Origin of the sequence: Pseudomonas orientalis (genome assembly GCF_001439815.1) — a bacterium.
Lineage (GTDB): Bacteria > Pseudomonadota > Gammaproteobacteria > Pseudomonadales > Pseudomonadaceae > Aquipseudomonas > Aquipseudomonas orientalis.
Genome location: NZ_JYLM01000015.1, coordinates 1 through 56,678, shown reverse-complemented (window position 1 = coordinate 56,678; position 56,678 = coordinate 1). Strand labels below are relative to the sequence as shown.

Below are 56,678 nucleotides of genomic sequence, written 5' to 3'. Positions count from 1 at the left end.
TCACCGGCCGGGTCGCCATAACACAGCTGCGCCAGGTCCGGTTTGCGCCAGAACGCGCCGTGGAGCTTGGCCCACACTTCAAAAGGGAACAGATCGAAGGCCGGTACGCCAACGCGAAAAGCCCGCGGCACACCGCAAGGAGGCTGGGCGAGATGGTTGTGTTTAACCCTGTCCAGGCCGCGACTGTGGATAACTTCGTCGGGCGAATTTTGCGCAGAATGCAGGCCGATTGTGGATAAGACTGTGGGTAAGCCTGTTGACAACCCTGTGGATAGTTTTGTGGATAGTTTTTTTGTTGTGGGCAATCGCGAGACATAAGTGCCGTTTCCCACCCGGCTTTCAATAAAGCCCTCGGCATACAACTGATCGTAAGCGCGCACGACGCTGTTACGAGAGATCGACAACGCCGCCGCCAAATCACGGGTGGCAGGCAAGCGCGTGCCACTGACCAGCCGCCCATCCAGCACGCGCTGGCGCAGGGCGCCGTACAGCTGGCGTGTCAGGCCCTGGCGGCGATCCAGCTCGATGCCAGCAGGGTCGAACGACATTGAGGGGATCACGGAAGGCATATTGGACCTATGAAATGAGGGCTAGATGGCTCTTACAACGAGCCATTAGCCTGCCTAGGATGCAGGCATTCGCCAAGGAAAATTTCCATGTACACACCTCGCGCCTTTGCCCTCGATGATTTGCCCGAAGCTCAGCAACTGATCCAGCACACGCGCCTGGCGCAGTTGGTCACCGTGGGTGAAAACGGTCTGCAGGCCAGCCACCTGCCGTTGCTGCTCAATCCAGACGAAGGACCCCACGGTACGCTGTATGGGCATCTGGCCAAGGCCAATCCGCAGTGGCGCGACCTGCAAAACGGCCGTGAAGCACTGGTCATCTTTGCTGGCGCCGAAGCCTATGTCAGCCCGGCGTTTTACCCCTCCAAGGCCGAGCACGGCAAAGTGGTGCCCACCTGGAATTACCTCGCCGTGCATGCCTACGGCAAGGCCGACGTGTTCAGCGACGCCGAGCGATTACTCAAGGTGGTCAGCGCCCTCACCGATCACCATGAACAGGGCCGCGCCCAGCCCTGGGCCGTCAGCGACGCGCCGGCCGACTACGTCGACGCCATGCTCAAGGCCATCGTCGGCTTCGCCCTGCCCATCGACCGCCTGGTCGGCAAACGCAAGCTCAGCCAGAACCGCAGCGCCGCCGACATGGCCGGCGTGCGCGAAGGCCTGGCCGCCAGTGCCGATGTGCGCGACCAGACCCTCGCCCGCTTTATTCCCCAAGGAGTTGCAGAATGAGCCCAATCGACATCCGCCAGGTCACCGCCGCCGACCACACCGCCTGGCTGCCGTTGTGGCAGGCGTATTTGAAGTTCTACAACACCGAACTGCCGGACGCCGTGAGCCAGAGCACCTGGCAACGCCTGATCGACGCCCGCGAGCCGACCCATTCGGCGCTGGCCTGGCAGGACGGCAAGGCGGTGGGCATGGTTAACTTCATCTACCATCGTTCCAACTGGAGCATCGAGAATTCCTGCTACCTGCAGGACCTGCTGGTGGACCCGGCCCAACGCGGCACCGGTGTCGGACGCAAACTGATCGAATTCGTCTACGCCACCGCCAGCGCCGACGGCTGCTGCAAGGTGCATTGGTTGACCCATGAGACCAATGCCACGGCGATCCAACTCTACGAACGCATCGCCGAACGCCCGGGTTTCATCCAATTTCGCCAAGGTCTTTAAGGAGCGCAGCATGTCCACTTCCCTCGCCGACTGGAACGGCGCCCCCGCGCCTGCCGCGCAACTGCTCGAAGGGCGTTTTATCCGTCTGGAAAAGCTCGACCCGGCGCGCCACGCCGACCAACTGTGGCAAGCCCTCGAAGGCCCTGGGGCTGATCCGAAGCTGTGGGACTACTTGCCCTACGGCCCGTTTGCAGAGCGCAGCGCCTTCGATGCGTGGCTGAACAACCATGCGGCTAACAGCGACCCGTATTTTTTCAGCGTGGTCGACCGCGCAACCGGCCAGGTCCAGGGCATCCTCAGCCTGATGTCCATCGTCCCGGCGCAAGGTCGTATCGAAATCGGCCACGTCACCTTTGGCGCACCGATGCAGCGTTCGCCAAAAAGTACCGAAGCGGTGTACCTGTTGGCCAAGTATGCGTTCGAACTGGGCTACCGCCGGTTGGAGTGGAAATGCAACAACGGCAATGCGCGCTCCAGGTATGCGGCCGAGCGCTTGGGGTTCAGCTTTGAGGGCGTGTTCCGCCAGCACATGGTGGTCAAGGGGCAGAACCGCGATACCGCGTGGTATTCGATCCTGGATTCGGAATGGCCGAAGGTAGGCGCGGGGTTTGAGGCGTGGTTGTCGCAAGCGAACCAGGCCGGTTCCGGTCAGCTTAAAACACTGGCCGAATGCCGAACCTAGCTCTGACAACCCACACAAATCCAATGTGGGAGGGGGCTTGCCCCCGATGGCGGTGTATCAGCCAAATAGGCTGAGACTGACACTCTGTTATCGGGGGCAAGCCCCCTCCCACAGTTTTGACCTGCGGTGAGTCAGTTGGTCAGGTGCTTGGCCAAAACCGCAATATGTTCCGGCCCGATCCCGCAGCAACCGCCCAGATGGCTTGCGCCACGCGCTTGCCAATCAGCCGCCCAATGCAGGTAACCCGGCGGGTCGAGATCTTCACGCAACGGGTCCAGGCCATCGTTGGCCGTGGCTTCCTTGGGTTGCGGCGGGAACGCATTGGCATAGGCGCCGATCTGAATCGCGACGCCCAATCGCACAAACGTTTCACGCGCCGCATCAATCGCCGCACCGATCACTTCCGGCTGGCTGCAGTTGAACAGCAACACCTGCACGCCCAACTGCGCCGCCGCCTCGGCCGCTTTCACCACCGGCTCGCCGGAACGCAGGCGCGGCACATCATCGGTGTCTTCGTCTTTCAAGGTAAACGACAGCCAGAACGGCTTGCCATCCTGCGGCAGGCCGGCATGAATCGCCCGAGCCTCAACGATGGAGCTTTGGGTTTCCGCCAACCACAGGTCAACGTGAGGCGCCAGGCCTTGCACCAAAGGTGTGAGCAGTTCGTTCACGCGCTCGGCCTGGAACAGGTCGGGCCGATAGGAGCCGAACAACGGCGGCAATGAACCGGCAACGCGCACCGCTTTGCCGGATGCATTCACCGCCCGTCGCGCCAGCTCACCGGCCAGGGCGGCCAGCGCCTGGCCCTCTTGAGCGAACCGCGCTTCGCCGATATGAAACGGCACCACCGCGTAGCTGTTGCTGGTAATCACGTTGGCACCGCTGTCGATGTAGGCCGCATGCACGGCCTCCACCGCTTGCGGCGCCTCGCTCAGGGCCAGCGCCGACCATTCCGGCTGGCGGAACGGCGCGCCACGGCGTTGCAGTTCACGGCCCATGCCGCCATCGAGAATTACTGTGCTATCTGCGCCCATATGCTTTTTACTCATATGCTTATGAAAATAACTCACTATGAGAGTCGTTCTTATAACTATTTAATGCGTACCGTTCGGTTAATAACAACCTCTTTTTTATTCAGGTGCTCGATTTTGAAATTACGACCGCTGTTGGCCTTGGGCCTGACGATGTTGGCCGCTTCAACCCAAGCCTTTGGCGGCGCCACCCTGGACCGTATCGAGCAGAAGAAAGAGCTGGTCGGCGTGCTGATGGAAAGCTATCCACCGTTTTCATTCCTCAATGAGCAGAACCAGCTCGACGGCTTCGATGTGGATGTGGCCAAGGCCGTGGCGCAAAAGCTTGGGGTCAAGCTGCGCCTGGAAACACCGTCATGGGACGTCATTGCCGCCGGCCGCTGGAGCGGGCGCTACGACATCTGCATCTGCTCCATGACCCCAAGCAAAGCGCGCGCCGAGGTGTTCGATTTCCCGGTGGAGTACTACGCCTCGCCCGCCGTCATCGTGGTCAATGCCAAGGATGATCGCATCCATGCAGCCAAGGACCTGAGCGGCAAGAAAGTCGGCCTCACCAGCGCCTCCAGCTATGAAAGCTACCTGAACAAGAACCTGGTAATCGAAGGCGCCGAAGACACGCCGTTGCAGTACCCGTTCGAGGATGTGCAGATTGCCCCGTACGACACCGACAACGTGGCATTCCAGGACCTCGGCCTGGGCGCGGGCGTGCGCCTGGATGCGATCCTCACCAACCTGGTCACCGCGCAGCCGCGCCTGACCCAGGACAAGCGCTTCAAGCTGGCAGGCGAGCCGCTGTATTCGGAGCCCAACTCGGTGGCCATCGAGAAAGGCGACGCGCAGTGGGACAGCAAAGTGCGTGAGGTCTTCGCCCAGCTCAAACAGGACGGCACCTTGAGCAAGCTGTCGCAAAAATGGATCGGCGCCGATATCAGCCGATGAGCTTTCGTATACGGCTTTACCTGACCTGGGCGGCGCTGTTCGCCCTGTTTGCGAGTTTCTTCCTGAGCTTTGACCTGAAGTTCTCGATCATCCTCGACAAGCTGCCCAACCTGGTCGGCTTGCACCTGGCGCCCAATGGTTTCCTGCAGGGTGCGGCGCTGACGCTGTTTTTGTGCCTGTGCGCCATCGTCGCGTCGTCGGTGCTGGGCTTCGTCACCGCCCTGGGGCGCCTGTCGCGAAGTGCGGTGGCGTTTGGCATCGCCAGCTTTTACGCCTCGTTCTTTCGCGGCACGCCGCTGCTGATCCAGATCCTGCTGATTTACCTGGGCCTGCCGCAACTGGGCCTGGTGCCGGGCGCCATCGTCGCCGGGATCATCGCGTTGTCGCTGAACTATGGCGCCTACCTGAGCGAGATTTTCCGCGCCGGCATCCTCGGCGTGCCCCACGGCCAACGGGAAGCCGCGCTGGCCCTGGGCATGCGCGACCGGGCGATCTTCTGGCACGTCACCCTGCCCCAGGCCATGCGCACCATCATCCCGCCGGCCACCAACCAGTTCATCTCGATGCTCAAGGACTCGTCGCTGATCTCGGTAATGGGCGTATGGGAGGTGATGTTCCTGGCGCAGTCCTATGGCCGCTCGAGCTACCGCTATATCGAGATGCTCACCACGGCAGCGATTATCTACTGGGTGATGTCCCTCGGGCTGGAGCTGATCCAGGCGCGCATGGAGCGGCATTTCGGCAAAGGTTACGTGCGCCGCGGTTGACGCTCAGGACCCGTTGCGTCGTACCTTGAAATGGCACGGTCAGCCAATGGCAGGTGAGTTTTTATTCGCACCCCGTTAAGGATTACTCCCGCAAATCGGCGGTCGATGACCTGACAGTTATCGCCTGACGACCTCGCTACATTCCCGGCCTCATTCATCAGAGGTCGGGAATTCATGTCTGTTACATCCCCCAGAATCGCTGCGCTCATCAGCCTTGCAGTGGCCATCAGTGTTCAACCCGCGCAAGCACGCGGCGATATCGAATACAGGCCGTTTTTTTATCAGCCTTACGATTCGGCCGACGCTGAGTGGTTTTTCGAACCCGAGTCCGATGCGCCGCCTTCCCCACCGCCCTACGCCGGTTACCTTATTGGTCAAGCCACTAGCTACAACGGCGTGCAGGTCGCCAAGGTGCTGGAGCCCGCGCTGCTTGATCTGCTCAATTCCGGTGAGCTGACCTCGGAGGATATAAAGGAGCTGCAAAAGGTCAATGAAGCACTTGCCGGTCAGCCCGGCGGGATCGGCGCAGCCCTCGAACAATTGGCCGGCAGCCAAAACGCTAACCTCGCCACCGCCACCCACGCCGTCACCGGCCAAATCGGCAATCAATTGCTCTCGACCCTGCGCGCGCTGCCCGCCGATGAGAATAATCACTTTTGGGTGCAGGGCTTGGGCAACGACGGCAGCCTGGACCCACGAAGCGGCAGTGCCGGCCTGAAACAGGGTACCCGTGGCCTGATGCTGGGCGTCGACTGGGCGGTGGACCCAGTCTGGCGCATGGGTGTGATGGGTGCCAAATCCACCAGCAAGCTTGACGCCCAGCGCTTTTCCGCCGAACTGGACAGCCTGCATCTGGGTGCCTACGCCGTGCGCCAGGACGGCCCGCTGGCCCTGCGCCTGGGTGCGATACACAGCAGCCACGCCGGGACCAACAGGCGCAACGTCAATCTGCTCGATTACAAAGATCAGCTCAAGTCCCGTTACGATGCCCAAAGCCAAACGCTGTTCTCGGAACTTGGCTATCAATTGGGCAGCCAGGACTTCAACGTCGAGCCCTACGCCGGCCTTGGCTACCAGCGTTACCACCGCGACAGTTTCAAGGAAAGGGGTGGCCTGACCGCGCTCAACGTCGGCGCGCAGACTCAACAGAACCTGAGCAGCACGGTTGGCCTGCGTTTGGCGACGGTGTACCGCTTCGATAATCAGGTCAGCCTCACGCCCCACCTCAGCGCCGGCTGGAAACATCTCTATGGCGCGGTCGACAGCCAGGTGCGCCAATCCTATCGCAATGCGCCGATTGCGCTTGATGGCTTCACCGTCACCGGTACATCCCTGGATCGCGACAGCCTGGACGTGAATGCCGGCCTGGACCTCGCATTGTCCAGGCAACACACCGTGGGCCTGGCCTATAGCGGTCGAATCGGCACCCATAGCCGCGATCAGGGCCTGACAGGGCAATGGACCATGAACTTCTAATCTGAGAGCCGCGATCCATCGCCTGGATTTCAGGCAAAAAAAAGGAGGGCACCTGCCCCCCCGAGGATTAAGCGGTAATGTCGAAGGCTGGATTCAGCCTTCGATCTCAATCAGGATTTCACCCGGGTTGACCCGGTCGCCCTTGGCCACATGAACGACGGTCACCTTGCCGGCAATGGCTGCCTGGACTTCGGTTTCCATCTTCATGGCTTCGGTGATCAGCACGGCCTGGCCGGCCTTGACCACGTCGCCTTCCTTGACCAGCACATCGACGATATTGCCCGGCATTGCCGTGCTGACATGGCCCGGTTCGGTAGCGTGCTTGCGCTTGCTGCCGCCGCTGCTGACAAATTCGTTGAGCGGTTCGAACACCACTTCTTCCGGCATGCCGTCGATGGACAGGTAGAAGTGACGCTTGCCTTCGGCCTTCACGCCGACACCGGTGATGTCCACACGGTAGCTTTCGCCGTGCACGTCGATGACGAACTCGGTCGGCACGCCTTCGCCACCGGCGCGGGCCACACCGCCCGCTTCCGGAATCGGCAGCAGCACTTCAGGGGCCAGGGTGCCTGCGTCGCGTTCTTCGAGGAACTTGCGCCCGATGTCCGGGAACATGGCGTAGGTCAGCACGTCTTCTTCGGACTTGGCCAGCGCGCCGATTTCACCGCGCAGCTTGGTCATTTCCGGCTTGAGCAGGTCGGCCGGGCGAACATCGATCACCTCTTCACTGCCGATGGCCTGGCGGCGCAGCTTCTCGTTCACGGTGCCTGGCGCCTTGCCGTAGCCGCCTTGCAGGTAGAGTTTCACTTCGTTGGTGATGGTCTTGTAGCGCTCACCGGCCAGCACGTTGAAGAACGCCTGGGTACCGACGATCTGGGAAGTCGGAGTGACCAGCGGCGGGAAGCCGAGGTCTTCACGCACGCGCGGGATTTCGGCCAGCACTTCGCTCATGCGGTTCAGGGCGCCCTGCTCTTTCAACTGGTTGGCCAGGTTGGAAATCATCCCGCCCGGCACCTGGTTGACTTGCACACGGGTGTCGACAGCGGTGAATTCGCTTTCGAACTGGTGGTACTTCTTGCGCACGGCGTAGAAATAAAGGCCGATTTCCTGCAGCAGTTCCAAGTCGAGGCCGGTGTCGAACTCGCTGCCTTTAAGGGCGGCGACCATCGACTCGGTACCCGGGTGGCTGGTGCCCCAGGCGAAGCTGGAGATGGCGGTGTCGATATGGTCGGCACCGTTTTCGATGGCCTTGAGTTGGCACATCGCAGCCAGGCCCGCAGTGTCGTGGGAGTGGATAAAGATTGGCAGGTTCTGCTCGGCTTTGAGCGCCTTGACCAGCTCGCCGGTGGCGTATGGCGTCAGCAGGCCGGCCATGTCCTTGATCGCGATGGAGTCGCAACCCATGGACTCCAACTGCTTGGCCTGGGCCACGAATGCATCGACGGTGTGCACCGGGCTGGTGGTGTAGGCGATGGTGCCTTGGGCGTGTTTGCCGGCGGCCTTGACCGCTTCAATGGCCACGCGCAGGTTACGCACGTCGTTCATCGCGTCGAAGATGCGGAACACATCGATACCGTTGACCGCGGCCTTGGCGACGAAGGCTTTGACCACATCGTCGCTGTAATGGCGGTAGCCCAGCAGGTTCTGGCCGCGCAGCAGCATTTGCAGGCGCGTGTTGGGCAATGCGGCGCGCAGTTGGCGCAGACGCTCCCATGGGTCTTCTTTCAAAAAACGTACGCAAGCGTCGAATGTCGCGCCGCCCCAGACTTCCAGGGACCAGTAGCCGACTTTGTCGAGCTTGTCGCAGATCGGCAGCATGTCGTCGGTGCGCATGCGGGTCGCCAGCAGCGATTGGTGAGCGTCGCGCAGGATGGTGTCGGTTACGAATATTTTCTTGGACATTGTTGTATTCCTCACAGGCCTGCGTGGGCGGCGATGGCGGCGGCGATGGCCAGGGCCAGCTCTTCGGGTTTGCGCTTGATCGAGTAGTTGGTCAGCTCAGGGTGGCTTTCCACGAAGCTTGTATTAAATTGGCCGCTGCGAAATTCCGGGTTGCGCAGGATTTCCTGGTAATAAGCGGCGGTGGTCTTCACGCCTTGCAGGCGCATGTCGTCCAGGGCGCGCAGGCCGCGGTCCATGGCTTCTTCCCAGGTCAGCGCCCACACCACCAGTTTCAAGCACATGGAGTCGTAGAACGGTGGGATGGTGTAGCCGGTGTAGATCGCCGTGTCGGTACGCACGCCGGGGCCGCCGGGCGCGTAGTAACGGGTGATCTTGCCGAAGCTTGGGAGGAAGTTGTTCTTCGGGTCTTCGGCGTTGATGCGAAATTGCAACGCAAAACCACGGTGCTGGATGTCTTCCTGCTTGACCGACAGCGGCAGGCCCGAAGCAATGCGGATCTGCTCGCGGACAATGTCGATCCCGGTGATTTCTTCAGTGATGGTGTGTTCCACCTGCACTCGGGTGTTCATCTCCATGAAGTACACCTCGCCCTCGGCGAGCAGAAACTCCACGGTGCCGGCGTTCTCGTAGCCCACAGCCTTGGCCGCGCGCACCGACAGGTCGCCGATGTAGGCGCGCTGTTCAGGGGTCAGCTGGGGGCTGGGGGCGATTTCGATCAGCTTCTGGTTGCGACGCTGGATCGAACAATCGCGCTCGAATAGATGCACCACATTGCCAAAGCTGTCACCGAGGATCTGCGCTTCGATGTGCTTGGGATTGACGATGCATTTTTCCAGGAACACCTCCGCCGAACCGAACGCCTTGGTGGCTTCGGAGATCACGCGGGGGAAGGCTTGTTCAAGTTCTTCGCGGCTGTTGCAACGGCGGATACCGCGACCGCCACCACCGGAAGTGGCCTTGAGCATCACCGGGTAACCTATGCGGTCGCCTTCGGTCAGGGCTTCGGCGATGTCGGCGACGTTACCTTCGGTGCCCGGCGTGACCGGCACACCGGCCTTGATCATGCTGCGGCGCGCTTCGGTCTTGTCGCCCATGCGGCGGATCACTTCGGCCGAAGGGCCTATGAACTTGATCCCGCGTTCGGCGCAGATGTCCGCCAATTCGGCGTTTTCCGACAGGAAGCCATAGCCGGGGTGCAGCGCATCGCAGCCGGTCTCCACCGCCAGGTTCACCAGCTTGCGCGGGTTCAGGTAGCCGGCCAGGGGCTCGGCACCGATGCTGTGGGCTTCGTCGGCACGCTTGACGTGCAACGCGTGGCGGTCGGCGTCCGAATAAACCGCGACCGAGCGAATGCCCATCTCGGCGCAGGCACGCACGATTCGTACGGCAATTTCACCACGGTTGGCGATCAGGATCTTTTTTATCACTTGGAAATTCCCTTGAGCCGATTGCTGCGTCTTTGACCTTTAGTAGCCGGGTCAGCGCGTGACCAAATGTTTCATGACAGTCGCGAGACACACACTAAGCGCCCCGAGGGATTAACAAAAATCAATAATTATTGGGTTGTGTATAAGTAAAGACTTATAGTTGTCGGCATGACGGGGCTGAGAGGGGCTAGATAATGCGTAAGTCATTGATGAGACTCACATTGCGGCAACTTCAGATTTTTCATGAGGTGTGCGATCTACGCTCTTACAGCCGTGCCGCCGAGGAAATGTCCCTCACACAACCGGCCGTCAGCCTGCAAATTCGCCAGCTCGAAGAACTGATCGGCCAGCCGCTGTTCGACTATGTCGGCAAAAAGCTCTACATGACCGAGGCCGCCGAGGCCCTGCAACGGGCCAGTCGGGATATTTTCGGGCGCCTGGAAAACCTCGATATGCAGCTCTCGGACATGCAGGGCTCGCTTCAAGGCCAGTTGAAACTGGCGATTGAATCCAGCGCCAAGTACTTCGTGCCGCACCTGTTTGCCGCCTTCAAGCGCCAGCATCCGGAAGTGCAGTTGCACCTCACCGTGGTCAATCGCGCCCAGGTGATCCGCCGGCTTTCGGACAACCGCGACGACCTGGTGATCATGTCCATGGTGCCCCAGGACATGGGCCTGGAGTTCCTGCCGTTCCTGAATAACCCGATCGTCGCCGTGGCGCTGCCGGATCATCCATTGAGCCTGCAGGGGCCGCTGCGCCTGCAAGACCTTGAGCCTTACACGCTGCTCATCCGCGAACCGGGTTCCGGCACGCGGCTGGCGTGCGAAGAATACTTCAAGGAAAAACGCGTGCACTTCACCCAGACCGTGGAAGTGGCCTCGGCCGAGGCGCAGCGAGAGTGCGTGGTCGCAGGATTGGGCGTGGCCCTGCTGACGCGCCACGCCTTGAACCTGGAACTGGCCACCGGCGGGCTCAAGGAGCTGGCGGTGGAAGAACTGCCGCTGTACCGCAGTTGGTGCCTGGTGCAAGCCAAAGCCAAGCGGCTGTCACCGGTGGCCCATGCGTTCCTGGGCTTTATCCGCAGCGAGCGGGTGCAGATCAGCGCGCTGGCTGAGCGCTTCGCTGGGCAGCCAAGGACGCCTGCCAATGCAGTTCCGGGTAGTCACTGATGCTCTGCTGCAGCTGGCGCTGGTCGCAGCGGTCTTCGATTGCGCGACGGAACGCCATGCGGCGCTGGTCTTCCTGCTGACGACGGGTCTTGACGGTGCTGTTGCTGTCTTCGTAGGTCCGGGCCATTTTGGAGTCTCCCAATGCGAGTACGGGGAGTACAGGATGGGCACCGGGGATGACACGACTATGACAACCCGGTGAAGATTCTGGACACACAACGGATGCAAATGTGGGAGGGGGCTTGCCCTAGTGCCCTCTGTAGGAGCGAGCTTGCTCGCGAAAACTCACAGGCACCGCGTTCATTCAGAAAGCACGCGTTATCGTTGACGTTTTTCGCGAGCAAGCTCGCTCCTACAGGCTGGCATTAGGGCAAGCCACCTCCCACATTTCGGCCGAGTATGGCCTTGAATCAGTCGTCGAGGGCTTTGACGGACTTGGGCGACAACCGCAGGCTGCGCAAACTGCGCTTCACGCTCTTGAGGTGGTTGACCAGGCTCGGTCCGCGGGCCATGGCGACGCCCATCGCCAATACATCGATCACCACCAGGTGAGCGATGCGCGAGGTCAGCGGCGTGTAGATCTCGGTGTCTTCATGCACGTCGATCGCCAGGTTCACCGTGGACAATTCGGCCAGCGGCGTCTGGCTCGGGCACAGGGTGATCAGCGAAGCGCCGCTTTCACGCACCAGGTTGGCCGTGATGAGCAGGTCTTTGGAGCGACCGGACTGGGAAATACAGATAGCCACGTCGGTGGGCTTCAAGGTCACCGCCGACATTGCCTGCATGTGCGGGTCGCTGTAGGCCGCCGCTGTGAGCAGCAGGCGGAAGAATTTATGCTGGGCGTCGGCCGCCACCGCGCCGGAGGCACCAAAGCCATAGAACTCCACGCGCTGGGCCTGGGACATGGCGGTCACGGCCTTTTGCAGCGCCACCGGGTCCAGCTTCTCGCGCACTTCCATCAGGGTGTGCAAGGTGGTGTCGAAGATTTTCAGGCTGTAGTCGGCGACCGAGTCGTCTTCATGGATCGCAAACTGGCCGAAGCTCGCCCCGGCGGCCAGGCTTTGCGCCAACTTGAGTTTCAAGTCCTGGAACCCCGAGCAACCGATGGCGCGGCAGAAGCGCACGATGGTCGGCTCACTGATGCCCACGCTGTGGGCCAGGTCAGCCATGGAACTGTGCATCACGGCCGCAGGGTCAAGCAGCACGTGATCGGCAACCTTGAGTTCCGATTTGCGTAACAGGTGGCGCGACTGGGCGATATGTTGCAACAGGTTCAAAGGGCAGGACTCTTGTTATTGGCAGACGCCAGGGATGTAGCAAGCTTGTAGTTATACTACAAGAATTGCCGTTTTGCCCGCCTGATGCAGCACTAAATCGCCCCGTCCCCCACTGAAATTAAGGGTGGAGGCTTTGTAGCCACAGGGGCTGCCCCCGCGTCGTTAAGGAAATTCCGGATTTTTCCGTAACAAATCTGCCAGACCCTCGGCGTGCATCGGTCGGCTGATCAGATAGCCCTGCACCTCGTCGCAGCCCTCGCTTCGCAGGAAATCCAGCTGCTGCTGATCTTCCACGCCTTCGGCCACCACTTTGAGCGCCAACCCGTGGGCCATGGCAATGATCGCCCGGGTAATCGCGGCGTCCTCACGGGCCTGACCGAGCCCCCGGATAAAGGTCTGGTCGATCTTCACGTAGTCCACCGGAATGCGCTTGAGGTAGCTGAGCGATGAATAGCCAGTGCCAAAATCGTCGATAGCCAGCTTCACGCCCAGGTCGCGCAACTGCCGGAAGGTGGTGATGATGTGCTCGACACTGTCGAGCAGCTGGCTTTCGGTCAGTTCCAGTTCGAGATATTGCGGCTCCAGCCCGGTCTCCTCCAATACCTGGCGCACCAGGCTGACCAGCTTGCCCTGGCGCAACTGGTGCACCGACAGGTTCACCGACACGCGAATCGGCGCCAGCCCCTGACGCTGCCACTCACAGGCCTGCCAGCACGCCTGGCGCAGCACTGATTCACCCAACGGCACGATCAGGCCGGTTTCTTCGGCCAGGCCGATAAAGTCCCCCGGCGGCACCAGGCCCCACTGCGGATGTTCCCAGCGCACCAGGGCCTCCACTGCATTGAGCTGACCGGTGGCCAGGCACAGTTTGGGTTGGTAGAACACCGTGAGCTGGCCTTCGTCGATGGCCTTGCGCAGATGGTTTTCCAGTTGCAAGCGCTCCAGGGTGCTGGCTTGCAGGCTGTCGGTGTAGAACTGGAAATTATTCCCGCCCAGGTGCTTGGCGTGCTGCATCGCCATATTCGACTGGCTGACCAGCGCAGAAATTTCCCGCGCATTATCCGGCAGCAAGCTGACGCCCATGGAGGCGCTGACCACCAGTTCGTGCCCTTCCACCGTCACCGGCACGCGCAACTTTGCCAATAGCCGAGTCGCGACGCGCGCCAGGCTCGACAAGTTGCCATAGGCATCGAACAGCACAGCGAATTCATCACCGGACAGGCGCGCGATGGTGTCGGCTTCCGGCAGTGCGTTGATCAGCCGCCGCGCCATTTTCTGCAAGAGCTGGTCGGCCACTTCATGACCAAGGCTGTCATTGAGCAGTTTGAAACGGTCGAGGTTGATGTGCAGCAGCGCCAGGCTGCGCCCACCCTGACGCACGCGCTGATGGGCTTCACGCAGTCGTTCGCGAAACAGCGAACGGTTGGCCAGGCCGGTCAACTCATCGTAATGGGTGAGGTAGCGCATGCGCTCCTCGGATTCGCGCCGCGCGGACAGATCGGCGAAAAAGCCGACGATATGACTGACATTGCCGCGAGCATCGCGCACCACGCTCAGTTGCAGCCACTGCGGGTACAGCTCGCCGTTCTTGCGCGTCTCCACCAGTTCACCCTGCCAGGTGCCGTGGCTGAGCAGCGCCTGGCGGATCACCGGAAAGTGACGCCGGGCGTCGCGACTGCTGGGTAACTCCACGACATTGCGACCGAGCATGTCGTCGATGTCAAAACCGGTGACACGGCTGAACGCCTGGTTGACCGCGATCAACACGTAGTTCGGGTCGAGAATCACGATACCTTCGCTGGCGGCCTCGAACACCGTCGAGGCGAGCCGTTGCTGTTCCTCCAGGGCCTTGCCGGCACTGATGTCGCGGCGCGTGCCGAGCATGCGGATCACCCGCCCACCGGGCGAACGCTCTACGGCGCGCCCACGGTCCTCGATCCACACCCAGTGCCCATCGCCATGGCGTATCCGGTACTCCACCTGATAGTCCTCGGTGCGACCTTTGAGGTGCTCCACCAGCGCATGCTTGAGCAGCGGCAGGTCGTCGGGGTGCAGACGCGGCTTGAGATGACTGAGCATCGCGGTGACGTACTCGGGTTCCAGGCCGAACAGTTCCTTGAGCTGGGTGTGGTGCACCTCATCGGTCTGCAGATTCCAGTCCCACAGGCCCAGTTCACTGGCTTGCAGCGCCATGGCCAGGCGCGCCTCGCTTTTATTCAGGGCGAGGCTGGCGGCGTCCAATTCCTGGCTGCGCAGCGCCATGCGGTCTTGCAGGCCGACCTGGGCGTCACGCAAGTCCTGTTCGACCTGACAGCGCTGCTCGACTTCGCGCATCAGCGCCTGGTTCAACTGCTCGCTGCGTTGCCGGGCCTGCTGCAGATGCTCGATCAAGGCCTGGTTCTGGAAGCGGCGCAGCAGCCCGCGCTGGATCAGGCGGTTGACCTGCCACGCCACCACACTCAACGACGCCAGCAGGATCACACCGAGCACGCCCCAGCCCTGTTGCTGCGCGGTGCCGTTCCAGAACAGATACACGATGACCGGCAACAGGCACGGCAAAGCGAAGGACACAAAGGCCCAGAGGCTGACGGCGTATGCCACGCTGGCCGACAACATTGCCGCGCCGATCAGGCCGAACACCCAGGCCTGTTGCATGAAGTTGTCGGTGGGCACCAGGGCGATGGCGGCAATCGACAGAGTCAGGCCGCTGACCGCCGAGCCGAGCATGAACATCCGGCGCCAGACCGGTTGGGCCTGGCGGCTGGGCATGGCCGAATCAAAGGCCGCCACCTGGATGATCCGCATCGCCACCAGCGCCAGCAACCAGACCAGCCAGGCGCTGTCGAGCAGGTATTGGCTGGGGTCCCACAGCAGCCAGGCGCAGACCAGGCCATTGACCAGCATCAACAGAGTCGGCACCAATGAGCCCTGATACAGCAGGCGTGTCCGCTCGACCGCCATCTGGGTGGCGTAATGTTTGCGGATAACCTGCGCCGGCGCCGCCGAAGGGCCGAACAGGTCAGTGTCAAAGGTCATAGGCAGTGTTCTTATAATGGTGAGCCCGAAACGTCGACGGAGCATACACAAGCAAGCGCTCGGGCCAAACTGCTCCAGGTCATAAAAAGCGCCCGTCGGTTGAGCGCAAAACGTTGTTCCAGACAGCTTGAACGAGATGCCACGCGGGCTGTGGCCCATGACTGACCGGTCATCCGCACCCGGCTGAATGTTTGCCCGCAGGCGGTTTTCCGTCGGGCGCGTGGCATTGGGGTTTGCCCGTCTCCCCCCGGCACCCTAGAATGCGCCGATGCGCGATGATCTCTCCCTTTTGCTGAACTCCCTCAACGATGCCCAACGCCAGGCCGTAGCGGCCCCCGTTGGCCGTCAGTTGGTCCTGGCCGGTGCTGGCTCCGGTAAAACCCGAGTGCTGGTGCACCGTATCGCCTGGTTGATCCAGGTCGAGAACGCGTCGCCCCATTCCATCCTGTCGGTGACGTTCACCAACAAGGCGGCTGCCGAGATGCGCCATCGCATCGAGCAACTGATGGGCATCAGCCCGGCCGGCATGTGGGTGGGCACCTTCCACGGCCTGGCACATCGCCTGTTGCGGGCGCATTGGCAGGAAGCGGGGCTGGCCCAGACGTTCCAGATCCTCGACAGCGACGACCAGCAACGCCTGGTCAAGCGGGTGATCCGGGAGCTGGGCCTCGACGAACAACGTTGGCCTGCACGCCAGGCCCAGTGGTTCATCAACGGCCAGAAAGATGAAGGCCTGCGCCCGCAGCATATCCAGGCCAGCGGTGATCTGTTCCTGGCCACCATGCGCAGCATCTACGAAGCCTACGAGGCGGCCTGCGCACGCGCCGGTGTGATCGACTTCTCCGAGCTGCTGTTGCGTGCCCTCGACCTGTGGCGCGACAACCCCGGCTTGCTGGCCCATTACCAGAAGCGTTTCCGGCACATTCTGGTGGACGAGTTCCAGGACACCAACGCCGTGCAGTACGCCTGGTTGCGCCTGCTGGCCAAGGGTGGCGACAGCCTGATGGTGGTGGGTGACGACGACCAGTCGATCTACGGCTGGCGCGGCGCGAAGATCGAGAACATCTACCAGTACTCCGAAGACTTCCCGGACGCGGTGACCATCCGCCTTGAGCAGAACTACCGCTCCACCGCCGGGATTCTCAAGGCCGCCAACGCCTTGATCGCCAACAACACCGGACGTCTGGGCAAAGAGCTGTGGACCGACGGCGGCGAAGGCGAAGCGATCAACCTGTACGCCGCGTTCAACGAGCACGATGAAGCGCGCTACGTGGTGGAAACCATCGAAAGTGCACTGAAAACCGGCCTGTCGCGCAGCGATATCGCCATTCTCTACCGTTCCAACGCCCAATCACGGGTATTGGAAGAAGCCTTGCTGCGCGAGCGCATCCCGTATCGCATCTATGGCGGCCAGCGCTTCTTCGAGCGTGCGGAAATCAAGAACGCCATGGCCTACCTGCGCTTGCTGGAAGGTCGCGGCAACGATGCGGCACTGGAGCGGGTGATCAATATCCCGGCCCGTGGCATCGGCGAAAAGACCGTCGAGGCCATTCGCGAGCATGCCCGTCATGCCGATGTGTCGATGTGGGAGGCCATGCGCCTGCTCATCGCCAATAAAGGCCTGACGGGCCGCGCAGCCGGTGCATTGGGTGTGTTTGTCGAGCTGATCGAGAACCTTGGGGCCAAATGCGCGGAAATGCCCCTGCATTTGATGACCCAGACCGTGATCGAACAGTCCGGGCTGATTGCCTACCACGAGGCCGAAAAAGGCGAGAAAGGCCAGGCCCGGGTAGAAAACCTCGAGGAACTGGTCAGCGCCGCCCGTGCGTTCGAAAACGCCGAGAACGAAGAGGACCTGACACCGCTCGCCGCCTTCCTTGGCCATGCTTCGCTGGAGGCCGGAGACGCCCAGGCTGACGAACATGAAGACAGCGTCCAGCTGATGACCTTGCACAGTGCCAAGGGTCTGGAATTTCCGTATGTGTTTCTGGTGGGCATGGAAGAAGGCCTGTTCCCGCACAAGATGAGCCTGGAAGAGCCTGGCCGTCTGGAAGAAGAACGTCGCCTGGCTTACGTGGGCATTACCCGGGCCATGCAGAACCTGGTGATGACCTATGCCGAAACCCGACGCCTGTACGGCAGCGAGACCTACAACAAGGTGTCGCGCTTCGTACGTGAAGTGCCGAAGGGGCTGATCCAGGAAGTGCGCCTGTCCAACAGCGTCAGCCGCCCGTTCGGCGGTGGCCAGCAGCAGAACTCCAGCACCATGTTTGCCGGCTCCGAAATTCCGGAAACACCGTTCAGCCTGGGCCAGCAGGTCAAGCACGCGATCTTCGGCGAAGGCGTGATCCTCAACTTCGAAGGCGCCGGCGCCCAGGCGCGGGTGCAGGTCAACTTCGCCGAGGGCAGCAAGTGGCTGATGATGGGCTACGCCAAACTTGAGGCTGTCTGAAGTCTTCCCTGCTGTAGGAGCGAGCTTGCTCGCGAAGAACGTCCAGATAACGCGTTCATCCAGAATACTCGCGTTATCGTTGACGATTTTCGCGAGCAAGCTCGCTCCTACGGGGAACCGTTCAACATGAAGGTTTTTGGCCCACCCTTGTTTTTAATAAGGGCGGGCCAATATCTGTAATAAGTCCTACAGACCATTCCGAATCATTCCTACGCAAAAGCCCGAAACATTATGTCGCTAGCCACTGTCGCGACACCTGTGCAACATGGCGCGCGTGCAATCCACAAATGGGAATTCCCTTTATGAAACGTTTTCTTAGCATCGCCATGGCGTTGTGCATCGGCTTGACGATGAGCCTCGACGCCAACGCCAAACGCTTCGGTGGCGGCAAAAGTTCCGGCGCGGCACCGACTCACCAGACCAGCCAGATGGCTCCATCCGCCGGTGCGGGCGGTGCTGCAGCGACTGCAGGCGCAGCCGGTGCCGCTGGCGCCGCGGCCAAGGCCGGCGGTGCTTCACGCTGGTTGGGCCCATTGGCCGGCATCGCCGCCGGTGGCCTGCTCGCGTCCATGTTCATGGGCGGCGGCTTCCAGGGCATGCAGATCTTCGACATCCTGATCCTGGCGGTCATTGCCTTCGTGATCTTCCGCTTTATCGCCGCCCGTCGCCGCAAGCAGCAGGAGCACCTGGCCCCGGCCGGCGCGCCGATGCAGCGTGAAGTGTTCGAGCAAAAACCCGCCATGGGTTCGATCTTCGGCGGTTCGGCAGCCCCTGCCGCCCGTCCGGTGATCAATGCACCGGCCTGGTTCAACGAAGAGCGCTTCATCGAAGCGGCCCGCAGCCACTTCCAGTCCCTGCAGCAGCATTGGGACGCGAACGAGATGGACAAGATCGCCGAGTTCGTGACCCCGCAACTGCTGGAGTTCCTCAAGCGCGAACGCGCCGACCTGGGTGACGGCTTCCAGTCGACCTACATCGACGACCTGCGCGTACAGCTGGACGGGGTGGATGACCGCGCCGACAAGACCATCGCCACCCTGACCTTCAGTGGCGTGTCGAAGACCTCGCGTTTCGACCAGGGCGAAGTGTTCAGCGAAAGCTGGAACATGGAACGTCCACAGGGCGACAACCAGCCATGGCTGGTCGCCGGTATCCGCCAGAACGGCTGAAACCCGCACGCTTGAGCAAGTGGTAACAAAAACCCCGGACATGTTCCGGGGTTTTCTATTTCACGGTTGCACTTATAGCGAGCTACTGTATAAAACGCCCCTATAAAACGCGCCATCAGCAAGAGGATCCCGGCCGTGGAAGAAATCATCGAACAACTGCGTGAAGCCAACGAACCGGTCCCGGTTCCTTTGGAACTGCCTGACGAAGACCAACTGGTGGAAATCGAGGAACAGCTGTTCATCGACATCCCCTTTGTGTTCCGCGAATTCCTGCTGACCGTCAGCGACGTGGTCTACGGCAGCCTTGAGCCGGTGACCGTCACCGACCCGCAGTCCCACACCTATCTGCCGGACGTGGCCGCCAACGCCTGGGATGCCGGGGTTGATCGCAGCATGATTCCGATCTGCCAGGACGGCGACGACTACTACTGCGTCGAAGAAGACGGCACCGTGGTGTTGTGGTCCGGCGAGGAAGAACTGGTCACCGAAGAAACCTGGGAATCAGTGTGGCACTGGGCACGGGACGTCTGGCTGGAAAGCTGAGTCTGTTGTAGGAGTCGAGCTTGCTCGCGAAAAACCTGAGCGCGACACTGGGTGTCAGGTTTCCCGCGTTATCGTTGACGATCTTCGCGAGCAAGCTCGCTCCTACTGCGTATCCTTGTGGTTATCCAGCGTCTCCAGCAAGGCCACCTGCATCCGCGTATGCACGCGGATGAACCAGCGCCAGAGCACCGCCGCCACCGCCGCCGTGACTACGGCAATCAGCACCAGCAACTTGTTGGTCGGCAGAATACTGGCCGACAAGGCTGCCAACAGCAGGAAGATCACCAGCAGCGACAGAATGGGGATCAGCTCCGCAATCACCCGCCGCACACGCTGGGTATGCCGACCGGCCATTTCCGGCTTCACGCTCACCTCCGCCAGCAGCATCGACAATGCCTTGAGCTTGCGATAGGCCGCGATCAAAAACGGCAGCGACAACAGCAACGCACCGCCCCAGATCAACGCCTTCTGCCAGCTTTGATCGCTGATCCAGCCTTCCAGATACCCGCCGATGCGCGCCGCGAAAAAGCTGCCGGCGAAGAAGATCGCGATCACCAGCGCCAGGTTCACCCCCACTTGCAGAATGATCTTGCGGATCATCGATGCCAGCATCGCGCCCTCACCTTGCGGCTGGATACTGCGCAGCCATTCGCCATACATCCCGAACACCCGGCTCATGCGCCGGGGCATCACGGCGGCAATTTTCAGTGACAGCGGGTCGGCGCCACGGATCAGGTAAGGCGTCAGCAACGTCGTAATCGCCGAAACCGCCACCGCCACCGGGTACAGAAAATCGCTGGTGACCTGCAGGGTCATCCCCAGCGCCGCGATGATGAAAGAGAATTCGCCGATCTGTGACAGCCCCATGCCCACCCGTAGCGAGGTGCGGCCATCGTTGCCGGCGATAAACGCACCCAGCCCGCACGACAGCATCTTGCCCAGCACCACGGCCACGGTAATGACCGCTATCGGCCAGGCGTACTGCAGCAGGATGTGCGGATCGATCATCAAGCCGATGGCGACAAAGAAGATTGCACTGAACATGTCGCGAACCGGTTCGATCAGGCGCTCGATTTTAATCAGTTGGCGTGATTCGGCCATGATCGCGCCGATCAGGAAGGCCCCAAGCACCATGCTGTATTCGAGCTTGACTACCAGCAGGCAGAAGCCGAAACACAGGCCCAGTACGGTGATCAGCAGCATTTCGTTGCTTTCGAATTTGGCAACATAGGCCAGCAGGCGCGGCACCAGCAAAATGCCGATCACCAGCGCAACAATCATGAACAAAGACAGCTTGCCCACGGTGGAAAACACCTCGCCCGAGCTGACCGTACCGCTGACGGCGATGCTCGACAGCAAGGCGATGATGCCGATGCCCAGGATGTCTTCGACGATCAGCACGCCGAATATCAGCTGGGCGAAGCGCTGGTCCTTCATCTTCAGGTCATTGAGCGCCTTGACGATGATGGTGGTCGAGGAAATCGCCAGGATTGCGCCGAGAAACAACGAGTCCATGGTGTTCCAGTCGAACCATTGGCCGATTTCGTAGCCGATCCAGATCATCAGGATGATTTCCAGGAACGCTGCGATAAACGCCGTGGCGCCCACCTTGAACAGCTTGCGCAGGCTGAACTCCAGGCCCAGGCAGAACATCAGGAAGATCACCCCGAGCTCGGCCAGGGTCTTGATCGTGTCTTCATCGTGAATCAGGCCGAACGGCGGCGTGTGGGGGCCGATGATGAAGCCGGCGACGATGTAGCCCAGCACCACCGGCTGTTTGAGGCGATGAAACAGGATGGTCACGACCCCCGCCACCAGCATGATCACGGCCAAATCCTGGATAAAGCTGATGGCGTGCATGGCGTGGGGCTCCTTGAAATTGCTGGCGGCTTTCTGACTTCCCGCTTGCGCAGCCGCTGAAAGAAAAGTCTGCCGTGACCGTAAGAAATGCCCATAGAGGCGCGTTTGAAGGTTAACACCGCGACTTCCGCCGGAAAGCCGGTGCAATATATGGAAACAGATCGGCCCGGGCGTGACGGCAAGCCGCCCACCGGCGTCCCGTTAGGGATGGCTGCAAAGATCCCAGCACCCGCAGAGGTGCCCTACCCCAACCAATGCCTACAACCCGTGAGTGTGCTATGGAACCCGGAAACGCCCAGCTGTCGATGACGGTACTGATGACCCCTGACATGGCCAATTTCTCAGGCAATGTCCACGGCGGCACCCTGCTCAAGTACCTCGACGAAGTGGCATATGCGTGCGCCAGCCGTTACGCCGGCCGTTATGTGGTCACGCTGTCGGTGGACCAGGTGATTTTCCGCGAGCCGATCCATGTCGGCGAACTGGTGACCTTTCTCGCATCGGTCAACTACACCGGCAACACCTCGATGGAAGTGGGCATCAAGGTCGTGACCGAGAACATCCGCGAGCGCTCGGTGCGCCATACCAACAGTTGCTTCTTCACCATGGTGGCGGTGGACGACCAGCGCAAACCGGCCGCCGTACCGCCCTTGCAGCCACACAACAGCGAAGACAAGCGCCGCTTCGTGCAGGCCCAGCAGCGTCGGCAGATTCGCCAGGAGCTGGAAAGGCGTTATCAGGAAATCAAGGCCGACGCGCCGTAGTTCAAAATCTGCAAACCCAGTCAAATGTGGGAGGGGGATTTGCCCTAATGCCAGTCAGTTAAAGCTTTTTTCGTAGGAGCGAGCTTGCTCGCGAAAAACTTACAGGCACCGCGTTCATTCAGAAAGCACGCGTTATCGTTGACGTTTTTCGCGAGCAAGCTCGCTCCTACAGAGGGCGGTGGGGGCTTGCCCCCGATAGCCATGAGTATCTACACAACGCTAACCACGATGCGAAGCGAGCCGCTCTTGATCTTGATCTGCTTTTGATCTTAGGCGCCCCGTCAAACCACGGCACCGAGCCTAGGCGAGGTGCCGAGTGGTGGGGCAAGAGCGTTTTGCTTACTTTTGACTGGGCCGGCATTCCGGCTTTTCAAAAGTGAGCCGCTGTAAAAGCGGAACCATTAGCAGCCGTTACCGCAGAAACGGATATGTACTCAACCCAATCCAACATCCTGGTCGGCCCTGAGGCTGCCATCGGGGGCAAGTCGAATCGTCGCACCGCCCCTCCCACATTTGGATTGTGGAGCATCAGCAAGATAGTCATAGGCTGCTGGGGCTTGCCCCCTCTCACATTGGGTTCTATGTACTTACAGGCTGATCGGCGTCGCCTCGAAACGTACCCGGGGATGGGCGATTCGATCCTGCGCCCTCACCAGTTCCAGTTCATAACTGGCGCAGGCCTGGGTCTCCAGCAGCACCTCATGCACCGCCGCCGCCGTGAACTCGAACGCCGCCACCAGGCTATCGCCCAACAGCACCCGCGCCAGGAACAGCCCCGACGTCAGGTCGCCCACACCCACCGGCTGGCGCGGGAAGGCCAGCAGCGGCCTGCGCAAGTGCCAGCTTCCCTCGGCCGTCACCAGCAACATTTCGAAGCCGTCCGGCAGCTTGCCCGGGTAATCCAGATGCTTGACCAGCACTGCCTTCGGCCCGCGCGCCAGCAGTGCTTTGGCCATCGCCAGGCAATCGAACAGCGATTGCGGCTTGCGCCCGGCAAAGCTGTCCAGCTCCAGTTGGTTAGGGCACAGGAAATCCGCCATGGCCGCAGCTTCGTTGAGCAGGAAATCACTGACTTCCTGCGGCACGCTGCAACCCTTTTCCGGATGGCCCATCACCGGGTCGCACAGGTACATCGCCTTGGGATTGAGCGCCTTGATACGTGCCACACCAGTCAGTATCGCTCGCCCCTGAGCCGCGCTGCCGAGGTAGCCGGACAGCACCGCATCACAGTTACCCAGTTCGCCGATCGCCGCGATACCTTCCACCAGCGCAGGAATTTGCTGCGGCGCCAGCACTTCGCCCGCCCAGTGGCCATACTGTGTGTGGTTGGAGAACTGCACCGTGTTGAGCGGCCATACATTCACCCCGACCCGCTGCATGGGGAACACGGCGGCGCTGTTTCCGGCGTGGCCAAAGACCACATGAGACTGGATCGCAAGCAGATGGGGTGTACGTTTCATGCAGGAGATTTCCATAAAGCCGTTGAAATTCTGGCCGCGCAGTATGCGACTAAACGCAGCCTGTACGACAGACCGGCGACACAGTTAAGCTGCGCTCACTTTGTTGGAGTTCATGGAATGCTGACCCTGGGAAACATGTTCGTGTTGATGCTGCTGGCGACCGGCGCCGCTTGGGTCTGGCACAACCATGGCTTGCGCGAGCGGGCGCTGGAGCGCGTCAAGCAGCACTGCGCCAAGCTCGACATCGAACTGCTCGACGGCGCGGTAGCGTTGAAACGCATCGGTTTCGTGAAGGATGCCAGTGGTCGGCGCCGTCTGGCACGCGTCTACAATTTCGAGTTCACCGTGACGGGCGAGGCTCGCCACAGCGGGACCATCACTCAATTTGGCGCCCACAGCGCGCAGATCGAACTGGCGCCCTACCCGTTCGAAGCCAAGGAGCCGCTGCCCAGCGCCGAGGTCATCGAACTGAGCCAGTGGCGCCAGGACCACGCCACCAAGAATCGTCAGTAACGGCAGGCCGTCAGGGCGGTCTGCAACGCGGCCACATCCTGAGGTGCGCTGAAGATCAGTTCGATACGCGAATCGCGGCGCCATTCGCTGGGCTGCCAGGCCAGCGGGCTGTTATCCACAGCATTGGCGGATACCCAGGCGTCACGGCTGTGGATAACCAGTTTGGCGCGCCGCCATTCCAGACTTGTCAGCCACTGATTCAAACGCTGCGGATCAAATTGCTGACTCGGATGCCAGCGCCAGCCGATGCTCCAGCCGTCCTTCTGGGCCTGGCTCAGGCAGATCGGCAGCGCGAGGTCGCTCCACACCGCCGGCAAATGAGCCAAGCCTTTGGGGACCACGAAGTTATCCACCACCCCGCCGGCCTGCACCTTCAGACCAGGCAACTGCTCAATGGGCAACCACGCCTGACGCGTCCAATAAAGCGCGTTGCCGGGTAACTGCTGCTCAATGGCCTGGCGCTGCAGCGCATCCAGCGCCTCATCCTTGTTCAACACCAGCAGGCCGGCACTGCCCAGCGCCTCCTGCTGCGCCGGCGGCAAGGGTTTGCCCGCTGCCAGGGCCTGCGCGTCCAGCACCAGTACGCAGGGCTGAACCGCCAGCACGTCCTGCCACGGCGCCTGGCTCAGTTGTTCGAGTAACTGCGCCGGATGGCCCAGGCCCGAGGGTTCGATAAACAGCCGATCCGGCTTGGCCCTACGCAACAATCGACCCAGGCCTACCTGGAACGGCGCGCCATTCACACAACACAGGCAGCCACCCGCCACTTCGCCCAGGGCAATGCCATCGTCGTTTTGAGTGAGCAAGGCCGCGTCCAGGCCGATCTGCCCGAACTCATTGATCAACACCGCCCAACGCTCGTTGGCCGGACGCTGGGAAAGCAGGTGTTTGATCAGGCTGGTCTTGCCGGCGCCCAAGGGCCCGGCAATCACGTGGGTGGGAATGTTCTGCAGCATGGGTGGCATCATTCAGACCGTGTAGAGCGCTTGATCCTACGCGTTTATGCGAGCCAATCCAGCGTGAGAATCAAGCGGCGCTCATTGGCCTTCAGGGCGGGCGAGCGGTGAATCAGGCCATGATGTTCGTTGCCATGCCATTTTGTCCCCTTGAGCAGCGCCACTTCACCGCAGTGGATGTGCTCGATGCGCTCGGTGGGTTCTGCGTCAGGCTGGCCCAACCGGCGGCGGTCCATGACGCCTTCGCGCAGCCACTGGCTGCCGACGCCGGCGTAGGTGGTGATCAGCCGCACAGGCACATGGTCGACATGAAAACGCGGGCACATGGCCTTGTCCAGCAAGCGCAAACGTACGCCGATACGCTTGGCGCCAAGCAGGCAAGCGAATGCGCTGATCAGCCAGGAAACATCGGCGATAAAACCGTCATAGCCTTCAAGGTCACGGCAACCGGACGCCAGGCCTTGCAAGTTCGGCGCGGTGTCTTCGTTGCTCAACTCGATGACCATTGCTTCGGCCAGCGGTTCATCGAGCGACACCAGCAACGCACCGAACTCGGCGATATGCAGCGGCAATTGGCGCTGCCACAGCGCCAGGTTCACGCCATCTTCCAGGATATCGGACAGCGCCAGCGGGGTTTCGCCGCGGGTCTGGCGGATCACGGGGCGCAGGGGAATAACCGGGGCCAGCATCAGGCGGCTGCCTCCTCATACCAGGGGCCAAAGGGGTCGGCCAACTGGTGCCAGCCTTCTACGCCCAGGGCCATTTCTTCATCAGTGAGCAGGCACTGGTCCAGCTCGGCGCGCATCTGTGCAAAGTCGATGTTCTGCCCGATAAACACCAGTTCCTGACGACAATCGCCAGTGCTCGGCTGCCAGTTGCCCATGATTGCGGCGACACCTTCTTCGTCCTGCGGCCACTGGCTTTTCGGCACGAAGCGCCACCAGCGGCCGGCAAAGCCATGGCGCATCAAACCACCGGCCTGGGACCAACTGCCGGCGTCCTGGTGTTTGCTGGCCAGCCAGAAAAAACCCTTGGAACGCAACAGCTTGCCATTCACCCAGGGCCGGTCGATGAAGTCGAAAAACCGCTGCGGGTGGAAGGGGCGGCGCGCGCGATAAGCGGTGGAGGCGATGCCGAACTCTTCGGTTTCCGGTACGTGTTCGCCGCGCAACTCCTGCAACCAGCCTGGGGCCTGGGCGGCCCGCTCGAAATCAAAGCGGCCGGTGTTGAGGATGGTGTGAAGCGGCACCTGCCCCATCACCATCGGGATGATGCGTGCCTGGGCATTGAGCCGTTCGAGGATCGCCATCAGCTCTTGGCGTTCGTGGCTGCCGATCAGGTCGATCTTGCTGATCAGTATCACGTCGGCGAACTCGATCTGTTCGATCAACAGGTCGGTGATCGAGCGCTCATCCTCTTCGCCCAGGGTTTCCCCGCGAGAGGCCAGGCTTTCTGCGGCTTGATAGTCGAGCAGGAAATTCATGCCGTCGACGACGGTGACCATGGTGTCCAGGCGCGCGATATCCGCCAGGCTTTGCCCGTTTTCATCGCGAAAGGTGAAGGTTTCGGCCACAGGCATGGGTTCGGAGATACCGGTGGATTCGATCAGCAGGTAATCGAACCGACCTTCCCTGGCGAGCTTGCCGACTTCTTCGAGCAAGTCTTCGCGCAAGGTGCAGCAGATGCAGCCGTTGCTCATCTCCACCAGCTTTTCTTCAGCGCGATTGAGGGTGACGTCGCGCTGGACCTCACTGCCATCGATGTTGATTTCGCTCATGTCGTTGACGATCACCGCCACGCGCAGGTTTTCGCGGTTACGCAGCACGTGGTTGAGCAGGGTGCTTTTACCGGCGCCGAGAAAGCCGGACAACACGGTAACGGGTAGACGGTTGGGCATCAGGTCGTTCTCATCAGGCTGCCCGGTCAGGCCAGGCTTTGTTTTATGTTATAGTATAACAATAGAAACAAGCCAACCTTCCTTGCGCTGCGTGACGAAGGGCGCGAAGCTTGATCTCCTTCCACCCCTGGAAAACCCTGATGAAACGCCTGTGGTACATCCTGCTATTGGCAGCGGCAGGACCTGCCTGTGCCCAATCCCCAAGCCTGTTGGCCCACTGCACGCGCAGCGCCACCCTGCTGGCCTGCGTAGACCCGATGGGCAATGCCTACAGCGTGGCGACCGTTGGCAGCACCACGTATCTGCGCGGTTTCGAAGTGATGGGCAAACGCTACTGGGCACAAACCAACAGCCGCTACGGGCAATTGACGTTCTTTACCGGGTTGGCCTCGGACGGTGAGGCGTGGGTCGGCTACACGCGACGCGTGGGCTGGACCACCCTTAACCGCTTCTCCAGTTCCGGTGGCGCCAGCGCCACATTCACCTGCAGCCGCATCACCGGCTGTTAAACCTGGCCTTTCTTCTGCTCCTGGACCCACGCCATATAGCTGTTCATCGGCGGGTTCTTCTCGAAGTATTTTTTCAGACCGTCGAACAGGCCGTCGGCAACCGCCTGTTGATGGCGCGCTGTCACCAGCCGCTGCGCGTCCTGGGTGTTGGAGATAAAGCCGGTCTCGACCAGGATCGACGGCACGTCGGGTGATTTGAGCACCGCGAAACCGGCCTGTTCCACCCGCTTCTGGTGCAGGCTGGTGATGTTTTGCAGGCTACCCAGCACCGAGCTGCCCAGTTGCAGGCTGGAGGCGATGGTGGCGTTCATCGACATGTCGAGGATGACTCCCGCGAGCATCGGGTCCTTGTCCTTGAGATTCAGTAACGTCGTGGCGCCCAGCAGGTCCGCGCCGTTTTCGCGCTGGGCCATGAAGCGTGCGGTCGCAGAGGTGGCGCCGCCTTCGGACAACGCATATACCGAGGCGCCCGACGCAGTAAGCCGGGGGGCGGCGTCGGCATGCACCGAGATGAACATATCGGCTTTGTGCTGACGGGCGATGTCCACGCGCTTGCGCAACGGCACGAAGAAGTCATCGTTGCGCACCAGCTTCACGTCGAAACCCTTCTCGCGCTTCAAGCGTTTGGCCAGCAACTGAGCGATCGACAGCACCACATCTTTTTCGCGCTGGCCCTTGGAGCCGATGGCGCCCGGGTCCTTGCCGCCGTGCCCCGGGTCGACCACCACGATGATGTCGCGCCGGGGATGGGTTTTATCCACCGGTGCGATCAAGGGCGCGGGCTCAGCGGCGATTTGACGAGGCGCCGACGTGGCGCGGGTCAGGTCGAGCACCAGGCGATGGCCCTGGCCCTCCTGAGGCGGCAACAGGAAACTGTTGAGCTGCATCGGCGCGGCCAGGTCCAGCACGATGCGGGTGTCGTTCGTGCCGAAATGCCCGGAGCGGATCGAGGTAATTCCGCTGTTTTTCAGCGCCAACTGGGAGAAGTCGCCACTGAGCCCGGCGCCGCTCAGGTCGATGATCAAGCGTTCCGGGGCGGTCAGTGAAAAAGTCTTGTACTGCACCGGGCCGCTGAGATCGAAGACCAGCCGCAGCTTATCGTCCGAACGCCACAGGCGCGCATTGCGGATCTGCGTGGCATAAGCCCCCGCAGGCAAGGCGAACAGGGGGCTGAGCAGCAGCAGGTTGAGGAGCTGACGTCTGTGCATGACCGATACCGCGAATAAGAGAGCGTCCCTGCTCGACGTGACTGAGGAAAGGCTGGAGCAGAAAATTCATCGTAGATCGTATTGTTATACTATAACATGTCTAATTATTACCAACGATGGACCTGCTTATGAATGCGCTGACTCTGCCGGATATCGCCGCGCAGGCTTCACGCCAGGCTTTGCCACTCGACTGGGTGGGCATGTGCGGCGTTGCCCTGCCTGTCCTGCTCGATGGCCAACGCCTGCCCGCCACCGCCGATGCGGGTGTGAGCCTGGACGATGGCTCGGCCCGTGGCATTCATATGTCACGCTTGTACCTGGCACTGGAGATGTTCGACCAGCAGCCGCTTACGCCTGCACTTCTGCGTAATGTACTGCAGCGTTTTCTCGACACACATGAAGATTTATCTAATAACGCCTACCTGCGCATCCATACCCACTTGCTGTTGAAACGCCCTGCCCTGGTCAGCCCGTTGGACGGCTGGAAGCGCTACCCGATCAGCATCGAGGCGCGTCTGGAAAACCAGATGTTCCACGTGGAACTAAAAATTGACGTAACTTACTCTTCAACCTGCCCATGCTCCGCTGCCCTTGCCAGGCAGTTGATTCAGCAGCAATTTCTGAACGATTTTGCCCACGCGCCATTGCAGCACGCAGACGTGTTGACCTGGCTCGGCAGCGCCAACGGTATTGTCGCTACACCCCACAGCCAGCGCAGCAGCGCGCAGTTGCATGTGCACTTGCAAGGCGAGCAATTACCAATTGTCGACTTGATCAACAGCGCCGAAGCCGCCCTCGGCACCGCCGTGCAAACCGCAGTCAAACGTGCGGACGAGCAAGCCTTCGCCCTGGCCAACGGGCAGAACCTGATGTTCTGCGAGGACGCCGCCCGCCGCCTCAACCTCGCCTTGAAACGCTCGGATGCGGTCAAAGCCTTTCACCTCAAAGTGGTCCACGCCGAAAGCCTGCACGCGCACGATGCCGTGGCTGAAAGCCGCTGGACGAGACCTTCCACATGATCACTTGCAATGCGTTGCGCTGGGGCGCTCCGGGCCAACCGCTCACCCCCGCCGTGGATTTCACCCTGGAAAAAGGCAGCCTCACCGGCGTCATCGGCCCCAATGGCTGTGGCAAAAGCAGTCTGCTCAAGGTCATCGCCGGCTTGCAGAAGCCGCTGGCGGGAAAGGTCGCTGTCGATGTTCCACGGCGCGGCGGCCTGGCCTTCCTGCCCCAGCAGCAACACTTGGACCGGCAATTCCCCATCAGCCTGCAGGAACTGGTCGCTGCCGGATTGTGGGGCACCCGGCTCACGCCACAGCAACGCAGCGAGCGCCTGCACGCCGTGCTGGAAGACTGGTGTCTCGGCGGCCTGGAGCAACGCCCGTTGATGGCCCTGTCCGGCGGGCAACTGCAACGCGCCCTGCTCGCCCGCATGAGCCTGACCGACTCGCCGGTGTTGCTGCTCGACGAACCCCACGCCGCCCTCGACGAAGACGGCCAAGCGCTGTGCTGGAAACATATCCATGCCTGGCATGACGAGGGCCGCACGCTGATGGTGGTCTGTCATGACCTGGCGTCGGTGCGTCATCACACCCAACAGGTGCTGCACATCAAAAGCACGGGCTGCGCGCTGGGATCGAGTAAAACGTTGATCCGCCCACAACCGCAGTTGCAGGTGGCCTGATGCATTTCGCCGCCCACCTGTGGATGCCCTTTGTCGATTTCGTATTCATGCGCCGCGCGCTGATCGGGGGACTGGTGTTGGCCTGCAGCACGGCGCCGCTGGGAGTGTTTCTGATCCTGCGGCGCATGAGCCTGATCGGTGATGCGGTGGCCCACGGCATCCTGCCCGGCGCCGCCCTGGGCTTCTGGTTCGCCGGGCTGAGCCTGCCCGCGCTGACCATCGGCGGCCTCGGCGCGGGGCTGAGCATGGCCGGGCTATCCGCGTGGATCACCCGCCGCACCGGCCTGCGTGAAGACGCCAGCCTCGCCGCCATCTACCCCATCTCACTCGCCGCCGGCGTGTTGATTCTTGGCATTGCCGGCAAGCGCCTGGACCTGCTGCACCTGCTGTTCGGCTCCGCCCTGGCCGTGGATGAAACCACCCTCACCGGCATGCTGTGGGTCACCGGCTTCAGCCTGATTGCCATGGTGCTGATCTACAAACCGCTGCTGCTCGATACCCTCGACCCGCTGTTCCTGCAAACCGTCAGCCGCCTCGGCCCGCTCGCCCACGGGCTGTTCCTGACCCTGGTGGTGCTTAACCTGGTGATCGGTTTCCAGGCCATCGGCGCCTTGATGGTGGTGGGCTTGATGATGCTGCCGGCCATCGCTTCACGCTTCTGGAGCCGGCGCCTGCCGGTGTTGATTGCGGTATCGGCAGCGCTGGGATGCCTGTCGGTATGGCTGGGTCTGCTGTTGTCGTTCTACTACTCACTGCCCAGCGGCCCGGCCATCGTGCTGGTGGCGGGCGGCGGGTATTTGCTGTCCGTGGTCTTCGGTCCGGTGCACGGCTTGCTGCGCCGCCCGCCCTTGCTGTCATCCCAATGAGGTGTTTTCCGATGCGCGCTCTACTCGTGCTGTTCAGTCTGCTGCTGCCGCTCTCGATGGCCCAGGCCGCCGACAAACTCCAGGTGGTCACCAGCTTCAGTATTCTCGATGACATCACCCATCAGATCGGTGGCGATCACATCCAGATCAGCAACATGGTCGGCCCCGACGCCGACGCCCACACCTACGAACCCACGCCGGACGACGCCAAGGCGCTGCTCAAGGCCAAGCTCATCATCAAGAACGGCCTGGGCTTCGAGCCCTGGTTGGACCGCCTGGTGGCCAGCACCGAAACCCAGGCCACGGTGGTCACCGCCAGCAAGGGCGTGATCTCCCACACCATGGACGAGGACGGCGAAACCATCCCCGACCCACACGCCTGGCACAACCTGGCCAACGCCGAGATCTACGTCAACAACATCACCAAAGCGCTGGTGACCGCCGACCCTGCCAACCAGGCGGATTACCAGCGCAACAGCCAGGCCTACCTGAAAGACATTCACCGCCTGCTGGCCGAAGCCAAGGTAAAGTTCGGCGCACTGCCTGCCGGTAACCGTCGTATCGTGACCTCCCATGACGCCTTTGGTTACCTGGGCCAGGCCTATGGCATCCAGTTCCTCGCGCCACAGGGCCTGTCCACCGAGCGCGAACCGTCGGCCGCCGAAGTGGCCGCGTTGATCACCCAGATCCGCAAGGACAAGGTCAAGGCCGTGTTCATGGAAAACATCAAGGACTCACGCCTGCTCAAGCAGATTGCCGACGAAAGCGGCGCACAGATCGGCGGCACGCTGTACTCCGATGCCCTCGCCGCCGAAGGCCCGGCCAGCACCTTTATCGGGCTGTTCGAATACAACCTCAACACCTTGTGCGCCGCACTGAGCAAACCATGATCCGCAAGAACCCTTCCGGCGACCTGCCGGTGATTGCCGAATCGGCCTACGTCGACAAAACCGCGATCATCTGCGGCAAGGTCATCATCGGCGAAAACGTGTTTGTCGGGCCCTACGCCGTGATTCGCGCCGATGAAGTTGACGCCAGCGGTGCCATGGACCCGATCACCATCGGTGCCAATTCCAATATCCAGGACGGCGTGGTGATCCACTCCAAGTCCGGTGCCGCCGTGACCATCGGCGAGTTCACGTCCATTGCGCACCGCTCCATCGTCCATGGCCCCTGCACCGTCGGCGACCGCGTATTCATTGGCTTCAACAGCGTGCTGTTCAACTGCGCCGTGGGCGACGGCTGCGTGGTGCGGCACAACTCGGTGGTGGACGGGCGCGACCTGCCCGCAGCCTTCTATGTACCCTCCACCACCCGTATCGGGCCTGGTACCGACCTGTCGCAATTTCCACCGGTGAGCGTCAGCGCCTCGGAGTTTTCCGAAGACGTGGCGCGCACCAATGTCGACCTGGTGCGCGGTTACAAAGCCCTGCAAAACGAGTTCTGAAGCATGAGCCGCCTGTTGATTCGCAATGCCCGGCTGGTCAATGAAGGCCGGGAGTTCGACGCTGACGTGCTGGTGGTCAGCGGCCGTATCGAGAAGATTGCCCCCAGCATCGAGCACCTGAACGAACCGGTGGAGCTCGACGCCCAAGGCCATTGGCTGTTGCCGGGGATGATTGATGACCAGGTGCATTTTCGTGAACCCGGCGCGCCGGACAAAGGCAGTTTCTACAGCGAGTCCCGCGCGGCGGTGGCCGGCGGTGTTACCAGCTTCATGGATATGCCCAACACCCAACCGGCAACGCTGAGCCTGGAGGCCCTGGCCGATAAAAAGCGCCGCGCCGCGCTGCACTCGGTGGCCAACTACGGCTTTCATTTTGGCGTAAGCAACGACAACCTCGACACTGTCGCGGCCCTCGACCCGCGCGACGTGGCCGGCGTCAAAGTGTTCATGGGCGCCTCCACCGGCAATATGCTGGTGGACGACCCACGGATCCTGGAGCGCCTGTTTGCCGACGTGCCGACGATACTGCTGGCCCACTGCGAACACACGTCGAGCATCCAGGCCAACGAGGGGCGCCTGCGCGAGCGCTTCGGCAAGCACATCCCCGCCGTGGCGCATGCGCTGATCCGCGATGCAGAGGCCTGTTATCGCTCGTCTTCGTTTGCCGTGGAATTGGCCAAGCGCCACGGCACGCGCCTGCATGTACTGCACCTGACCAGCGCGCGGGAATTGGCCTTGTTCGAAGACAAGCCACTGGCGGACAAACGCATCACCGCCGAAGTCTGCCTGCATCACCTGCTGTTCGACAACCGCGACTATCAGCGCCTCGGCCACCAGATCAAATGCAACCCGGCGATCAAGACCCGCGCCGACCGCGACGCCCTGCGCCTGGCTCTACTGACTGACCGTCTGGATGTGATTGGCAGTGACCACGCGCCGCATACCTGGGCACAAAAGCAGCTGGACTATTGCCAGGCACCGGCAGGCTTGCCCCTGGTGCAACATGCGTTACCGGCATTGCTGGAGCTGGTGGCCGACGGACTGCTGCCGTTGACCACACTGGTGGCGAAAACCAGTCATCGCGTTGCCGACCTGTTTGCCATCCCGGACCGGGGTTATCTACGCGAGGGGTATTGGGCCGACCTGGTACTGATCAAGCCCGAGCCCGCAGGCAAACCGGTGAGCAGCCAACCGATCCTTGCCCGTTGCGGCTGGACGCCTTTCGCCGAGCGCAGCTTTCGTCACAGCGTCAGCACCACGCTGGTGTCCGGCCACCTGGCTTGGCACAACGGCCAGGTGATCGATAGTTGCCAGGGCCTGCCCCTGCATTTTCTGCGTTAAGCGCGAGGTTTGACGGTGCCGCAGTCGTTACCCAGCCACTGCGCGTGAGTGTCCAGGCTGCCCTTTTGCTGGATGCCGGTGGCATTGAACGTGCCGTTGACGGTGGTGGTGAATTCTTTCTGGCTCTGGAACGTCGCCACGCCCGTGCCTTGGGCTTTCGGGCAGTTGAAGCGGAATTTCCACTGGTTGCCGGTCTTGTCGGTCACTTGCTGTTTGCAGCCCGATTGCGGGTCGGTCAGGGGAATGGAATCGGAAGCGACCTGGGCCGGTGTCAGGCATACCTGCACGCCTTTACCGGCCATGGTGATGCCCTGCTTTTCGAGCATGGCGCGTTGTTCAGGGGTCATCTGTTGCTTGAGCTGACCGAGGATCAACGACAGGTCCGGCAGGTCCTGGTTATCGACTTTCATATTGCTGGTGGTCAATTCCCACAAGCCCGGCGCCAGCATCTGCGCCTGCGCCGCCACCGGCAGCGACAAACCAACAAGCATGGACAAACAGAGCAGACGAGCATTCATCGGGTAACTCCTGGGCAATTGTGGGCGTTAGACGCCGCAAAGGCGCCAGTGTTGCACGGCAAATAAAATAGCGACATTCACTGTGGAACATGGTCTGTTACGCACTGGACTGCCCGGAGTGATGTCGTTCATGGATTTTTTTGGCCCGCACCTGCTCGCCTACTTCATTGCCACGCTGCATTTTTTCGGGAGCCTCGCCGCGATCCATGCGGTACTGACCGTCAGGACCGCCCAAGGCTCGATTGCCTGGGCCTTGTCGCTGATGTTCATGCCCTATCTCACGCTGATTCCCTACCTGATTTTCGGGCGCAGCACGTTCGACGCCTACATTCAGGCGCGCCGCCAGGCCAACCAGGAAATGCACCGGGCAATCGCCGAGCTGAACTGGCGCCCGTGGGTCGAGGAAGCGCTGGCCGCGCGCAACTCCAGTGCCTATGCCTCCTTGCGCGCCATGCCCAAATTAGGACGCATGCCTTGCCTGGCCAATAACCAGGTGCAGTTGCTGGTCAATGGCGACGCCACCTTCAGCGCCATCTTCGAGGCCATCGGCAACGCGAAAACCGCCGTGCTGTTCCAGTTCTTCATCATTCATGACGATGATCTCGGCCGCCAACTGCACCGATTACTCACGACAAAAGCGGCCGAAGGCGTGGACATCTACGTGCTTTACGACCGCATCGGCAGCCACGCCCTGCCCCATCGCTACGTGCAATCGCTGCGCGACGCCGGGGTGAAGGTCAAGGCCTTCGCCACCCGCAGCGGCTGGCTGAACCGCTTCCAGGTCAACTTTCGCAACCACCGCAAAATCTTGGTGGTGGACGGTATTACCGGCTTTGTCGGCGGGCACAATGTGGGCGATGAATACCTGGGCAAAAAGCCGCCGTTGGCGCCGTGGCGCGATACCCACGTGCAGGTCACCGGCCCGGTGGTGGCGTGCTTGCAGGAATCGTTCGCCGAGGACTGGTTCTGGGCCGCACGGGCATTGCCGCCGCTGATCCTGCCGGACGCTTATCCGGAAGACGGCGTGCTCTGCCAATTGCTCGCCAGCGGGCCGGCGGACCCGTATGAAACCTGCTCGCTGTTTTTCGTCGAGGCCATTCACGCCGCGACCGAACGCGTGTGGATCACCAGCCCGTATTTCATCCCCGACGAGGCCGTGTTCGCCGCCCTGCGCCTGGCCGTCCTGCGCGGCGTGGATGTGCGCGTGCTGCTGCCCTCGCGTCCCGACCACCGCATCGTGTACGCCGCCTCCAGCCTCTATGCCATCGAAGCGGTGCGTGCCGGCGTGCGGGTGTTCCGCTACACCCCAGGGTTCCTGCATCAAAAGGTGGTGTTGGTGGACAGCGAAATCAGCGCCATTGGCAGCGCGAATATGGACAACCGTTCGTTCCGGCTGAATTTCGAAGTGATGTTGCTGACGGTCGATGAAGCCTTCGCCAAAGAGGTGGAGCGGATGCTGCTGGACGACTTCGCCCTGGCCCATGAAGTCAGCCAGGAAGAAAGCCGCGAGACCCGGCGCCTGCAACAGCTGGGCATGCGGGTGGCACGCTTGATCTCACCCATTCTTTAAACACACAGATGGCCCTCTGTAGGAGCGAGCTTGCTCGCGAAAAACGTCAACGATAACGCGTGCTTCCTGAATGAACGCGGTGCCTGTGAGTTTTTCGCGAGCAAGCTCGCTCCTACAAAAAGCCTTAAGCCCCCTCCCACATTTTGATCTGCGGTGTTCTTAGCGGTAGATATCTTCCCGCGTCCACGGCAGTTCATGGCCACCATCGGCATGGGCTTTCACCGCCAGGATCTGGTGCAGGTTGATCCAGCCCCGGGCGAACGCATAGGCGCAACCGGCCAGGTACAGGCGCCAGATACGCAACGCGTGCTCCGGCACCATCTTCGCCGCCGCTTCGAGGTTGTCCTCCAGGCGCTCGCTCCAATGGTCCAGCGTACGGGCGTAGTGCAGGCGCAGGCTTTCGACATCCACCACTTCCAACCCGGCTTCGCTGATTTGCGCCGTCATCATCGCCAGGTGCGGCAGTTCGCCGTTGGGGAAGACATAGCGCTCGATAAACTCCCCGGCGCCACGGCCCACCGGACGGCCGTCGGTATGTTTGGCGGTAATGCCATGATTCATCACCAAGCCACCTTCGCGCACGGCGCCAAACAGAATCCGGCAGTATTGCGCCAGGTTGGCGTGGCCGACATGTTCAAACATGCCCACGCTCACCACCTTGTCGAAACGACCGTCCTGGGGCAGGTCGCGATAATCGAGCAGCTGCAGGTCGACCTGTTCTTCCAGGCCTTCGGCCTTCACCCGCTCTCTGGCCAGGGCCAGTTGTTCCTTGCTCAAGGTAATCCCGAACACTTTGACGCCGAATTCCCGCGCCGCAAACCGCGCCAGCCCACCCCATCCGCATCCCACATCAAGCAGATATTCACCCGGCTGCAGCCGCAATTTGCGGCACAGGTGACGAAATTTGTCTTGCTGGGCCTGGTCGATGGACTCACTGCCGGTTTCGAAATAACCGCAGGAATACACCATGTCCTGGTCCAGCCATAGCTGGTAGAACTCGTTCGACAGGTCGTAATGGTAGGAAATGGCCGCCGCATCGGTTGCCTTGTCGTGGATCGAGCGCACCGGACGAGGTCCGTCGTCGTCTTCGATCAAGGCGTGACTCAACTCGTCACATACCCTGATCACCTCGGCAATGGAGCCCTCCAGCTCCAGTTTGCCCTCGACGAAGGCTTCACCCAGTGAATCGAGCGTGGGATGGGTCAGCTGTGTGACGACCGTGGGGTCCTTCACCACAATGGTCACACTGGGCTCCGGGCCCAGGTTGAATTCATGGCCGTCCCAGAGTCGCAGACGCAGCGGTAGCTGAAGATTCTGTAAGGCCGGTGGAAGTTGCGCGAGCATGAGTAGTCCCCCCCTTGTTTCAGACGTCTGGTGTGAGGGTAGATCATCCCAAATAAAGTAGGAAGCTATCGATTAAATAACCGCCTGCTATGCCCGACGCTCGAGCAACCCGTCCTGGATCCACTGTTTCAACCACGTGGCCGCTTGCAGTGGCGCACCCTCTCCATAAGTGACTGCCAACTCGATGCACAGTTCTGAAAAGTTCCAGCCGGTGGTCGCCATGCCTGCCAGGGCAAGGGCCTCCTCCGGTTCGAGGCTGCGGTACCGACACAGGTTCTGGTGGCGCCACACCAGGCACACGTGGGGCACATCCAGCGCATGGCTGCCGGGAAAGTCCGACTCATCCTTATTGGCCCGCCAGATGGCCACCGTATTGAAACGGCACAGCACATGCTGCACCGAAGGTGCCAGCGCTACGCGCAAGTGCGGCCAGTGCTCAGGCGCCAGTTGCGCCATGTGATCGAGGCTCAGCGGCTCGCCCGCGGGCGCGTCGAATGCCAGAGTGAACGCCCATTCCCACTGCGCCAGTTCAGCCAGCGGGGCACTTTGTGCAGCCTCCAGGTACTCGAGGATAAACAGCGCGAAACGCTCACCCAGCCAACGCAGGCTGTAATGGGCCGAGGGATAACGGCGAATATACGCTTGGCTCAACGCAGCAAATTCTTCATCACCCAACCAATAGTGGATGGCGGCGAAGTCATGGCGCAGCACTTCCTGTAAGCGGGAAAGATAGGCGTTGTGATAGATCGCCAGGCCCGTGTCCACATCCAGCGTCGGGCCGCCGAGCAAGGTGGCGGCAAAACCGCTGGCGGCGGTGGACGTCTCAGACAGCAGATGCGCTTCGAAAGCCAGTTGCCAATCGATCAGGCGCATCGCGACCTCCCGGCCAACGCACTGGTCCCCAGTTCCCGGGCCTTGCTCAACTCGGTCAGCAGCTCTTCGAATGGCGGGAAATGGTCGTCGCGTTCCAATAGCGTCGACACTGGCCCCAGGTGCTCCAGCGTGCGCTGATAGAGCGCCCACACCGGGTCGCATACCGGGTGATCATGGGTATCGACCACGTAGTCGCCGTAATCCACATGCCCCGCCAGATGCAGCTGGCGAATGCTCTCAGGCGGCAGGTTGCGAATGAACTCCCAGGCATCGAACCCGTGGTTGCGCGAGCTGACGTACACATTGTTCACGTCGAGCAGCAGTTGGCATCCCGTCAGGTGCGTCAACGCATTGAGAAATTGCCACTCGGTGAATTCATCCGCCTTGGAGCGCACGTAGCTGGAGACGTTTTCCAGCACCAACGGGCGCTGCAGCACGTCTTGCACCTGACGCACGCGACTGGCCACGTGGTACAGGCTCTCCTCGGTGTAAGGCAGGGGCAGCAGGTCATGCAACTGGTGGGCGCTGCCGCGGCTCCAGCACAGGTGATCGGAAATCCACGCCGGCTGGATGCGCACGGCAAGCTGCTGGATCTGCTTGAGGTAATCGGTATCGATGGCATGGGGGCCGCCGATCGACAGCGACACACCGTGCATCACCAGGGGATAGCGCTCGGCTATCGCGTCAAGGTAGTACAGGGCTTTGCCGCCCTGCACCAGATAGTTCTCGGAGATCACTTCGAACCAATCCACCGCAGGGGATTGGGCGAGGATCTGTTCATAGTATTCGTTGCGTAAACCCAGGCCGTAACCCAGGGAGGGGAAAGAACTGGCCATCATGTACTCCTGGACAGTGTCCGCAGCGGCGCAATGGCCGCTGCGGTTGCACGTGCGTGTCGGTTACTCGCCGACTTTGCCACCGGCCTTGTCGCACTCAGCCTTGGTCATGGCCTTGAAGCCGTGACCCTTGCAGACCGCCTGGCCTTTGCAGGCGTTTTCAGCGGTTTTGCAGTCGTTCATGCCTTTGCAGGAGGTGACGCCGTAGCAATGAACCGGCGCGTCGGCGGCCTGTACCTGGGTGGCGACGCCGGCAAACAGGGAAGCGGCGGCGATCGCCAGGGCAGCACCGGAAACGGCGTGTTTGATATTCATTGTGTAGTCCTCAAGTGGTGGTGCCGGTCTGGACGGATTGCCCAGTCTCGACACACCACTAGAGTGAGACGCCCTTTTCGCGTTACAGCCCCTGTACACAAATTTCTAAAAATTATTCGTCAAGCTTCAACAGCGGCTCCTGAAAGCGCAGCAAGCGCCCGGCGTTACCGAGTACCAGCAAGGTGCTGAGGTTATGCAGCACCGCGGCGATCATGGCCCCGGCGGCACCCAGCCAGCCGAAGGCGGCGAACACCACGATCGCCAGCGTCCAGCCCAGCCCGATGACCACGTTGACCTGCAAGGTGCGCCGGCATTGGCGACTCAAGCGCACGCAAGTACCCAGGCGGCGCAGGTCGCTGCCGATCAGCACCACGTCGGCCGAGGCCAGCGCGATATCGGCACCGCCCGCGCCCATCGCCACGCCAACCACACCGGCCTTCAGTGCCAGGGAGTCGTTGATCCCATCCCCCACTACCATCGGCCGGAAACCGCTGCCGATCTCCCCCAGCACCCGGTTGAGTTTGTCTTCCGGTAACGCCTGTGCCTGGACTTCACCGATGCCCACCTGCACGGCGAGGCTGTCGGCCACGCTCTGGCGGTCGCCGGTGAGCAGCAGCTGGCGACCCAGCCCCAGCTCGCGCAGTTCCTGCAGGGCCTGGCGCGCCTCCGGCTTGACGCTATCTGCCAGCAGCAGCCAGGCCAGGAATTGCCCGTTCAGCGCCAGCCCGGCAATCGGGCCGTCGTGGTCAGGTACGCAGGTGGTGACGATATTCAATTGCTCGAACAGTTCGGGGCGGCCCAACGCCGCTTCGCCCTGCTCCGTGTGCGCAACCACGCCGAGCCCCTGGCGCTCGCGAATATCGGTCAGCGCCAGCAGCTGTTCCTGTGTCGCCAACCCCGCCAGTGCGCGACTGACCGGATGGCTGCTGGCCGAACCGAGGCTGGCTGCCAGGTTGAGCAATGCCTGGCGATCGGTCGAAGCGGTTTGGATGGACTGCAGACGCAAGGTACCGAAGGTGAGGGTGCCGGTCTTGTCGACGACCAGCGAGGTGAGGTCCGCCAGCTCTTCCAGAAAAGCCGAGCTGCGAATCAGGATGCCATGGCGCGCGGCGACCGCGATTCCGGCAATCGCGGTCGCCGGCGCCGACAACACCAACGCACACGGACACGCCGCCACCAGCACGGCAAGCATCGCCTGGGCGTCATGAGTGACAAACCAGGTGACCGCCGCCAGCAACAGCACCAGCACCATATAGCTACCGGCGTAGCGCTCCAGCAACCGCGTGATCGGCGGCTTGGCACGCTCGGCGTTCTGCATCAGCGCGATGACTTTGCCCAGGGTCGACTCATTGCCCGTGCGCGTCACTTCAAGGCGCAGCAGGCCGTCCAGGTTGATCGCACCGCCGAACACCTGCACGCCCACACTGGCCTCCAGGGGCACCGACTCCCCGGTGATCGGCGCGGTGTCCAGGCTGGCCTGGCCCGACAGCACCACGCCATCGGCCGGCACGCGGTCGCCGGCGCGCACTTCGACCACATCGCCGGTGTTCAGCGTGGCGTTGTCCACCTCTACAATGCTGCCGTCCGCCTGCACCCGGCGCGCATGGCTGCGGGTGAGCTTGCCCAGCGCGTGGATCGCTTCCTGGGAACCGATCACGCTGCGCTCCTCGAGCACATGCCCGAAAATCATGATGATCGGCAGCAAGGCAGCGGTCAGCAGATCGCCGGTGGCCCAGGCGCCCATCATCGCCAGCGCGATCAATTGGTCGGTGATGCCATGCAGGCTCGGGTAGCGCAGGCTGTACCAGGCCGAACGCATGACCGGCACGGCCACCAGCAGCGAGGCGACACCGAGCAGCAGCTGGCTGACCCCGCCCTGGTCCGCCGCCAGCCAGCGCCACACCAGGCCCAGTAGAAGCAAGCCCAGGGCCAGCATGGCCAGGGTCAATTGCCGGGCGGCGCTGCGCTGTTCGGCGGTGGTCAGCATGGGTGCGCTCATTGCTCGGCTCCCTGGAGAATCAAACGGGAGTCGTCTTTGGGATCGACCGTGGTCACCGAGCCGGCCTGGCCCAGAATCTTCGGCAGGCGCTCACGGTAAAGGCGCAGCAACAGGCCCGGGTCTTTCACTTGCGCCAGGCTGGCGACGGTGGCGGTCTGCGCCTGGGCATTGGCCAGACGCTCACTGGCCTGGGCATGGGCGACCTGTACCTGGCGATCAGCTTCCTGGTTGGCGGCCTGGGTGAGCTTTTGCGCATCGGTGCGCGCGTTGGCCACCGCTTTGTCGGCTTGCTGGCTGGCGGTGAGGACCGCGTTGAACGCGTTCACCGCCGGGCCCGGCAGGCTCGATTGCACATCGACCCGGGTCACTTCGATGCCCAGCCCCAAACCGCTGGCGGTCAGCTGCGCCAGGCGCTGATTGATGCCCTGGACCAAATCACCGCGCAGCCGTTCGCGACGCTCGGCGGCGCCGTTGTCAGTGCCGATCAATTCAGGGCGCGCCACTAAAATAGTGTCCAGGTCCCGCGCCGCCGTCAGGGCAACGGCGCTGCGGGTCACCAGGCGGTCCAGCGCGGGCAGCACATGCTCGCCCTGCAATACAAAGGCATAGGGCTCGGTGACTTTGTAGAAGACCCGCACATCCAGCTGCACGATTCCGGCATCACCGGTCAGCAGATAGCCGGAACCGGCCAGCGTATCGCTCAGGGGTGTGGCGAAACTGGCCACGCGGTCCGCCTGCACCGCCGCCTCCGAACGCAACAGGTTCTCCACCCGACGCTCGATCACCCGGTCCGCCGCCGGCAGCAACACCACCTGCTCGAACGGTTGCGGCCATGCCAGCAACAGCCCGGCATTCTGGATGCGGTCGAGGGCGCCGAAGTGCAGCACCATGGCGCGGTTCTGCGGGTCGATCTGGCGCACATTGGAAAACGCCCAGGCCAACGCGGACAATACGGTGACCGCGTACAGCGCCAGGAATGTCAGGCGCCCGGCCTGAATCCAGGGGCTGTCCGGGCTGTCGCGCTCACTCATGGCTGGACATCCTTGGGTCCATCCACCAACGCGCGGAACGGGGCGGCATCGGTGCGCAGGATGATCTTGGTACCCGGCGTCACCACGGTGCCCAAGGTGTCCAGCGAGCGCAGCAGGTTGTACAGCTGCGGATTGCCCGCGTAGGCACGCCCGTAGATCTGCGCCGCCTCGACCCGCGATTGCGCTTCGATATCAGCGGCCTTGACCGTGGCATCGGCTTGCACGATCCGTGCATCACGTTCGGCCGCCGAGCGGATCTGCGCCGCCTCGCGCTTGCCCACGGCGGTACGCTCGGTGGCGATGGTTTCACGTTCGGCGCGCATGCGGTCGACCGTGGCGGTGAGGGTCACCGACGGCAAGGTCAGCCGTTCGATACCGACCTGGGCCACGCGTACGCCGTAGGTGGCGAGCAATTGTTGATCGATCTGCCGGCGCAGTTGGGCTTCGAACTCGGCGATGCGCACCTGGCTGGCGTCGGTGTTGATCAGGCTGGACAGGTCAAAACTGGCCGCCGTGGTCTCCAGCGCCGAGCCGACGAAGGTACGGATCTGCCGCGCCGCTTCATCCGGTTGGTTCTGTACCGCACGCATGAAGCGCTGCACATTGTCGGTATCGCCCTGCACCTGCCACGCCACGTAGGCCTGCACGATGATGCGCAGGCCATCGCGGGTGCCCACATCCTGCAACCCGCTGGAGGTGGTGCGCAGGCGCAGGTCCACCGGAATCGCCGCTTCGAACGGCGCCGGCCAGCGCCAGCCCAGGCCCGGCTCCAGCAGCACCCGCACCGGGTTGCCGAACCGGGTAATCACCGTGGCCTCGCCGGAACGCACCTGCACCAGGCTCGCCGCCGCGATGGCGAACAGCACAAGCAGTACAGCCCAGGCCATGCGCCGCCAGGGGAAAGGTCCGGCCGCCTGTTCATCGCCGTGATGGTGGTGATGGCCGTGATGATGATGACCGTGATCGTGAGAATGAGCGCTCAACAGACAGACTCCTTATTGAACGGCTTTACGCGGCGTCGAGGGATCGGCCGGCAAGGTAAAAGAACGCAGATCGATCGTCGGCGCACTGTCGGCGCCCAGGCGATGATCCAGAATAAGCAGTTTGGCGTGGGCCAGGCCCTGGCTGAGCTGGCCCAGGTACTGCTCCAGCACGAAGGCTCGGCCCGCCGTGGCATAGGCTTTTTGCTCGGCAACAAAGCGCAGGTTCGCCGCCTGGGCACCGGCGTTCACTTCGCGGGCGGTGGCCTGGGCCTGGTCGCGGGCCGTGCTGGCCTGCAGCAACGCCTGGTTGGTCTGCTCACTGGCCGCACCGCGCTCGCGCGCGATCAATGCCTGCGCGCCGATCTGCGCGGCCTGCACGCCGTGGTAGGCGTTGGCGGCGCCGGCCGGTGGGTGGATCGCTTCAACAACGGTGGCGAGGATTTCCACACCACTGTCGAGCGCATTCAGGTCGGCTTGCACGGTGCGACCGATCTCGTCGGCCAGGCTGGTGCGTTGTTCGCCGAGCAGTTCGTCGAGGGTGCGCGAGGCGAACTCATGCACCAGGATACGGCTGGCGGTGCTGCGAATCAGGCTCGGGACATCGGCGCTGTGGTAGGTCGCGGCCAGCGCGGCCTGGTCCGTCAGGCCGATGCGATAGACGAACCGCACGTCCATATTGACGATCTGGAAGCTCTGCTTGTCGCCACTGCTGCTGGCGATGACCTGGGATTTGTCATTCACATGGCTGGCGTCCCACAAGCGGTTGGCGATCAGCGGCGCCGGGCCTTCGGCGCTGGCCAACTCAGGTACGGCCGTTTCGCTGACGCTGGTCGCCAGCTCATGCACCACGCCGTTCTCCACGTTCAACACACGCCCCAGAGGCCAGGGCAACCCAGCGTGCAGGCCCGGACCGAACACCTCTACCGGTTTGCCGAAACGCTCATAAATCCCACGGCCGTGCAGCGGCACTTCATGCACGCCCGTCAGCGCCCAGCCGATCGCCAGCACCACCAGCAGCACCGGCAGGAATGCGCGACGCATGTAGGTAAACGCCCAGATCTGGCGCAGGTCGATGCCGAAGCGGTTATGCAGTTCATGCTGCAAGGCCAGCAAGGGTTGCGGTGGCCAGCGCAGCAGGCCGGCGACAAAGCTCTGCGCCATCAGGCGCGGTTCGAGGCGCGGCTGGCGCGGACTGAACAGCGACAGCACGCCGCGCAGCAGAAACTCCAGCGCCACCAGCGCGGGCAGCAGGCCGATCAGCACTGCCAGGCGCAACGGCCACACCGACTCGGCACCGGCGAACAGCAGGCATATCGAGCTGATCAGCAGGCAACCGATCGCCACGCGGCACAGCTGCGCCACGGGTGAGGCTTCAGGCCACTGGGCAGGCGTTTGCTGGGCCAGGCGCCGCTCGAACACCAGCAAACCGAACGCCAGCGCCAACCCCAGCGCCGCGCCGATGCTCGCGGATTGACCGACGGCTGCGGCGGGTAGCCCCAGGTTCCAGAATTCCAAAATGCTGATCAGCGCCAACAATGACCAACCGCACAACCACAACACCGGCGCGCCAATCTGATCGCTTAGGCGCTGCCCAAAACGTGCGTAGCGGCCCGCCTCCGCAACGGGCGCTTCAACTGTCGGCGCTTCCAGCGCCTGGGCCCGCCAATCGGCGACCCACCACGCCGACTGCAACCCGGCGACCAGCACGAACAGGGCCGATGAGCAATTGATCAGCACCACCGGCCAGATCGATACCGGTGCAAACAGCGCGACAAATAACGCCAACACCCAACCGGTGACGGCCAAGGCTGTCAGGCCGATACCGGCTTGCCTCAATCGACGGGCATGGAACAACCCCTGCTGAAAACGTGGCAGGCCTTCAACCGAAGCGCCGTCAGCTTCTAGATCCACTTGCATCCACTCAACGCCCGCTTGTACATAATTCGTTACGATATAACACAAGGCGTGAAATTTTTGTTCGCTTTTAGCCACGCCGCCGATCCTTGTGGGAGGGGGCTTGCCCCCGATGACCATGCATCTGTAATACATGTGTTGGCTGACACACCGCTATCGGGGGCAAGCCCCCTCCCACATTGATTCCCCGCTTTCTCCAGACCGTGACTAAACCCCCATAAACACGCGACATCACTGGTGCGCGCTGCAATTAATCGGCACACTCCAGAACAGTTTTTCGCGGGTCCACGGACAAGGAAGCATCACCCCCCATGATCTCCATCTATCAGCTCAAACCGCGTTTCCAGAACCTGCTGCGCCCTCTCGTGCAACGCCTCTATGACAACCGCACCACCGCCAACCAGATCACCGTGCTGGCCGGCGTCATTTCCGTGCTGGTGGGCCTGCTGATCGCCAGTTTCGCCCAGCATCTGTGGCTGTTTGCGCTGATCCCGTTATGGATGATCGTGCGCATGGCCCTCAACGCCATCGACGGCATGCTCGCGCGGGAATTCGGCCAGCAATCACGCCTGGGCGCCTACCTCAATGAGCTGTGCGATGTGATCGCCGACAGCGCGTTGATCCTGCCGTTTGCGCTGATCCCCGGCGTAAGCCTGGCGCCCGTGCTGCTGGTGACCTTGCTCGCAGTGTTCAGCGAATACGCCGGCGTGCTGGGGCCGATGGTGGGCGCATCGCGCCGCTATGACGGGCCGATGGGCAAGAGTGATCGGGCGTTCGTACTCGGCGTGCTCGCCACCGGCGTGGCGCTGGGCTGGCTCGGTGCCGGGTGGGTCGACACGGTGATGTGGCTGGTCGCCGCCCTGCTGGCCTGCACCCTGGTCAATCGGGTGCGTCAGGGCCTCAAGGAACAATCAGCAACCTCACCGATTGCATAAGGATTTCTGCGATGCGCGAACAACAACAGCACACCTTCAGCACCCATGACGGCGTCGAGCTTTTTTACCGGCACTGGCCGGCTACGGCAGACGCCGGGCCGCGCAAGGCCATTGTGTTGTTCCATCGCGGTCATGAGCACTCAGGGCGAATCGCGCACCTGGTGGACGAACTGGGCCTGCCCGACTTCGACTTCTTCGCCTGGGACGCCCGTGGTCACGGCCAGTCCCCCGGCGAGCGCGGTGACAGCCCCAGCTTTGCCACCAGCGCCCGCGACGTACAGACCTTCTGCGACCACATAGGCGCCACCTACGGCATCGACGAGGAAAACCTCGCCGTTATCGCCCAAAGCGTCGGCGCGGTGATCGCGGCCACCTGGGTGCATGATTACGCACCGAAGATCCGCGCCCTGGTACTCGCCTCCCCGGCCTTCAAGGTCAAGCTGTACGTGCCGTTCGCCCGCCCGGGCCTGGCACTGATGCGCAAGTTCCGCGGCAACTTTTTCGTCAACAGCTACGTCAAGGCCAAGTTTCTCAGCCATGACCCGCAGCGCGTGGCGTCCTACGACAGCGATCCGCTGATCACCAAGGCCATCTCGGTGAATGTACTGCTGGGCCTGTACGAAGCGGCCGATCGGGTTGTAGCCGATGCCCAGGCCATTCAGGTGCCGACCCAATTGCTGATCTCCGGCTCCGACTTCGTGGTGCACCGTAAACCCCAGCAGCAGTTTTTCGAGCGTCTCGGCAGCCTTAAAAAAGAGCTGCATGTGCTCCCCGGCTTCTTCCATGACACCCTCGGCGAACGTGACCGCGCCGTGGCCGTCAACAGCGCCAGGCGCTTTATCCTGCAGAACTTCACGCAGCCGCTGGACCGCGCCAGCCTGCTGGACGCCGACAAACTGGGCGCCACCTGCGCCGAATCCGAAGCCCTCGCCGCACCGCTGCCGCGCAATTCCCTGCGCGATCTGTACTGGCGCATGACACGCGCCAGCATGGGCCTGGGCAAGACCCTGTCGGACGGGGTGAAACTGGGCTTCGACACCGGTTTCGATTCCGGCAGCACCCTGGATTACGTGTACCGCAACACGCCTACCGGCAAAGGCGCGCTGGGGCGGATGATCGACACCAACTACCTCAACTCCATCGGCTGGCGCGGCATTCGTCAGCGCAAGCTGAATGTCGAAGAACTGCTACGCCTGGCCATGGCCCGGTTGCGCGCGGACGAGCGCGACGTGCGTATCGTCGATATCGCCGCCGGCCACGGCCGTTACATTCTCGAAGCCTTGCAGGGTGTGTCGCCGCTGCCGGAATCGATCCTGCTGCGCGACTACAGCGACATCAACGTGCGCGACGGTGCTGCGTTGATCCGTGAAAAAGGTCTGGGAGAAATTGCCCAGTTCATCAAAGGCGATGCGTTTGACCGGGCGAGCCTGGCGGCGCTGGAGCCCAAACCGACGCTGGCGGTGGTGTCCGGGCTCTATGAATTGTTTGCCGATAACGCCATGGTCGGCGGTTCGTTGGCGGGCCTGGCCGAAGCAGTGGAGCCCGGCGGTTATCTGGTCTACACCGGCCAACCGTGGCACCCGCAGCTGGAACTGATCGCCCGCGCCTTGACCAGCCACCGCCAGGGCCAGGCCTGGGTGATGCGCCGGCGCAGCCAGGCGGAAATGGACCAACTGGTGGCGGCTGCGGGATTTCGCAAGATCACCCAGCGGGTGGATGAATGGGGCATTTTCACGGTGTCACTGGCGCAGAAGATCTGAGCATGCGCGAATCCGGCCTATTCAAACCAGCGCTTCTCTGGCTGCTGCTGTTGGCGCCGCTGTTTTTCAGCACCTACGGCCTCGCCACCTGGGTCACCACTCAGCGCAGCGATGTGGGCACGCTGGTGTTCGGCTGGGAAAACCATATGCCGTTCTGGGCCTGGACCATCGTGCCTTATTGGTCCATCGACCTGCTCTACGGTTTCTCCCTGTTGCTGCCGAGCACCCGCCACGAACTCAAGCAGCACGCCCTGCGCCTGCTGACGGCCCAAGTGATTGCCGTCAGTTGCTTCCTGATCTGGCCGCTGCGCTTTACCTTTGAACGGCCGGAACTGGATGGCGTGTTCGGCTGGTTGTTTGCGGTACTGGCGGGCTTCGACAAACCCTTCAACCAGGCGCCCTCACTGCATATCGCGCTGCTGGTGATCCTGTGGGTCATGTACCAGCGACATACCCAGGGGTTCTGGCGTTGGGTGGTGCACGGCTGGTTTGCACTGATCGGTATTTCCGTACTGACCACTTATCAACATCACTTTATCGACTTACCCACAGGCGCCCTCGCCGGCTGGTTGTGCGTGTGGCTATGGCCGGTGGAACACCCCACCCCACTGCTCAATGCCCGACTGACGCGCGACGCGAAACGCGGCTGGCTGGGTGCGCGCTACGGCCTCGGCGCGCTGGCGCTGGTGACACTGGCGCTGGCCTTGGGCGGTTGGGGGTTATGGCTGCTATGGCCGGCGGTATCCCTTGGTCTGGTCGCGACCAACTACTGGCTGCTGGGTGCGCAGGGCTTTCAGAAACGCAGCGATGGCCAACTCACGCCAGCCGCGCGTTGGCTGTATGCGCCGTACCTGGCTGGCGCCTGGATCAATTCGCGGCTGTGGACACGCAGCCATCCACAGCCCGACCTGATTGTGGATAACGTCTGGCTGGGGCGCCTTCCTGCGGCCAGGGAGCAACAGCCATTCAGGGCGATCATCGATCTCTGCGCCGAATTGCCGATTAATCCACAGGGCCGCCGTTATCAATGCGTTCCTGTTCTGGACTTGATTACGCCAACCTCCGCCGACTGCCTGCAAGCCGCCCAGGCCATCGAACGTTTGCGCTCAGAAGGCCCACTGCTGGTGTGCTGCGCCCTGGGCTATTCGCGCAGCGCAACGGCCATCGCAGCCTGGCTGTTGCACAGCGAGCGCGCGGCGACGGTCGATCAAGCGCTGGCTATTATTCGTACAGCAAGGACCCGCGTGGTCCTGCATCCTGCACATCGCTTAGCACTGGAGGGGTTGTCCCATGCCCGCTGACATGGAACTGCAAGTGGTCGCCAGCCTGCTGCGGCGTGGCCGTTCGCTGGACCAGTTATCCACAGGCCTGACACTGGTCGGTGTGCTGTTCGGCCTGGCCCAACTGCTGATGGCAAGTGTTTCGACGATCTGCCTGTTGCTGGCGTCGTGGATGATCATCCTGGGCCTGTTACAAAAATACTGGGCACTGCGCGTAGCGTTCGATGCCGATTTGTTCGCCCTGCTGGCCCGTGACACCCAGCGCACCCCGGACCTTGACCAGGCCCTGCAAACCCTTGGCCTGCAATCGGCCAAGCGCGCCGGCCGGCCGTGGGTCGAACGCCGTCGCGGCGCCCTTAAACTGTTGCGCAAACAAGCCTGGTTGCTCGGCGCGCAAGCGCTGCTGACCCTGGGCGTCATCCTTGCCAGCCCCTGGCTACCTTTCGCCGAATAAGGAATTCCCATGTTCGAACCCGTGGTCGCCACGCTGATTACCTCCATGGCCCGCACCGTCACAGGCGCTCGCAGTCTGTGGCTGGGTTGCGCGCCGGTGCCGGTGCAGCGCATCTATTTCGCCAATCACAGCAGTCATGGCGACTTTGTGCTGGTGTGGGCGTCACTGCCGCAGAACCTGCGCAAATTCACACGCCCAGTGGCCGGCAGCGATTACTGGAATAAAAGCGCGCTGCGCCGCTACATCATCAACCGCGTGTTCAATGGCGTGCTGATCGACCGCGAGCGCAAGGAGCCTGTGGATAACCCCCTGCAGCCAATGCTCGCCGCGCTGGAAGGCGGCGACTCGCTGATCATCTTTCCCGAAGGTACGCGCAATCTGGAAGACGGCCTGCTGCCGTTCAAAAGCGGCTTGTATCACCTGGCAAACAGTTACCCACAGGCCGAGCTGATTCCGGTGTGGATAGCCAATCTCAACCGCGTCATGCCCAAGGGGCGTGTCCTGCCACTACCCCTGTTATGCACAACCAGCTTCGGCGCTCCCCTGCAATTGGCAGAAGGCGAAGACAAAACCGCGTTCCTTGCCCGCACTCGCGACGCCCTGCTCGCCCTCGCCCCGGAGCACTCCTGAGATGGATAGCCAAACCCTGATGTTATTCGGCGGGATCGGCGCGATTCTGGTCACCGCCTCGCTGATCGGTCTGATCCTCAAGCTGCGCACCCGTGGCAGTCCCAACGCGGTGATCGATAACCTCAACGCCCGCATCAACGCCTGGTGGGTGATGGTGGTGGTGATCGGCATCGCTTTCTGGCTCGGCACTGGCGCTGTGATCCTGCTGTTCTACGCGGTGTCGTTCTACGCCCTGCGCGAATTCCTCACCCTCACCCCGACCCGGCGCAGCGACTACCCGGCCCTGGTAGCGGCGTTCTACCTGGCCCTGCCGCTGCAATACGTGCTGATCTACGCCGATTGGTATGGACTGTTCTCGATCTTCATCCCGGTCTACGTGTTCCTGCTGCTGCCGATCCTCGCCTCCCTGGGCGGCGACAGTACCCACTTCCTGGAGCGCGCATCGAAGGTGCAATGGGGCCTGATGATCGCGGTGTTCTGCGTGTCGTTCGTCCCGGCGCTGCTGACGCTGGACATCCCCGGCTACGAAGGCCGCAACCTGCTGCTGATCGCCTACCTGGTGATCGTGGTGCAACTGTCCGACGTGCTGCAGTACGTGTGCGGCAAGCTGTTCGGCAAACACAAGATCGCGCCCAACCTGTCGCCGTCGAAAACCGTGGAAGGGTTTGTCGGCGGGATCCTGCTGTCATCCCTGATCGGTGCGGCGCTGTGGTGGACCACGCCGTTCAATCCCTGGCAGTCGTTCCTGATCGCGCTGCTGATCAACCTGCTGGGCTTTGCCGGCGGGATTGTGATGTCGGCGATCAAGCGAGATCGCGGGGTGAAAGACTGGGGACACATGATCGAGGGGCACGGCGGCATGCTGGATAGGCTGGACTCGGTATGCTTTGCGGCGCCGATTTTCTTCCACCTTGTGCGCTACTGGTGGACCTGAGCCACCCCCCCTTTCTCAAAACCAATGAAGATCAAACTGTGGGAGGGGGCTTGCCCTAATGCCAGTTCAGTTAAGGCTTTTTGTAGGAGCGAGGGGGGCGCCTAGCTCTTGCTCGCGAAAAACTCACACGCCTTAGGTTGCATCGACAAGAACATAGATGAACCGCTCATGGGATTTCTTTCACAGCTGTAGCGTTACGGCCAGCGTGAGCAGCGCAGTTAACGTGAGGCCTACCTCACCGAGGATTGCATATGGTGGGTTTGTGCCGATTTGGAGGTGGATCAGTCTTGCGTCGGCACATGGGGCAATTCGGCATCGGCCTCAACATATGAACTGACTACTGTTCATCTGTGCCTAGACGTGAACCACAGGGTGGTTACAGGGGTGTCGGATCGCCCCCGCTCCTGATGAACGTCAGATGGCCCTGTGTCAGGTAACAGCGTCCTGCCCCGTCGAACGCATGCAATTGAAAGCGGAGAATCCGCCTAGCAGCGGGATTCTCCGTTTCTGACCCTTCACTTTTGCGGCATGGCAGAGCAGGTTGATGTGCTCATCGGCCACGGCAAAATATAGATAATCGGTAATCTCCTACATGCCAGAAATGAAATATCTTACATTTGATCTTGATTTTTTAATTTTACTTATTTTTCTTTTGGGCTAGCCTTTCAACGTCACTTAGAAAAGTGACACTCACTCAAAATTAGGAGTAATACCTATGAAATCTATTTCTCTGGAATCGAAAAAAATCGCTAACTTGGCTTGCCTCGCGGCGGCCAAATCCCGCTGATTGCTGAGCTGAGTAGTTGATGAGCTGGGGAGTGCCGGCTACCCAGTCTCATCATTAACCTGGCGCAGAGTTAAAAAATGCTAATAAATCCGAATGTCTTCATGCTGGCTCGCACACCGTTCATCGTTATTTGGGATTACAAAAATCACACTCAGTTTGAACTTGACTTAGCTTATTCCACTCGTTTCATACAGCTTGTTGAAGATCCTTCTAGATTCGATAGTACAAGCGAAATGGATGCGGCATTTCTCGCCGCCGGACTGTTACTCACAGATATATCCCCGCAGAATGAATGGGGGTGGGACGATCTTTCGAAAATTTTTCATATTGGGACTAAAAATCTGCCCATCGAACAACTACCGAACGATATTCACGAGTGGGCTTCTCTATACTTAGATCACTGTGAACAAGTCCTTGATACCCCTGCACCGATAGACCGTTTTGCCAAGCACTCCCATGAGGGGTTGATATCGCTACCGGCACCCAATTCGGAAAAGCAAACTAGCCCCCTTACAACCACTCTGCTCGACCGAAAAACGTCGCGTTCGTTTTCAGACCAGGCCGTTACTCTGGACGACTTAAGCTCACTGCTCTACCTGTCCTTAGGTTACCTCAAAGAGCGCGAAGCCGGAGCCGACGACACAATTCCTGAAACACTCAGGGCGAGACGCAGCAGCCCTTCCGGTGGCGGGCTGAATGCATGCGAAGGCTACGTCTATGCTGCTAGGATATTGGGGCTGGAGCCCGGTATCTATTACTACCACCCAGACCTTCATGCTTTAAGGCAAGTTCACCCGCTTCCCAACGAGCCTTTGGGATTACTGCTCGCCGGACAACACTTTATCAACGAACTTCCTATGGGACTGTTCATAACGTCACGTTTTGACAAATTATGGTGGAAATACGAGCACTCGCGTGCCTACCGCATGGCTTACGTCGAAGCCGGACATATCTCTCAAACCTTTCAGCTCGTTGCAACTGCGCTAGGGTTGGCTACCTGGTTGACTGGCGCGTTGAGTGATGAGCGAGTAGAGCTGTTATTAGGCTTGGAAGAGTCTGCAGAACAACCGCTGTTCTTCGTAGGCGGCGGTTATGGCGATGGGCAGGTGCAATGCAAGGAACTCAGGGCCTTGATAGAGAGTCGAGAGCGAGGGTAATAATGTCAGTTACAAATACATTCGTCTTTGCATCTAACGAGATCCGCCAATATACACTGGGTGATTGGGACAACCGTTCGGCCGTACGCAGTAAGAATAGTACCTTCTTGCTTCCAGCTGATGCGGAGATTCTTCTGCAATTACAGACCAGGAAATGGTTTCCTCCAGCCTTTATTCCATACTTCAACGACAACACTATCCAGAAGTCGGGTGAGCATATCCAGCATCGATTGGCTGCGAATCATCTAGTCTATTTTCTCCGATATACGACGATCCTGGAGCATAAGATCGTTAACCGCTCGGTTGAGACCCTGATTCATGAAGAGCTGGGAATTAATTTGCCTCAAGCGATGAAACTCACGGCCTTGCAGCTTTACACTGACGAGGGTTATCACGCCCTTTTCTCCTTTAAGATCGCGGAACAGGTGGCGCATTTTTATGACATGCCAACCTGGGAGGATCCACCTAAACGTATCACTCTGCTACTCGAGTTGATGGACGCGACTTTGGACGAACATCGTCCACTGGCTTGGTTTTTTTTCGGCTTTGTCTCTGAAACTATCATCGCCAAGGAGTTATTGAGCATAACCGGTGACACGCTAATCTCCACGGTATATCAGATGTTTCGAGAGCATCTGGAAGATGAAGCCCGACATAGTCGCTATTTTTCCGAAGTGTTCCATTACCTATGGCCGAAGTTATCCCTTGTCCAGCAAGAACACTCCGCGAGCCTATTGATTAAAATTATTTTTATCTTTGCTGAAGTGGACGAGCCTTGGTTGAGCGCTAGCCTAACGAGCGTCGGCATCCCTTTGTTCGAAGCCACCAGGATAGTCCAAGCACTACAGGCACTGGATGTACGCACACAGCGAGCACGCTCTATTGCCATGGGCACGCTTCAAGCGATGACGCGCGCCGGTTTCTTTGAGTTGCAAGCTCATCGGGAATTATTCAGCCAATCAGGACTCATTGATGCTTGAAATAAAGGATCATTCCGCTGTCAAGGCCAGGAAAGTTGGTGCCACCGTACTACTGATGGCGATGGTCATGCTGGGCGTGTTTCCGGTGGACGTGCTTCTGCCTTCGTTTCCTTCGTTATCGCAGCACTTCAGCACCACAACGTCCGAGATCGCCTTGTCGATCAGCTTCTTTGCCATCGGTATCTCGTTATCTCAGCTACTGATTGGCCCTTTGTCGGACATACTCGGCCGTAAAACGTTGTTACTGGCTGGCATGGCAGTATCCATGGCTGGCGCCTTGGGTTGCGTATGGGCCACGAACTATGAGTATTTTTTGCTATTCCGTGTGATCCAGGCAATAGGGTGTGGCTGTTTCGTACTGTCCCAGGCATTGGTTCAGGATCTATTTATCGGCAAAGAGCGGGATCGTTTACGAATTCTCATGGTAACGGCCAGTGGAATCTTCATTTCGGTCTCCCCCCTCGCCGGAAGCTTGTTGCAGGAGCTGATGGATTGGCAAGGTAGTTTCTATGTCTTCGCAGTGATTGCCGCTTTGGTATTCGTGAAGGCTCTGGTATCGCTGGAAAACCTGCCTATCAATAACACGGGGCCGCGTATCAGTATCTTGAGAGCCTACCGGCGAATCTGCAGTAACTTCAGTTTCGTGGCCTACTGGCTAATCGCTGCAATTGTTTTTGCTTGCCATTTCTCATTCATCGTCATATCGCCCCTAATATTCATGGAGCAGTTGCAACTAAGCAGCTATGAGTTTTCTCAGACGCTGTTATTGTACGGAGCAGCCTATGTGACTGGCGGTGTCCTTGCAGGCGTAATGAATAAGCATCTGGAGGCGGGTACACAAATTGTTATAGGACTATTACTGATTTTCGTTGCGGGGTTAGTGATGCTTCTATTACGGAGCCAATTTGGCCTGTCCGTCTTCACCATGCTGGTCCCAATGATTATCTGTACAGCAGGCACTACCATAACGCGGCCTGCAGCCACGTCCAAAGCTATGGAGCTATTCCCGGATAACGCTGGTGCCTCGGCCTCGGCAGGCAATACTCTAATTTTTATCTCAGGCGGATTGATCAGTGCCCTAGTCAACCTCAGCACCAACAACTTGCAAATTACCCTGGCACTGAGTTTCATCATCTTAAGCGGCATAGGTCTGCTGTTAAACCAACACATAAATCGCCACGCTAAGGTGTCGAGTTTGGCATGATTCTGATTTGCAGCGCCCCAGGGTATGCATCCCCGTCAAAGTGCGGCCGAGCTTCGCGACAAGAAGCTTACGGCTGGCATTTGTCCGTGGTCCTAAACCGCCCTTGGTCATATGCTGATAGCCTGGGCCTGTGGCAATTAAATTCGAGCCGCTGTAAATAGAGGCCGCAATGCTACCAGTTCTTTTTTCTAAAGTTGGAGCAAATAGTTACTTCCCGATCCACCGCATCCTTTTTTCATCACCCATCCTGAACTCAGCTTCGAGGATGCCTTGGCCTACGCCTCCGATCTGCTTCACTGCGCTGAGCAGTTACTCGATTCCCGGCAGGCAGCCGGTTATCTGGTTGAAATGGCCAAGGTGATGGTAGACCGGTCGTTGAACTGCATTGCTTCAGCAGACGTGGGCGCATAGCGTCGTAGGAGCGCGCTTGCTGGCGAGGGCGTAACGCGCAAAGTTTGTTGCCAGGTGGCGTCTCAGATTTTTCGCGAGCAAGCTCGCTCCTACAGTGAATGCGGTGCAGCCTAGCCCTGAACTACGGGCTCTTTAAGCAGTGATCTCGAAGTAGCTAGACTCTCCGCCTCCCGTCGCACCCGACAACCAGCCCCAAACAAAACTCAACGTCGTGCGCCCTGCGTGATCCACGCCAACCGTGCCACGTGACCAGCCAGCAAGCAGTTCCCCTTCCAGGGTCAGGCACTGATACAGCAGCTCGATGGTATCTGGACCGGTCACCCGCCCGACTTGAGTGCCCAGGCGAATCCGGCCCCCCTGGTAAGTGCTCGAAATCGTGTCACCGTCGACCAGGTAATGAAACACGGTGCCGGTCCCGGACAGCCCTTGAGCGTTGTTGGCGACCACAAACCGACGATTGTGCAGACGTGTGTAGACAGTGGAATTTTGCATCAGTCAGCTTCCTTTGATCGTTCCCCCGCTCTGAACTGACCCCACAAAGCTGGACGATTTTCTGTCTACGCCTGAGCGGCCTGAGTTCTGTATTCAACAGGACTCAGGCCGTTTAGCTTCAATCTGATACGCGAGTGCTTGTAATAATGGCTGTACTC

The 56,678-nt window shown here is 61.0% G+C and carries 54 protein-coding genes (1 of these 54 running past the window's edge); 30 read left to right on the top strand and 24 right to left on the bottom strand.

The window, feature by feature from the left end; genetic code table 11:
* Positions 1–569, bottom strand: the 5' end (the start) of a protein-coding gene (pdxR, locus tag TU82_RS25945; RefSeq protein WP_057726074.1) for a MocR-like pyridoxine biosynthesis transcription factor PdxR. Its footprint begins 970 nt before the window's first position; the window shows 569 of its 1,539 coding nt (coding positions 1–569); the start codon lies at positions 567–569; the stop codon falls past the left edge of the window.
* 87 nt (positions 570–656) lie between these two features.
* On the opposite strand from pdxR, the gene TU82_RS25940 reads away from it, so the two are divergent.
* Genes TU82_RS25940 through TU82_RS25930 form a run of 3 tightly spaced genes read left to right on the top strand, consistent with a single transcriptional unit; the run spans position 657 to position 2,420 of the window.
* Complete coding sequence (locus tag TU82_RS25940; RefSeq protein ID WP_057726073.1) at positions 657–1,295, top strand: FMN-binding negative transcriptional regulator; 639 nt, start codon at positions 657–659, stop codon at positions 1,293–1,295.
* Positions 1,292–1,738, top strand: coding sequence for a GNAT family N-acetyltransferase (locus TU82_RS25935; protein ID WP_057726072.1), 447 nt, complete (start codon positions 1,292–1,294; stop codon positions 1,736–1,738). Before TU82_RS25940 ends, TU82_RS25935 begins: the two co-directional genes overlap by 4 nt.
* A 10-nt stretch (positions 1,739–1,748) precedes the next feature.
* Complete coding sequence (locus TU82_RS25930) at positions 1,749–2,420, top strand: GNAT family N-acetyltransferase (RefSeq protein ID WP_057726071.1); 672 nt, start codon at positions 1,749–1,751, stop codon at positions 2,418–2,420.
* 131 nt (positions 2,421–2,551) lie between these two features.
* On the opposite strand, the gene TU82_RS25925 is transcribed toward TU82_RS25930, so the two are convergent.
* Positions 2,552–3,454: a homocysteine S-methyltransferase family protein gene (locus TU82_RS25925; RefSeq protein ID WP_057726070.1), complete on the bottom strand. Its 903-nt coding sequence runs from the start codon at positions 3,452–3,454 to the stop codon at positions 2,552–2,554.
* Positions 3,455–3,568: 114 nt separating this feature from the next.
* Between TU82_RS25925 and TU82_RS25920 the strand changes: the two genes are divergently transcribed.
* The 3 genes from TU82_RS25920 to TU82_RS25910 all read left to right on the top strand — a co-directional run bounded on the left by TU82_RS25920 (position 3,569) and on the right by TU82_RS25910 (position 6,633).
* On the top strand, positions 3,569–4,390 hold the full coding sequence (locus TU82_RS25920; protein WP_057726069.1) for an ABC transporter substrate-binding protein: 822 nt from the start codon (positions 3,569–3,571) through the stop codon (positions 4,388–4,390).
* Positions 4,387–5,157, top strand: coding sequence for an amino acid ABC transporter permease (locus TU82_RS25915; protein ID WP_057726068.1), 771 nt, complete (start codon positions 4,387–4,389; stop codon positions 5,155–5,157). Before TU82_RS25920 ends, TU82_RS25915 begins: the two co-directional genes overlap by 4 nt.
* A gap of 174 nt (positions 5,158–5,331) precedes the next feature.
* Complete coding sequence (locus tag TU82_RS25910; protein WP_057726067.1) at positions 5,332–6,633, top strand: autotransporter outer membrane beta-barrel domain-containing protein; 1,302 nt, start codon at positions 5,332–5,334, stop codon at positions 6,631–6,633.
* A gap of 93 nt (positions 6,634–6,726) precedes the next feature.
* Here TU82_RS25910 and oadA read toward each other — a convergent pair whose 3' ends face one another.
* Positions 6,727–8,535: a sodium-extruding oxaloacetate decarboxylase subunit alpha gene (oadA, locus tag TU82_RS25905; protein ID WP_057726066.1), complete on the bottom strand. Its 1,809-nt coding sequence runs from the start codon at positions 8,533–8,535 to the stop codon at positions 6,727–6,729.
* Positions 8,536–8,546: 11 nt separating this feature from the next.
* On the bottom strand, positions 8,547–9,962 hold the full coding sequence (locus TU82_RS25900; RefSeq protein WP_003213442.1) for an acetyl-CoA carboxylase biotin carboxylase subunit: 1,416 nt from the start codon (positions 9,960–9,962) through the stop codon (positions 8,547–8,549).
* 194 nt (positions 9,963–10,156) lie between these two features.
* On the opposite strand from TU82_RS25900, the gene TU82_RS25895 reads away from it, so the two are divergent.
* Positions 10,157–11,131, top strand: coding sequence for a LysR family transcriptional regulator (locus TU82_RS25895; protein ID WP_057726065.1), 975 nt, complete (start codon positions 10,157–10,159; stop codon positions 11,129–11,131).
* On the opposite strand, the gene TU82_RS28440 is transcribed toward TU82_RS25895, so the two are convergent.
* The 3 genes from TU82_RS28440 to TU82_RS25880 form a co-directional block, all read right to left on the bottom strand.
* Complete coding sequence (locus TU82_RS28440) at positions 11,061–11,258, bottom strand: PA3496 family putative envelope integrity protein (protein WP_082632095.1); 198 nt, start codon at positions 11,256–11,258, stop codon at positions 11,061–11,063. The genes TU82_RS25895 and TU82_RS28440 overlap by 71 nt on opposite strands.
* Before the next feature lie 283 nt (positions 11,259–11,541).
* Positions 11,542–12,408 carry a transcriptional regulator HexR gene (hexR, locus tag TU82_RS25885; protein ID WP_003187110.1) on the bottom strand — a complete coding sequence of 289 codons (867 nt, stop codon included), beginning with the start codon at positions 12,406–12,408 and terminating at the stop codon, positions 11,542–11,544.
* 162 nt (positions 12,409–12,570) lie between these two features.
* Positions 12,571–15,444: a putative bifunctional diguanylate cyclase/phosphodiesterase gene (locus tag TU82_RS25880; RefSeq protein ID WP_057726064.1), complete on the bottom strand. Its 2,874-nt coding sequence runs from the start codon at positions 15,442–15,444 to the stop codon at positions 12,571–12,573.
* 268 nt (positions 15,445–15,712) lie between these two features.
* Between TU82_RS25880 and uvrD the strand changes: the two genes are divergently transcribed.
* From uvrD to TU82_RS25865, 3 genes are all read left to right on the top strand, one after another.
* Positions 15,713–17,896 (top strand): DNA helicase II, encoded by a 2,184-nt coding sequence (gene uvrD / locus TU82_RS25875; RefSeq protein ID WP_057726063.1) that lies wholly within the window; start codon positions 15,713–15,715, stop codon positions 17,894–17,896.
* A 302-nt stretch (positions 17,897–18,198) separates the two neighbouring features.
* Positions 18,199–19,065 carry a Tim44 domain-containing protein gene (locus TU82_RS25870; protein ID WP_057726062.1) on the top strand — a complete coding sequence of 289 codons (867 nt, stop codon included), beginning with the start codon at positions 18,199–18,201 and terminating at the stop codon, positions 19,063–19,065.
* Positions 19,066–19,200: 135 nt separating this feature from the next.
* Entirely contained in the window at positions 19,201–19,608 is a 408-nt protein-coding gene (locus tag TU82_RS25865) for an SMI1/KNR4 family protein (RefSeq protein ID WP_017739032.1), read from the top strand.
* Positions 19,609–19,710: 102 nt separating this feature from the next.
* Here the strand turns inward: TU82_RS25865 and TU82_RS25860 are convergent, their stop codons facing one another.
* Complete coding sequence (locus TU82_RS25860) at positions 19,711–21,468, bottom strand: cation:proton antiporter (protein ID WP_057726061.1); 1,758 nt, start codon at positions 21,466–21,468, stop codon at positions 19,711–19,713.
* 278 nt (positions 21,469–21,746) lie between these two features.
* On the opposite strand from TU82_RS25860, the gene TU82_RS25855 reads away from it, so the two are divergent.
* Positions 21,747–22,232 carry an acyl-CoA thioesterase gene (locus TU82_RS25855; RefSeq protein ID WP_057726060.1) on the top strand — a complete coding sequence of 162 codons (486 nt, stop codon included), beginning with the start codon at positions 21,747–21,749 and terminating at the stop codon, positions 22,230–22,232.
* A gap of 587 nt (positions 22,233–22,819) precedes the next feature.
* On the opposite strand, the gene pdxY is transcribed toward TU82_RS25855, so the two are convergent.
* A complete protein-coding gene (gene pdxY, locus TU82_RS25845) occupies positions 22,820–23,692 on the bottom strand; it encodes a pyridoxal kinase PdxY (RefSeq protein ID WP_057726058.1) in 873 nt (290 codons plus the stop codon).
* Positions 23,693–23,809: 117 nt separating this feature from the next.
* Between pdxY and TU82_RS25840 the strand changes: the two genes are divergently transcribed.
* Positions 23,810–24,205 carry a DUF3301 domain-containing protein gene (locus tag TU82_RS25840; RefSeq protein ID WP_057726057.1) on the top strand — a complete coding sequence of 132 codons (396 nt, stop codon included), beginning with the start codon at positions 23,810–23,812 and terminating at the stop codon, positions 24,203–24,205.
* Here TU82_RS25840 and TU82_RS25835 read toward each other — a convergent pair.
* From TU82_RS25835 to zigA, 3 genes are read right to left on the bottom strand one after another with little or no spacing between them, the layout of a single operon-like run.
* Positions 24,199–25,161, bottom strand: a complete 963-nt coding sequence (locus TU82_RS25835; RefSeq protein WP_057726056.1) for a CobW family GTP-binding protein — start codon at positions 25,159–25,161, stop codon at positions 24,199–24,201. The two genes, TU82_RS25840 and TU82_RS25835, sit on opposite strands and share 7 nt — an antisense overlap.
* 44 nt (positions 25,162–25,205) lie before the next feature.
* Positions 25,206–25,850 (bottom strand): DUF1826 domain-containing protein, encoded by a 645-nt coding sequence (locus TU82_RS25830; RefSeq protein WP_057726055.1) that lies wholly within the window; start codon positions 25,848–25,850, stop codon positions 25,206–25,208.
* Positions 25,850–27,058, bottom strand: coding sequence for a zinc metallochaperone GTPase ZigA (gene zigA / locus TU82_RS25825; RefSeq protein WP_057726054.1), 1,209 nt, complete (start codon positions 27,056–27,058; stop codon positions 25,850–25,852). Before zigA ends, TU82_RS25830 begins: the two co-directional genes overlap by 1 nt.
* Before the next feature lie 140 nt (positions 27,059–27,198).
* On the opposite strand from zigA, the gene TU82_RS25820 reads away from it, so the two are divergent.
* On the top strand, positions 27,199–27,567 hold the full coding sequence (locus tag TU82_RS25820; protein WP_057726053.1) for a hypothetical protein: 369 nt from the start codon (positions 27,199–27,201) through the stop codon (positions 27,565–27,567).
* Here TU82_RS25820 and TU82_RS25815 read toward each other — a convergent pair.
* Positions 27,564–28,775: an N-acetylmuramoyl-L-alanine amidase gene (locus TU82_RS25815; RefSeq protein WP_057726052.1), complete on the bottom strand. Its 1,212-nt coding sequence runs from the start codon at positions 28,773–28,775 to the stop codon at positions 27,564–27,566. The genes TU82_RS25820 and TU82_RS25815 overlap by 4 nt on opposite strands.
* A gap of 128 nt (positions 28,776–28,903) precedes the next feature.
* Here TU82_RS25815 and folE2 point away from each other — a divergent pair, with 128 nt between their 5' ends.
* Genes folE2 through TU82_RS25785 form a run of 6 tightly spaced genes read left to right on the top strand, consistent with a single transcriptional unit; the run spans position 28,904 to position 34,113 of the window.
* Positions 28,904–29,794 carry a GTP cyclohydrolase FolE2 gene (folE2, locus tag TU82_RS25810; protein WP_057726051.1) on the top strand — a complete coding sequence of 297 codons (891 nt, stop codon included), beginning with the start codon at positions 28,904–28,906 and terminating at the stop codon, positions 29,792–29,794.
* Complete coding sequence (locus TU82_RS25805; RefSeq protein WP_057726050.1) at positions 29,791–30,459, top strand: metal ABC transporter ATP-binding protein; 669 nt, start codon at positions 29,791–29,793, stop codon at positions 30,457–30,459. Before folE2 ends, TU82_RS25805 begins: the two co-directional genes overlap by 4 nt.
* Positions 30,459–31,325, top strand: coding sequence for a metal ABC transporter permease (locus tag TU82_RS25800; protein WP_057726049.1), 867 nt, complete (start codon positions 30,459–30,461; stop codon positions 31,323–31,325). The genes TU82_RS25805 and TU82_RS25800 overlap by 1 nt, the downstream gene beginning before the upstream one ends.
* 11 nt (positions 31,326–31,336) lie before the next feature.
* On the top strand, positions 31,337–32,215 hold the full coding sequence (locus tag TU82_RS25795) for a metal ABC transporter substrate-binding protein (RefSeq protein WP_057726048.1): 879 nt from the start codon (positions 31,337–31,339) through the stop codon (positions 32,213–32,215).
* Complete coding sequence (locus TU82_RS25790; RefSeq protein WP_057726047.1) at positions 32,212–32,772, top strand: gamma carbonic anhydrase family protein; 561 nt, start codon at positions 32,212–32,214, stop codon at positions 32,770–32,772. Before TU82_RS25795 ends, TU82_RS25790 begins: the two co-directional genes overlap by 4 nt.
* 3 nt (positions 32,773–32,775) lie before the next feature.
* Positions 32,776–34,113: a dihydroorotase gene (locus tag TU82_RS25785; protein WP_057726046.1), complete on the top strand. Its 1,338-nt coding sequence runs from the start codon at positions 32,776–32,778 to the stop codon at positions 34,111–34,113.
* Here the strand turns inward: TU82_RS25785 and TU82_RS25780 are convergent.
* The gene (locus TU82_RS25780; protein ID WP_057726045.1) at positions 34,110–34,631 is read right to left on the bottom strand and encodes a DUF3617 domain-containing protein; all 522 of its coding nucleotides are present in this window, start codon (positions 34,629–34,631) and stop codon (positions 34,110–34,112) included. The two genes, TU82_RS25785 and TU82_RS25780, sit on opposite strands and share 4 nt — an antisense overlap.
* Positions 34,632–34,761: 130 nt before the next feature.
* On the opposite strand from TU82_RS25780, the gene cls reads away from it, so the two are divergent.
* Positions 34,762–36,201 carry a cardiolipin synthase gene (gene cls, locus TU82_RS25775; protein WP_057726108.1) on the top strand — a complete coding sequence of 480 codons (1,440 nt, stop codon included), beginning with the start codon at positions 34,762–34,764 and terminating at the stop codon, positions 36,199–36,201.
* A gap of 159 nt (positions 36,202–36,360) precedes the next feature.
* On the opposite strand, the gene cfaB is transcribed toward cls, so the two are convergent.
* The 8 genes from cfaB to hflK (TU82_RS25735) form a co-directional block, all read right to left on the bottom strand.
* On the bottom strand, positions 36,361–37,545 hold the full coding sequence (gene cfaB, locus TU82_RS25770) for a C17 cyclopropane fatty acid synthase CfaB (protein ID WP_057726044.1): 1,185 nt from the start codon (positions 37,543–37,545) through the stop codon (positions 36,361–36,363).
* A gap of 87 nt (positions 37,546–37,632) precedes the next feature.
* Positions 37,633–38,418, bottom strand: coding sequence for an HvfC/BufC N-terminal domain-containing protein (locus TU82_RS25765; protein ID WP_057726043.1), 786 nt, complete (start codon positions 38,416–38,418; stop codon positions 37,633–37,635).
* Positions 38,409–39,254, bottom strand: coding sequence for an MNIO family bufferin maturase (gene bufB / locus TU82_RS25760; RefSeq protein ID WP_057726042.1), 846 nt, complete (start codon positions 39,252–39,254; stop codon positions 38,409–38,411). Before bufB ends, TU82_RS25765 begins: the two co-directional genes overlap by 10 nt.
* A gap of 63 nt (positions 39,255–39,317) precedes the next feature.
* Positions 39,318–39,569: a BufA2 family periplasmic bufferin-type metallophore gene (gene bufA2 / locus TU82_RS25755; protein ID WP_057726041.1), complete on the bottom strand. Its 252-nt coding sequence runs from the start codon at positions 39,567–39,569 to the stop codon at positions 39,318–39,320.
* Between the two features lie 112 nt (positions 39,570–39,681).
* Positions 39,682–41,568, bottom strand: coding sequence for a cation-translocating P-type ATPase (locus tag TU82_RS25750; RefSeq protein WP_057726040.1), 1,887 nt, complete (start codon positions 41,566–41,568; stop codon positions 39,682–39,684).
* Positions 41,565–42,599: a protease modulator HflK gene (gene hflK / locus TU82_RS25745; protein ID WP_057726039.1), complete on the bottom strand. Its 1,035-nt coding sequence runs from the start codon at positions 42,597–42,599 to the stop codon at positions 41,565–41,567. The genes TU82_RS25750 and hflK (TU82_RS25745) overlap by 4 nt, the downstream gene beginning before the upstream one ends.
* Positions 42,596–43,585 carry a protease modulator HflC gene (gene hflC / locus TU82_RS25740; protein WP_162276168.1) on the bottom strand — a complete coding sequence of 330 codons (990 nt, stop codon included), beginning with the start codon at positions 43,583–43,585 and terminating at the stop codon, positions 42,596–42,598. Before hflC ends, hflK (TU82_RS25745) begins: the two co-directional genes overlap by 4 nt.
* A gap of 9 nt (positions 43,586–43,594) precedes the next feature.
* A complete protein-coding gene (gene hflK, locus TU82_RS25735; protein ID WP_057726107.1) occupies positions 43,595–45,499 on the bottom strand; it encodes a protease modulator HflK in 1,905 nt (634 codons plus the stop codon).
* Between the two features lie 308 nt (positions 45,500–45,807).
* Between hflK (TU82_RS25735) and TU82_RS25730 the strand changes: the two genes are divergently transcribed.
* The 10 genes from TU82_RS25730 to TU82_RS28435 all read left to right on the top strand — a co-directional run bounded on the left by TU82_RS25730 (position 45,808) and on the right by TU82_RS28435 (position 56,028).
* Positions 45,808–46,431 (top strand): CDP-alcohol phosphatidyltransferase family protein, encoded by a 624-nt coding sequence (locus TU82_RS25730; protein ID WP_057726037.1) that lies wholly within the window; start codon positions 45,808–45,810, stop codon positions 46,429–46,431.
* Between the two features lie 11 nt (positions 46,432–46,442).
* Complete coding sequence (locus TU82_RS25725; protein ID WP_057726036.1) at positions 46,443–48,191, top strand: bifunctional alpha/beta hydrolase/class I SAM-dependent methyltransferase; 1,749 nt, start codon at positions 46,443–46,445, stop codon at positions 48,189–48,191.
* A gap of 2 nt (positions 48,192–48,193) precedes the next feature.
* Positions 48,194–49,492, top strand: a complete 1,299-nt coding sequence (locus tag TU82_RS25720) for a phosphatase PAP2/dual specificity phosphatase family protein (protein ID WP_057726035.1) — start codon at positions 48,194–48,196, stop codon at positions 49,490–49,492.
* Entirely contained in the window at positions 49,482–49,925 is a 444-nt protein-coding gene (locus TU82_RS25715) for a hypothetical protein (RefSeq protein ID WP_057726034.1), read from the top strand. Before TU82_RS25720 ends, TU82_RS25715 begins: the two co-directional genes overlap by 11 nt.
* 9 nt (positions 49,926–49,934) lie before the next feature.
* Positions 49,935–50,555, top strand: coding sequence for a lysophospholipid acyltransferase family protein (locus tag TU82_RS25710; protein ID WP_057726033.1), 621 nt, complete (start codon positions 49,935–49,937; stop codon positions 50,553–50,555).
* A 1-nt stretch (position 50,556) separates the two neighbouring features.
* Positions 50,557–51,489 (top strand): phosphatidate cytidylyltransferase, encoded by a 933-nt coding sequence (locus TU82_RS25705; protein WP_057726032.1) that lies wholly within the window; start codon positions 50,557–50,559, stop codon positions 51,487–51,489.
* 864 nt (positions 51,490–52,353) lie between these two features.
* Positions 52,354–53,433: a SagB/ThcOx family dehydrogenase gene (locus TU82_RS25700; RefSeq protein WP_057726031.1), complete on the top strand. Its 1,080-nt coding sequence runs from the start codon at positions 52,354–52,356 to the stop codon at positions 53,431–53,433.
* Between the two features lie 2 nt (positions 53,434–53,435).
* Positions 53,436–54,413 carry a diiron oxygenase gene (locus TU82_RS25695; protein WP_057726030.1) on the top strand — a complete coding sequence of 326 codons (978 nt, stop codon included), beginning with the start codon at positions 53,436–53,438 and terminating at the stop codon, positions 54,411–54,413.
* Positions 54,406–55,617, top strand: a complete 1,212-nt coding sequence (locus tag TU82_RS25690) for a multidrug effflux MFS transporter (RefSeq protein ID WP_057726029.1) — start codon at positions 54,406–54,408, stop codon at positions 55,615–55,617. Before TU82_RS25695 ends, TU82_RS25690 begins: the two co-directional genes overlap by 8 nt.
* Before the next feature lie 237 nt (positions 55,618–55,854).
* Entirely contained in the window at positions 55,855–56,028 is a 174-nt protein-coding gene (locus TU82_RS28435) for a DUF3077 domain-containing protein (protein WP_082632094.1), read from the top strand.
* A 132-nt stretch (positions 56,029–56,160) separates the two neighbouring features.
* Here TU82_RS28435 and TU82_RS25685 read toward each other — a convergent pair whose 3' ends face one another.
* Entirely contained in the window at positions 56,161–56,520 is a 360-nt protein-coding gene (locus tag TU82_RS25685; RefSeq protein ID WP_057726028.1) for an avidin-fold protein, read from the bottom strand.
* A 65-nt stretch (positions 56,521–56,585) separates the two neighbouring features.
* The coding region (locus TU82_RS28810; protein WP_156421702.1) for an IS3 family transposase at positions 56,586–56,678 on the bottom strand (93 nt) is incomplete at its 5' end.

Excerpts from the sequence above, each read along its gene's own strand:
- TU82_RS25695 (WP_057726030.1), top strand. The coding sequence starts at position 53,436 with ATGTCAGTTACAAATACATTCGTCTTTGCATCTAACGAGATCCGCCAA.
- TU82_RS25930 (WP_057726071.1), top strand. The coding sequence starts at position 1,749 with ATGTCCACTTCCCTCGCCGACTGGAACGGCGCCCCCGCGCCTGCCGCG.
- TU82_RS25750 (WP_057726040.1), bottom strand. The coding sequence starts at position 41,568 with ATGAGCGCACCCATGCTGACCACCGCCGAACAGCGCAGCGCCGCCCGG.
- bufA2 (WP_057726041.1), bottom strand. The coding sequence starts at position 39,569 with ATGAATATCAAACACGCCGTTTCCGGTGCTGCCCTGGCGATCGCCGCC.
- TU82_RS25910 (WP_057726067.1), top strand. The coding sequence starts at position 5,332 with ATGTCTGTTACATCCCCCAGAATCGCTGCGCTCATCAGCCTTGCAGTG.
- TU82_RS25820 (WP_057726053.1), top strand. The coding sequence starts at position 27,199 with ATGAAACGCCTGTGGTACATCCTGCTATTGGCAGCGGCAGGACCTGCC.
- TU82_RS25830 (WP_057726055.1), bottom strand. The coding sequence starts at position 25,850 with ATGCTGGCCCCGGTTATTCCCCTGCGCCCCGTGATCCGCCAGACCCGC.
- TU82_RS25685 (WP_057726028.1), bottom strand. The coding sequence starts at position 56,520 with ATGCAAAATTCCACTGTCTACACACGTCTGCACAATCGTCGGTTTGTG.
- TU82_RS25715 (WP_057726034.1), top strand. The coding sequence starts at position 49,482 with ATGCCCGCTGACATGGAACTGCAAGTGGTCGCCAGCCTGCTGCGGCGT.
- TU82_RS25805 (WP_057726050.1), top strand. The coding sequence starts at position 29,791 with ATGATCACTTGCAATGCGTTGCGCTGGGGCGCTCCGGGCCAACCGCTC.
- TU82_RS25870 (WP_057726062.1), top strand. The coding sequence starts at position 18,199 with ATGAAACGTTTTCTTAGCATCGCCATGGCGTTGTGCATCGGCTTGACG.
- TU82_RS25835 (WP_057726056.1), bottom strand. The coding sequence starts at position 25,161 with ATGCTGCAGAACATTCCCACCCACGTGATTGCCGGGCCCTTGGGCGCC.
- TU82_RS25710 (WP_057726033.1), top strand. The coding sequence starts at position 49,935 with ATGTTCGAACCCGTGGTCGCCACGCTGATTACCTCCATGGCCCGCACC.
- TU82_RS25780 (WP_057726045.1), bottom strand. The coding sequence starts at position 34,631 with ATGAATGCTCGTCTGCTCTGTTTGTCCATGCTTGTTGGTTTGTCGCTG.
- TU82_RS25700 (WP_057726031.1), top strand. The coding sequence starts at position 52,354 with ATGCTAATAAATCCGAATGTCTTCATGCTGGCTCGCACACCGTTCATC.
- TU82_RS25720 (WP_057726035.1), top strand. The coding sequence starts at position 48,194 with ATGCGCGAATCCGGCCTATTCAAACCAGCGCTTCTCTGGCTGCTGCTG.
- TU82_RS25690 (WP_057726029.1), top strand. The coding sequence starts at position 54,406 with ATGCTTGAAATAAAGGATCATTCCGCTGTCAAGGCCAGGAAAGTTGGT.
- hflK (WP_057726107.1), bottom strand. The coding sequence starts at position 45,499 with ATGCAAGTGGATCTAGAAGCTGACGGCGCTTCGGTTGAAGGCCTGCCA.
- zigA (WP_057726054.1), bottom strand. The coding sequence starts at position 27,058 with ATGCCCAACCGTCTACCCGTTACCGTGTTGTCCGGCTTTCTCGGCGCC.
- TU82_RS25860 (WP_057726061.1), bottom strand. The coding sequence starts at position 21,468 with ATGCACGCCATCAGCTTTATCCAGGATTTGGCCGTGATCATGCTGGTG.
- cls (WP_057726108.1), top strand. The coding sequence starts at position 34,762 with ATGGATTTTTTTGGCCCGCACCTGCTCGCCTACTTCATTGCCACGCTG.
- oadA (WP_057726066.1), bottom strand. The coding sequence starts at position 8,535 with ATGTCCAAGAAAATATTCGTAACCGACACCATCCTGCGCGACGCTCAC.
- TU82_RS25855 (WP_057726060.1), top strand. The coding sequence starts at position 21,747 with ATGGAACCCGGAAACGCCCAGCTGTCGATGACGGTACTGATGACCCCT.
- TU82_RS25940 (WP_057726073.1), top strand. The coding sequence starts at position 657 with ATGTACACACCTCGCGCCTTTGCCCTCGATGATTTGCCCGAAGCTCAG.
- TU82_RS25765 (WP_057726043.1), bottom strand. The coding sequence starts at position 38,418 with ATGCGCCTGATCGATTGGCAACTGGCTTTCGAAGCGCATCTGCTGTCT.
- TU82_RS25915 (WP_057726068.1), top strand. The coding sequence starts at position 4,387 with ATGAGCTTTCGTATACGGCTTTACCTGACCTGGGCGGCGCTGTTCGCC.
- hflK (WP_057726039.1), bottom strand. The coding sequence starts at position 42,599 with ATGAGTGAGCGCGACAGCCCGGACAGCCCCTGGATTCAGGCCGGGCGC.
- TU82_RS25725 (WP_057726036.1), top strand. The coding sequence starts at position 46,443 with ATGCGCGAACAACAACAGCACACCTTCAGCACCCATGACGGCGTCGAG.
- uvrD (WP_057726063.1), top strand. The coding sequence starts at position 15,713 with ATGCGCGATGATCTCTCCCTTTTGCTGAACTCCCTCAACGATGCCCAA.
- bufB (WP_057726042.1), bottom strand. The coding sequence starts at position 39,254 with ATGGCCAGTTCTTTCCCCTCCCTGGGTTACGGCCTGGGTTTACGCAAC.
- TU82_RS25705 (WP_057726032.1), top strand. The coding sequence starts at position 50,557 with ATGGATAGCCAAACCCTGATGTTATTCGGCGGGATCGGCGCGATTCTG.
- TU82_RS25730 (WP_057726037.1), top strand. The coding sequence starts at position 45,808 with ATGATCTCCATCTATCAGCTCAAACCGCGTTTCCAGAACCTGCTGCGC.
- TU82_RS25815 (WP_057726052.1), bottom strand. The coding sequence starts at position 28,775 with ATGCACAGACGTCAGCTCCTCAACCTGCTGCTGCTCAGCCCCCTGTTC.
- TU82_RS25795 (WP_057726048.1), top strand. The coding sequence starts at position 31,337 with ATGCGCGCTCTACTCGTGCTGTTCAGTCTGCTGCTGCCGCTCTCGATG.
- TU82_RS25935 (WP_057726072.1), top strand. The coding sequence starts at position 1,292 with ATGAGCCCAATCGACATCCGCCAGGTCACCGCCGCCGACCACACCGCC.
- TU82_RS25880 (WP_057726064.1), bottom strand. The coding sequence starts at position 15,444 with ATGACCTTTGACACTGACCTGTTCGGCCCTTCGGCGGCGCCGGCGCAG.
- TU82_RS25800 (WP_057726049.1), top strand. The coding sequence starts at position 30,459 with ATGCATTTCGCCGCCCACCTGTGGATGCCCTTTGTCGATTTCGTATTC.
- TU82_RS25790 (WP_057726047.1), top strand. The coding sequence starts at position 32,212 with ATGATCCGCAAGAACCCTTCCGGCGACCTGCCGGTGATTGCCGAATCG.
- TU82_RS25785 (WP_057726046.1), top strand. The coding sequence starts at position 32,776 with ATGAGCCGCCTGTTGATTCGCAATGCCCGGCTGGTCAATGAAGGCCGG.
- TU82_RS25925 (WP_057726070.1), bottom strand. The coding sequence starts at position 3,454 with ATGGGCGCAGATAGCACAGTAATTCTCGATGGCGGCATGGGCCGTGAA.
- TU82_RS25840 (WP_057726057.1), top strand. The coding sequence starts at position 23,810 with ATGCTGACCCTGGGAAACATGTTCGTGTTGATGCTGCTGGCGACCGGC.
- cfaB (WP_057726044.1), bottom strand. The coding sequence starts at position 37,545 with ATGCTCGCGCAACTTCCACCGGCCTTACAGAATCTTCAGCTACCGCTG.
- folE2 (WP_057726051.1), top strand. The coding sequence starts at position 28,904 with ATGAATGCGCTGACTCTGCCGGATATCGCCGCGCAGGCTTCACGCCAG.
- pdxY (WP_057726058.1), bottom strand. The coding sequence starts at position 23,692 with ATGAAACGTACACCCCATCTGCTTGCGATCCAGTCTCATGTGGTCTTT.
- TU82_RS25895 (WP_057726065.1), top strand. The coding sequence starts at position 10,157 with ATGCGTAAGTCATTGATGAGACTCACATTGCGGCAACTTCAGATTTTT.
- TU82_RS28440 (WP_082632095.1), bottom strand. The coding sequence starts at position 11,258 with ATGGCCCGGACCTACGAAGACAGCAACAGCACCGTCAAGACCCGTCGT.